At 37.5% G+C, this 57,671-nt stretch carries 46 protein-coding genes and 3 pseudogenes (2 of these 49 cut by a window edge); 24 read left to right on the forward strand and 25 right to left on the reverse strand.

The window, feature by feature from the left end:
- The 4 genes in view from ACFIM6_RS00260 to ACFIM6_RS00275 are tightly spaced (each overlapping or abutting the next) and all read right to left on the reverse strand, a layout consistent with a single transcriptional unit that may run on beyond the window.
- Positions 1-372, reverse strand: partial view of a toxin-activating lysine-acyltransferase gene (locus ACFIM6_RS00260; protein ID WP_375611149.1) — the 5' portion only. Its footprint begins 93 nt before the window's first position; the window shows 372 of its 465 coding nt (coding positions 1-372); it begins with the start codon at positions 370-372; its stop codon lies off the left edge, out of view.
- Positions 372-1,697: an HlyD family type I secretion periplasmic adaptor subunit gene (locus ACFIM6_RS00265; RefSeq protein WP_375611150.1), complete on the reverse strand. Its 1,326-nt coding sequence runs from the start codon at positions 1,695-1,697 to the stop codon at positions 372-374. Before ACFIM6_RS00265 ends, ACFIM6_RS00260 begins: the two co-directional genes overlap by 1 nt.
- The gene (locus ACFIM6_RS00270) at positions 1,687-3,231 is read right to left on the reverse strand and encodes a peptidase domain-containing ABC transporter (RefSeq protein WP_375611292.1); all 1,545 of its coding nucleotides are present in this window, start codon (positions 3,229-3,231) and stop codon (positions 1,687-1,689) included. Before ACFIM6_RS00270 ends, ACFIM6_RS00265 begins: the two co-directional genes overlap by 11 nt.
- Positions 3,176-3,355 carry a hypothetical protein gene (locus ACFIM6_RS00275; protein WP_375611151.1) on the reverse strand — a complete coding sequence of 60 codons (180 nt, stop codon included), beginning with the start codon at positions 3,353-3,355 and terminating at the stop codon, positions 3,176-3,178. Before ACFIM6_RS00275 ends, ACFIM6_RS00270 begins: the two co-directional genes overlap by 56 nt.
- A 254-nt stretch (positions 3,356-3,609) precedes the next feature.
- On the opposite strand from ACFIM6_RS00275, the gene ACFIM6_RS00280 reads away from it, so the two are divergent.
- Positions 3,610-4,206 (forward strand): hypothetical protein, encoded by a 597-nt coding sequence (locus ACFIM6_RS00280; protein WP_375611152.1) that lies wholly within the window; start codon positions 3,610-3,612, stop codon positions 4,204-4,206.
- A 1,918-nt stretch (positions 4,207-6,124) separates the two neighbouring features.
- Here the strand turns inward: ACFIM6_RS00280 and ACFIM6_RS00285 are convergent.
- The 4 genes from ACFIM6_RS00285 to ACFIM6_RS00300 form a co-directional block, all read right to left on the reverse strand.
- Positions 6,125-6,910, reverse strand: coding sequence for a DUF1499 domain-containing protein (locus ACFIM6_RS00285; RefSeq protein ID WP_375611153.1), 786 nt, complete (start codon positions 6,908-6,910; stop codon positions 6,125-6,127).
- A 535-nt stretch (positions 6,911-7,445) separates the two neighbouring features.
- The gene (locus ACFIM6_RS00290; RefSeq protein WP_375611154.1) at positions 7,446-7,985 is read right to left on the reverse strand and encodes a hypothetical protein; all 540 of its coding nucleotides are present in this window, start codon (positions 7,983-7,985) and stop codon (positions 7,446-7,448) included.
- Positions 7,978-8,574 carry a DUF1214 domain-containing protein gene (locus ACFIM6_RS00295; RefSeq protein WP_375611155.1) on the reverse strand — a complete coding sequence of 199 codons (597 nt, stop codon included), beginning with the start codon at positions 8,572-8,574 and terminating at the stop codon, positions 7,978-7,980. The genes ACFIM6_RS00290 and ACFIM6_RS00295 overlap by 8 nt, the downstream gene beginning before the upstream one ends.
- A 17-nt stretch (positions 8,575-8,591) precedes the next feature.
- Positions 8,592-10,742 (reverse strand): transglycosylase domain-containing protein, encoded by a 2,151-nt coding sequence (locus ACFIM6_RS00300; protein WP_375611156.1) that lies wholly within the window; start codon positions 10,740-10,742, stop codon positions 8,592-8,594.
- A gap of 346 nt (positions 10,743-11,088) precedes the next feature.
- On the opposite strand from ACFIM6_RS00300, the gene ACFIM6_RS00305 reads away from it, so the two are divergent.
- The 12 genes from ACFIM6_RS00305 to ACFIM6_RS00360 all read left to right on the forward strand — a co-directional run bounded on the left by ACFIM6_RS00305 (position 11,089) and on the right by ACFIM6_RS00360 (position 25,550).
- On the forward strand, positions 11,089-11,325 hold the full coding sequence (locus ACFIM6_RS00305; RefSeq protein WP_375611157.1) for a hypothetical protein: 237 nt from the start codon (positions 11,089-11,091) through the stop codon (positions 11,323-11,325).
- Between the two features lie 21 nt (positions 11,326-11,346).
- Positions 11,347-12,012, forward strand: a complete 666-nt coding sequence (locus ACFIM6_RS00310) for a response regulator transcription factor (protein ID WP_375611293.1) — start codon at positions 11,347-11,349, stop codon at positions 12,010-12,012.
- On the forward strand, positions 12,012-13,430 hold the full coding sequence (locus ACFIM6_RS00315) for an ATP-binding protein (RefSeq protein ID WP_375611158.1): 1,419 nt from the start codon (positions 12,012-12,014) through the stop codon (positions 13,428-13,430). The genes ACFIM6_RS00310 and ACFIM6_RS00315 overlap by 1 nt, the downstream gene beginning before the upstream one ends.
- Positions 13,431-13,664: 234 nt before the next feature.
- Positions 13,665-14,435: a tetratricopeptide repeat protein gene (locus ACFIM6_RS00320; RefSeq protein ID WP_375611159.1), complete on the forward strand. Its 771-nt coding sequence runs from the start codon at positions 13,665-13,667 to the stop codon at positions 14,433-14,435.
- A 77-nt stretch (positions 14,436-14,512) separates the two neighbouring features.
- Positions 14,513-14,992 (forward strand): cytochrome c maturation protein CcmE, encoded by a 480-nt coding sequence (gene ccmE / locus ACFIM6_RS00325; protein WP_375611160.1) that lies wholly within the window; start codon positions 14,513-14,515, stop codon positions 14,990-14,992.
- A gap of 7 nt (positions 14,993-14,999) precedes the next feature.
- The gene (locus tag ACFIM6_RS00330; RefSeq protein ID WP_375611161.1) at positions 15,000-16,979 is read left to right on the forward strand and encodes a heme lyase CcmF/NrfE family subunit; all 1,980 of its coding nucleotides are present in this window, start codon (positions 15,000-15,002) and stop codon (positions 16,977-16,979) included.
- 1 nt (position 16,980) lies between these two features.
- Complete coding sequence (locus tag ACFIM6_RS00335; RefSeq protein ID WP_375611162.1) at positions 16,981-17,391, forward strand: cytochrome c-type biogenesis protein CcmH; 411 nt, start codon at positions 16,981-16,983, stop codon at positions 17,389-17,391.
- 217 nt (positions 17,392-17,608) lie between these two features.
- Positions 17,609-19,120, forward strand: coding sequence for a Do family serine endopeptidase (locus ACFIM6_RS00340; RefSeq protein ID WP_375611163.1), 1,512 nt, complete (start codon positions 17,609-17,611; stop codon positions 19,118-19,120).
- A gap of 72 nt (positions 19,121-19,192) precedes the next feature.
- Positions 19,193-19,879, forward strand: coding sequence for a response regulator transcription factor (locus ACFIM6_RS00345; protein WP_273791552.1), 687 nt, complete (start codon positions 19,193-19,195; stop codon positions 19,877-19,879).
- Entirely contained in the window at positions 19,876-21,258 is a 1,383-nt protein-coding gene (locus ACFIM6_RS00350) for an ATP-binding protein (RefSeq protein ID WP_375611164.1), read from the forward strand. The genes ACFIM6_RS00345 and ACFIM6_RS00350 overlap by 4 nt, the downstream gene beginning before the upstream one ends.
- A 70-nt stretch (positions 21,259-21,328) precedes the next feature.
- Positions 21,329-24,274 (forward strand): bifunctional [glutamine synthetase] adenylyltransferase/[glutamine synthetase]-adenylyl-L-tyrosine phosphorylase, encoded by a 2,946-nt coding sequence (locus tag ACFIM6_RS00355; RefSeq protein WP_375611165.1) that lies wholly within the window; start codon positions 21,329-21,331, stop codon positions 24,272-24,274.
- A 451-nt stretch (positions 24,275-24,725) separates the two neighbouring features.
- Positions 24,726-25,550, forward strand: coding sequence for an outer membrane protein (locus ACFIM6_RS00360; RefSeq protein ID WP_375611166.1), 825 nt, complete (start codon positions 24,726-24,728; stop codon positions 25,548-25,550).
- Positions 25,551-26,925: 1,375 nt separating this feature from the next.
- On the opposite strand, the gene ACFIM6_RS00365 is transcribed toward ACFIM6_RS00360, so the two are convergent.
- From ACFIM6_RS00365 to ACFIM6_RS00385, 5 genes are all read right to left on the reverse strand, one after another.
- Entirely contained in the window at positions 26,926-27,810 is an 885-nt protein-coding gene (locus ACFIM6_RS00365; protein ID WP_375611167.1) for a metallophosphoesterase family protein, read from the reverse strand.
- 597 nt (positions 27,811-28,407) lie between these two features.
- Entirely contained in the window at positions 28,408-30,504 is a 2,097-nt protein-coding gene (locus tag ACFIM6_RS00370; protein ID WP_375611168.1) for a glutamine amidotransferase, read from the reverse strand.
- Positions 30,501-33,299, reverse strand: a complete 2,799-nt coding sequence (locus ACFIM6_RS00375) for a DUF4159 domain-containing protein (RefSeq protein WP_375611169.1) — start codon at positions 33,297-33,299, stop codon at positions 30,501-30,503. Before ACFIM6_RS00375 ends, ACFIM6_RS00370 begins: the two co-directional genes overlap by 4 nt.
- Positions 33,296-34,207 carry a DUF58 domain-containing protein gene (locus ACFIM6_RS00380; protein ID WP_375611170.1) on the reverse strand — a complete coding sequence of 304 codons (912 nt, stop codon included), beginning with the start codon at positions 34,205-34,207 and terminating at the stop codon, positions 33,296-33,298. Before ACFIM6_RS00380 ends, ACFIM6_RS00375 begins: the two co-directional genes overlap by 4 nt.
- Positions 34,208-35,239, reverse strand: a complete 1,032-nt coding sequence (locus ACFIM6_RS00385; RefSeq protein WP_375611171.1) for an AAA family ATPase — start codon at positions 35,237-35,239, stop codon at positions 34,208-34,210.
- Between the two features lie 245 nt (positions 35,240-35,484).
- Between ACFIM6_RS00385 and ACFIM6_RS00390 the strand changes: the two genes are divergently transcribed.
- Entirely contained in the window at positions 35,485-36,738 is a 1,254-nt protein-coding gene (locus tag ACFIM6_RS00390; RefSeq protein WP_375611172.1) for a CCA tRNA nucleotidyltransferase, read from the forward strand.
- 485 nt (positions 36,739-37,223) lie between these two features.
- On the opposite strand, the gene ACFIM6_RS00395 is transcribed toward ACFIM6_RS00390, so the two are convergent.
- Positions 37,224-37,700: a tRNA (cytidine(34)-2'-O)-methyltransferase gene (locus ACFIM6_RS00395; protein ID WP_375606355.1), complete on the reverse strand. Its 477-nt coding sequence runs from the start codon at positions 37,698-37,700 to the stop codon at positions 37,224-37,226.
- A gap of 726 nt (positions 37,701-38,426) precedes the next feature.
- Between ACFIM6_RS00395 and petA the strand changes: the two genes are divergently transcribed.
- The 4 genes from petA (at position 38,427) to ACFIM6_RS00415 (ending at position 41,677) form a co-directional block, all read left to right on the forward strand.
- Complete coding sequence (gene petA / locus ACFIM6_RS00400; RefSeq protein ID WP_375611173.1) at positions 38,427-38,975, forward strand: ubiquinol-cytochrome c reductase iron-sulfur subunit; 549 nt, start codon at positions 38,427-38,429, stop codon at positions 38,973-38,975.
- A gap of 4 nt (positions 38,976-38,979) precedes the next feature.
- The gene (locus tag ACFIM6_RS00405; RefSeq protein ID WP_375611174.1) at positions 38,980-40,236 is read left to right on the forward strand and encodes a cytochrome bc complex cytochrome b subunit; all 1,257 of its coding nucleotides are present in this window, start codon (positions 38,980-38,982) and stop codon (positions 40,234-40,236) included.
- A complete protein-coding gene (locus ACFIM6_RS00410; RefSeq protein WP_375611175.1) occupies positions 40,230-41,126 on the forward strand; it encodes a cytochrome c1 in 897 nt (298 codons plus the stop codon). Before ACFIM6_RS00405 ends, ACFIM6_RS00410 begins: the two co-directional genes overlap by 7 nt.
- Before the next feature lie 110 nt (positions 41,127-41,236).
- The gene (locus tag ACFIM6_RS00415; protein WP_375611176.1) at positions 41,237-41,677 is read left to right on the forward strand and encodes a PRC-barrel domain-containing protein; all 441 of its coding nucleotides are present in this window, start codon (positions 41,237-41,239) and stop codon (positions 41,675-41,677) included.
- A 159-nt stretch (positions 41,678-41,836) separates the two neighbouring features.
- Here ACFIM6_RS00415 and ychF read toward each other — a convergent pair whose 3' ends face one another.
- Positions 41,837-42,940, reverse strand: coding sequence for a redox-regulated ATPase YchF (gene ychF, locus ACFIM6_RS00420; protein WP_375611177.1), 1,104 nt, complete (start codon positions 42,938-42,940; stop codon positions 41,837-41,839).
- Positions 42,941-43,205: 265 nt separating this feature from the next.
- Between ychF and ACFIM6_RS00425 the strand changes: the two genes are divergently transcribed.
- Positions 43,206-43,949 (forward strand): L,D-transpeptidase, encoded by a 744-nt coding sequence (locus ACFIM6_RS00425; RefSeq protein ID WP_375611178.1) that lies wholly within the window; start codon positions 43,206-43,208, stop codon positions 43,947-43,949.
- A gap of 221 nt (positions 43,950-44,170) precedes the next feature.
- On the opposite strand, the gene pth is transcribed toward ACFIM6_RS00425, so the two are convergent.
- Both pth and ACFIM6_RS00435 read right to left on the reverse strand, forming a co-directional pair.
- The gene (gene pth / locus ACFIM6_RS00430; RefSeq protein ID WP_375611179.1) at positions 44,171-44,752 is read right to left on the reverse strand and encodes an aminoacyl-tRNA hydrolase; all 582 of its coding nucleotides are present in this window, start codon (positions 44,750-44,752) and stop codon (positions 44,171-44,173) included.
- A 75-nt stretch (positions 44,753-44,827) separates the two neighbouring features.
- Entirely contained in the window at positions 44,828-45,457 is a 630-nt protein-coding gene (locus ACFIM6_RS00435; protein WP_375611180.1) for a 50S ribosomal protein L25/general stress protein Ctc, read from the reverse strand.
- Positions 45,458-45,749: 292 nt separating this feature from the next.
- On the opposite strand from ACFIM6_RS00435, the gene ACFIM6_RS00440 reads away from it, so the two are divergent.
- The gene (locus tag ACFIM6_RS00440; protein ID WP_375611181.1) at positions 45,750-47,249 is read left to right on the forward strand and encodes a helicase HerA domain-containing protein; all 1,500 of its coding nucleotides are present in this window, start codon (positions 45,750-45,752) and stop codon (positions 47,247-47,249) included.
- On the opposite strand, the gene ACFIM6_RS00445 is transcribed toward ACFIM6_RS00440, so the two are convergent.
- The 4 genes from ACFIM6_RS00445 to lgt form a co-directional block, all read right to left on the reverse strand.
- A complete protein-coding gene (locus ACFIM6_RS00445) occupies positions 47,246-48,178 on the reverse strand; it encodes a ribose-phosphate pyrophosphokinase (protein WP_375606345.1) in 933 nt (310 codons plus the stop codon). The genes ACFIM6_RS00440 and ACFIM6_RS00445 overlap by 4 nt on opposite strands.
- 473 nt (positions 48,179-48,651) lie before the next feature.
- A complete protein-coding gene (gene pgeF / locus ACFIM6_RS00450) occupies positions 48,652-49,443 on the reverse strand; it encodes a peptidoglycan editing factor PgeF (protein ID WP_375611182.1) in 792 nt (263 codons plus the stop codon).
- 102 nt (positions 49,444-49,545) lie between these two features.
- Complete coding sequence (locus ACFIM6_RS00455) at positions 49,546-50,625, reverse strand: class I SAM-dependent methyltransferase (RefSeq protein ID WP_375611183.1); 1,080 nt, start codon at positions 50,623-50,625, stop codon at positions 49,546-49,548.
- Complete coding sequence (gene lgt / locus ACFIM6_RS00460; protein ID WP_375611184.1) at positions 50,600-51,478, reverse strand: prolipoprotein diacylglyceryl transferase; 879 nt, start codon at positions 51,476-51,478, stop codon at positions 50,600-50,602. Before lgt ends, ACFIM6_RS00455 begins: the two co-directional genes overlap by 26 nt.
- Positions 51,479-51,783: 305 nt before the next feature.
- On the opposite strand from lgt, the gene ACFIM6_RS00465 reads away from it, so the two are divergent.
- Both ACFIM6_RS00465 and ACFIM6_RS00470 read left to right on the forward strand, forming a co-directional pair.
- Positions 51,784-52,029, forward strand: coding sequence for an accessory factor UbiK family protein (locus ACFIM6_RS00465; protein ID WP_273791228.1), 246 nt, complete (start codon positions 51,784-51,786; stop codon positions 52,027-52,029).
- A gap of 404 nt (positions 52,030-52,433) precedes the next feature.
- A complete protein-coding gene (locus ACFIM6_RS00470; RefSeq protein ID WP_273724125.1) occupies positions 52,434-52,934 on the forward strand; it encodes a YbjN domain-containing protein in 501 nt (166 codons plus the stop codon).
- A gap of 45 nt (positions 52,935-52,979) precedes the next feature.
- On the opposite strand, the gene ACFIM6_RS00475 is transcribed toward ACFIM6_RS00470, so the two are convergent.
- Entirely contained in the window at positions 52,980-54,320 is a 1,341-nt protein-coding gene (locus ACFIM6_RS00475; protein ID WP_375611185.1) for an ATP-binding protein, read from the reverse strand.
- An 8-nt stretch (positions 54,321-54,328) separates the two neighbouring features.
- Positions 54,329-55,032: pseudogene (locus tag ACFIM6_RS00480) on the reverse strand (response regulator).
- A 144-nt stretch (positions 55,033-55,176) separates the two neighbouring features.
- Here ACFIM6_RS00480 and ACFIM6_RS00485 point away from each other — a divergent pair.
- On the forward strand, positions 55,177-55,827 hold the full coding sequence (locus ACFIM6_RS00485; protein ID WP_375611186.1) for an MBL fold metallo-hydrolase: 651 nt from the start codon (positions 55,177-55,179) through the stop codon (positions 55,825-55,827).
- 71 nt (positions 55,828-55,898) lie between these two features.
- Here ACFIM6_RS00485 and ACFIM6_RS00490 read toward each other — a convergent pair whose 3' ends face one another.
- Together ACFIM6_RS00490 and ACFIM6_RS00495 are read right to left on the reverse strand one after the other, a co-directional pair.
- Positions 55,899-56,522, reverse strand: a complete 624-nt coding sequence (locus ACFIM6_RS00490) for a BA14K family protein (RefSeq protein WP_375611187.1) — start codon at positions 56,520-56,522, stop codon at positions 55,899-55,901.
- A gap of 472 nt (positions 56,523-56,994) precedes the next feature.
- Positions 56,995-57,393, reverse strand: a pseudogene (locus ACFIM6_RS00495) (sensor histidine kinase); the annotation flags it as partial.
- 4 nt (positions 57,394-57,397) lie between these two features.
- Between ACFIM6_RS00495 and ACFIM6_RS00500 the strand changes: the two are divergent.
- Positions 57,398-57,671 (forward strand): annotated as a pseudogene (locus tag ACFIM6_RS00500) (MBL fold metallo-hydrolase); its annotated part runs 38 nt beyond the window's last position; the annotation flags it as partial.

Here is a 57,671-nt window from a genome sequence, read left to right on the forward strand (position 1 = left end):
CTGATCAGGAAATATATTTCGTTGCATATCGCGTACAATATGAGCAGTATGGCCATAGGGTGCTACACAATCAATAAACCATACGTATTTTCCATTCTGCCAATTGGCATCAGGTAAAAATTCTCCCTTATCAAGCATAGATTGATGATTTTTCTCATCTAAAAAAGCCCAAGTGATAAAGGCACAAAATTCTCCACGTTCATTTTTATAGAGTTTGTATTGCCCAGTCTGTAAAGCTGGTCCTAAATTTCGTTCGATATCCCAGATTCGCCAGCGGCGGTATAAGGGAGATGTAAGCATTAAAACAACCATAGCTCCTAACGCTGTAAGAGGATCTATGAGTGATGGTGATGGATTTTCATTTACAGACATCATCTTTCCTTTAGAGATTGTTCTAAAATTTTGGTGATAGGTTCAAAGAAATAAGAAATGAGACGTCGTTTTGAGGTAATGACATCCGTTGTTACAGTCATGCCAGGGATAAATTTAAGTTGTTTGTTATTCAAAGTGATGTGATCTTGGTCAATTTTGATTAAAACAGCGTAGACACCATTAATTTCTTTATTATAGCGCGCTGTAGCGCCTACATTAACGACTGTACCGTGGATAACACCGAAACGTTCAGGAGGAAAGGCAGAAAACTTGATGTAAGCACGTTGGCCCTTTTCTAAAAAACCAATATCTCGATTATCAAAAAATGCTTCAATAATGAGACCACCCGCACCAGGGACAATGCGCATGAGAGTTTTACCAGCCTCTACAAAGCCGCCCAAAGTATGGATACTTAAATCATCGATACGTCCATCAACAGGCGCATAGAGTGATAAGTGGTCAAGATGGTATTGAGTGCTATCAAGCTTTGCTTTTAATCCTTGAAGATTCAGTTCTGTTTCACGCGAAAGTTGCCGATAGCGGGCGATTTCATCGGAAATGAGACTTTTCCGTTGTTGGCGGAGGGTGTTTATTTCGGCGGCATTTTCTTCCAAACGTCTTTGATTGGTTAAAATTTCATGCTCGACATTTTTAAAATCATGTAAACGCTCTAAATAAACCGCTTGGCTGATGACTTTTGTTTCCATTAGGCTTTTTGCAGCCTTTAATTTTCCTTGGCTTAATTGACGATCATCTTCCAACCTATCTAATTGCGCATGTTGTGTTGCACCGCTGCGCTCGACGCGGTCCGCTTGTGCTTTTAGCGCTCTTAATTTATCTTGGAGAGATTGAAGGGCAGCGCTAATGAGTTTTTCCCCTTCTATTCTTGCAGTCGTGTTGCCAGAAGGAGGAACTGGCAGATAGGCAAGTCCTTTGGTCACAAAATCTTTATCCAAAGGATCACTTTCATGCAAAGCTGTTAAAATAGCTGTTGCGATTTGTGCTTGAAGGGTTTGTTGCGCGATATCTGCTTGAACACGTGCGCACTCATTGAGGGCTTCACGGGGATCTAATTGAATAAGGAGATCCCCTTGATGAACAAATTGCCCTTCTTTTACAAGGATTTTCTCAATGCGTCCTGTATTTTGCGCTTGGACCAGCTGAACGTAAGCGGTGGGAATAACACTTCCTTGCCCCCGTGCAACAATCTCTGTTTTTGCGATAAAGCTGCCGATCACAATAAAGAGAAATAAGGTGACCAAAACAGCAACAACCATATGAAGCGTTGGTGACAAAGGGCGCAAATAGGGAGCTTTATCTGCCATTTTTTGCCTCCAAATCAGTAAAGTTTAAGACGTTTGCATGCTGAGGAAAGAGGTCACTTTTGTGGGTAATAACAAGAACAATACGATCTTGTGAAAGTTTATATAAATGCTCAACAATTTGTGCACTGACAGTGTCATCCAATGCGGAAGTAGGTTCATCTAAAATAAGCAGGCTTGGGTTTATCAGAAAGAAACAAGCCAAAGCCAAGCGTTGGCGCTGACCACCCGATAAAAAACCACCTTGCTCTCCTACTTGAGTATGGAGTCCTAGAGGCAACTGAGCAATCAAATCATGGCAAGCACTAACATATAGTGCAGCGTCAATTTCATCTTTAGTGGCATCTGGTTTAGCAAGAAGCATATTCTCAAGAATGGTTCCGGAAAAAAGGCAAGGATTTTGAGGAAAGTACGCGATTGTTTCACGCACGCTACGGACATCAAAATTCTGTAAAGGTTGGTCATTAATCAATATCTGCCCGCTTGTCGGGGGATAGAGTCCGCAAAGGAGCTTTGCTAAAGTTGATTTTCCACACCCTGAAGGACCGAGCAGCATAATGGGTTTTCCAGGTTGTAAACAGATATCAAGATGGTTGATAATTGGCTTTTCTCCATAAGAAAAACAGGTATCTTTAGCTTCAAGATAAGGCGTTGTGATAAGCTGAAAGGGAGGCTTTTCCTCTTCCCATTCTGATGGGGAGTTAAGAATATCGCCCAAACGCAGGCGAGAGATTTTTAAATGTTGCCATTCTTCCCATAGAGACGCAAGACTTAAGATAGGACCGGAAACATTACCGGCGAGGAGATGAAAAGCAATAAGTTGCCCTAATGTGATTTGATTTTGAAGAACTGCCTGAGCACCAAAAAAGATAATAAAAATAGTGAAAAGATCACCAAAAATGTGCCCCATAGCTCCATTCAGGAGATGTAATTTGCTGGTTGTGAGGCTTTGATCAAGACTACGAGCTAAAGTTTCTTGCATGCGTATGGTATGGATTGGCTCCTTTACATGCGCTTTGATGGCTTCAAGATTAGTAAAACTTTCAATGAGGCGTGATTGATGGGCTGCTTGCAGGGTGAAAGCACGGCGTAGTTGGCGACGTAAAAAGGGACCAACCAATGCTAAAGAACCCATTTGTAATGGTAAAACAATAAGAACGATAAAAGTAAGTTGCGGGCTGATAGAAAAAAGTGCTGCGAGATAAATGATGGCAAAAAGAACATTCAGGACAGTTGTTGTAATGGTTCCTGTTAGAAACCCGCGAATTGTATCAACCTCTCCGATTCGCGTGAATAGTTCTCCTACTTGCCAACGGCGTAAAGTGGGCAAGGAGAGACTTAAAAGATGGGTGTAAATGCGCCGTCCAAATTCTAGCGTAAGCCGATTGGCTAAATAAGCACCTAAGTAGCCTGATAGAGTGCTAAGAGCTGTGCTAAACAGCATGATAGCAACCATCAAGACAACGATAGCATAGAGACTTTCAATACGCTGAAAAGGAGAGAATACGGTCGATAATCGCTTGAAAAATAAAAGGATTCACCAAGCCCAGCAAACGCAAAACAACAGCAACGCAACTGAGTTCGATGACATAATAGATATATTTCTTTGTTGTTCTTGTAAACCAAGAGAATGATACAGGTTTTTCTTGTGAATGACTCATTTGAATTTATGATTTTATTTAAGAGAAAGAGCGATTGATGTCGCATATTTAAACAGTATTGTAAATAGTATTATATTTATACAAAATATACATTTTGTGTGAATATAATATAAACATAATGTATTTATTGTTTATACAGTATTTTTATTGTTATTTATACAAATTATATTTGAAATTTTCTAAAATGAACAATAATGAATTTTCAACTGTATCGTTGTGATACAGTTATTTTTAATAATAAAAGGAGGATTTAAATGGGTAGTTCAAGCTCATCAAATGATTCAAGTAGTAACTCACATCCAAAAAGTTGGCTTTTTCCAGAAGAAGATGATTGTAGCGCAGGCGCTCATGCCCAAGCAGCAGGTGCAGGCGGCATCATAGGAGACGTAATAGGAGGTATTGCTGGTGCAGTTGGAGGTTTTTTTTCTGGACCGGGAGGTGTCGGTTCTGGCTTTGTCAATGGAGCAATAGGAGGTGGACTAGCAGGAGCTGGTGACGCTGTGGTAGATAAATACAATGCATGCTATACGGCACCAAGTTGTGAAACAAGCGATTATGTTGAAGCAGCTGCCATACACGGAGGCATAGGACTAGCATCTGGTGCATTATTTGGTCCGGAAGGAGCAGCAATAGGCGGATTAGGAGGAGCGGCTGACGGTTTTATAGATAAGTACAATGAATGCCATCCGAATCCAAGTTGTGAAGTAAGCGATTATGTCGAAACAGCGGCCATAAAGGGAGGCGCAGGAGCATTAATTGGTTTATTAGGTGGTCCGGAAACAGCAGTAGCAGGCGGATTAGGAGGAGCTATTAGTGGTTTTATAGATAAGTACAATCAATGTCATCCGTAAAGTGGAGGGACACTGTTTCTAATTTATTTAGAAAATAGCTAGTAAGATATTTCTGAGATCAGTGATATTGTAAACATACTTTAAAGCTACGGCTAAACTGATTTCAGGGATATTTTTGTGTGTGATAATAGATATTTTATTTTGGATTTTTTGTTATGAATACTTTTACTGGCTCCTTAGTAACAGCAATTGGATTTGGATTTTGCATGTTTTTTTACAATAGATTTAAAGGTAAGAACTGGAGTATAAAAAGGACAATATTATCAACAATTATGTTTTTTATATTATATTATGCTGGAAATTTATTAGTTAAATATATGGGAATTTTATAAAGATTGCTTATATATAAAATTATAATTATTTGAATTATAATTTATTGCTCTCTCTTAAATCATTCATAAAGTAGATGAAATTTCAGTCTGGATTTTTTGTTATGCATACTTTTACTGGCTCCTTATTGGCAACGTTTATATATGGATTTTTAATGTTTTCTTACAATAGATTTAAAGGTAAGAAATGGAGTATAAAAATGGAAATATTATCAACAATTAGGTTTTTTATACTATATTATGCTGCAAATTTATTAATTGAATATACGGGAATTTTAAAATAATATAGAATTACGTTATTATCAGCATTTTATTATTTATCATAATTTATACATTTTACAAATTATATTTGATTTTTTTGCTAAATAGCATGCATCATCAGATGATTAAAGTAGTAACTCACATCCCAAAAGTTGGCTTTTTCCAGAATAAGATGGTTGTAGCGCAGGCTCTTATGCTCAAACAGTAGGCACAGGCGGTCTCGTGGGAGCCCCTTTATTAGGAGGAGGGGCTGGGTGCAGTAGCTGGTCTACCTAGAGTAGTAGGAGGCGGATTATTAGGAGCTGCTATCGGTTTGATAGATAAGTACAATCAATGCCATCCGTAAAGTGGAAGAACACTGTTTCTAATTTATTTAGAAAATAACGATAAAGATATTTCTGAGATCAGTGATATCGTAAACATACTTTAAAGCTATGGCTAAACTGATTTCAGGGATATTTTTGTTTAAGACAATAGATATTTTATTTTGGATTTTTTTGTTATGAATAATTTTACTGGCGCCTTATTGGTAACGTTTATATATGGATTTTCAATTTTTTTTACAATAGATCTAAAGGTAAGAACTGGAGTATAAAAAGGAAAATATTATCAACAATTATGTTTTTTATATTATATTATTTTGGAATTTTATTAGTTAAATATATGGGAATTTTATAAAGATTGTTTATATATAAAATTATATTTAATTAAGTTAAGTTTATTATTTGAATTATACTCTATTGCTCTCTCTCTTAAATCATTCATAAAGTAGATGAAATTTCAGTCTGGATTTTTTGTTATGCATACTTTTACTAGCTCCTTAATGACAGCAATTGGATTTGGACTTTGCATGTTTTTTTACAATAGATTTAAAGGTAAGAAATGGAGTATAAAAAGGACAATATTAACAACAATTAGGTTTTTTATATTATATTATGCTGCAAATTTATTAATTGAATATATGGGAATTTTAAAATAATATAAAATCAAGTTGTTATATTATTTTAAAAATATAATTATAAGGTGTTATTTGTAGAGTTATTTATAAAAAATAAGTTATTATTTTTATATAATATTAAACTTTAAAAAATATTTACTGATTACAGTTAGACAGAGACTTTAATATTATTATCAATATTTCTGTTTTTTATTTCCTATTTTTTTAATCTTTTTCATTATTTCAAGCATGGGTTGTTTTGAGATTATTATCTTTTGTATAAGGATTATCAATTTATAGTTTTTGAAAAGTGATTGTTTGCTTATGTATCATGATTTATTGAAAAATAGGCAACTTTTATGAAATAAAATGCCTTATTTCTCTTAGATTGTTATTCATCGTCTTGTGAGAGAGGAAGTGAGGCGATTTCTGTATCAAGGGCATCCATAAAATCGATAATAAAAGCAGCATTTGTCCCCAAATCTCTTGGCAAATAACGAGAAGCAGAACGCATATCAACAAAAGTTGTATCCCCTTCATCAGTTAAGCGTATCACGATATCCGAAATAAAACCAAGGTAAAAAGTTTTAGCTCTCGTTTCAATATAAAGCGCATTTTCTTCACCTTTAAACTCTCGTTGAGCCACAACAGGCCAATCATAGGCTGCTAAAACATTGAGAACAGATTCGCGAATACGATCAGGTGAGCCATCATAACGGCGCCCCGATATTTCTGGCCATTGTGACATCTGTAATGTTTCTTGTTCAGTCAAAACACTTTTGAGCGGTAAAGCATCGCTAGGACGTATTGTGCGAAAAAAAGCCGGCGGTTTTTGTGTATCGGTAGAAACGTCGTAAAGAGCCGGTAAGGTAAACCAAAGTCCCAAAAAGAGCATCAGTGGTGTAGCCGTTATCAACGAATAAATGATCCCTTTTAAAGCTTTCATTCCGCCTAGAGCACCATAGACCCACAAACTATGAAGTGCTTTAATAGCCAGAAAAAGAGAAATAATTACACAGCCAGTAGAGATACCTATCAAAATTATGAAATCGGTTACGTTAATGACCGAAAAACGTTGTAAAATGACTGAAAATAATAAAATAAAGAACGACAATCCGCCAAATCGAGGGGACCATACTGCTGCTCTTGAAACGAACCGAACATATCTCTTCTTCATGAAGTTTTTTCCCCTCAATTGTAAACTATAAGCCAAGTTTTTTCAGAGTGCCTATCGTACAAAAAGCTTCTGCTTATAAGAGAAAAATAAAGCACTTATTTTTGAGGTCAAGGATGCGTAATGTCTTATAAGTTTCCAGCGATTATTTTCGCACTTTATTGAAGGTAAACAGTATTTCTTCTATAGTTTATCATGTCATTGATGCGAATTTTATGGGAATGTTTGTAAATAAAAAGAAATAAACTCAAATAACAAGTTTTACAATTGTTAGCAGCATATTTTTTTAGAGCTTTACTCTTGATTTTTCTCTTCTGATTGCGGGGAGTTTTTTCTGTCAGATAATGCGTATCAAATAGGATATGATGATGTGCAATAGAGATTTCATTATATCTCAATAAAAAATTGAGGGATTTATAATCAGATAAATTTGAATTCGAATATTTGATTAATAGAGAAAAAAGATAACCATTTTGATAGGCTTCATGTATTTTGTATAGAAAGTAAGGTATTGTACAAATGAGAGCTTAGTCCGTTTTTATTCATAAAATATACGGCAGGTCGCAGATGAAAGAAAAGCTTCACTTTCTTTTTTCGCAAGGGAAGAAGGGACAAAAGTACGTAAAATAACAAACCCTTCATTCAAATTTTTAGCAACCAAAACTGAATTGGTATTTTTTTTAGGTTTTGATTTTTTGAGTTCTATGATTTGTATTGGTTTTCCAATGATAAGATCGAGTGTATTATCAGGGGCTGTTCGGTCATTAAGGCTATAGAAAATAATTCCGTCGTGTGTGTAGGCTGCTAGTGACCAAAATTGTCGTGTTTTCAAAGCCTTTAAATGAACAGGTCCATTTTCAAGGTTAAATCTACAGACTTTAAGAAGAAAGAGTGGATCAGCAGATTGCTGAATAGGGTTATCGAGCGTAAAATCGACAAATTGATAAGGGGCTCCGGATTTTTTAAGTGTTGTCCATATATTATCTTGTGCCCAATAGGGGATCAGAAAGAGAACGCAAATATGAACAATAATAGCGCCAATGATTGCAAGAAGTGCGATATAAATAAATCTAGTCACAATTTATTTGTCCTGATGGGATTTGTTCTATTGATGGCATTGTAAGCTTTTGTAATGCCGTTGCAGAGATGATTGAGGTATCGTATAAGGTAAGAATAAGCCCGAATTCTTTTTGACTAACTGTTGCAAGCCAATTGCCGGTTTGCGGTGTGGGTGAAATATTAATGCGCAATGAGCCATTATGCTCATAAATAATAGCGTTCGTGTGGAGTTCAAAAGGTATTTCTTTGGATGAAGTATAGGGTTTTAGGGATTTGTCAGCTGTATAAAGGGTAAAAAGACGGGTTTGAGGGATGGTGCCTTTGAGTAAATAATGACAGTGGGGGTGGAGTGGACGCCCTTGATTATCTTGCCAAATCTGGAATTGAATACCTTCAGTTCGTCCGAGTGAAACAATGCCTTGTTTAGCGGTGCGGGCGCGGGTATAAGGATCCATATTAGCGGTTCCCACCTGTGGATAAGCACTCCATTTTCCAATTCTAAAGTGTCCAAAATGATGAAAGGAATTGAGTACATAATTGACACTCAGTGTTCCACATAAAATGGAAAAAGCGAAGATAAAAAAGAAAATGGTGATATTAAAAAACATCAGTGAATATCTTGAATTCAAAATGTTGAATCTCCAGTTGTTTTCATTTTCAAAGAAATTGCAGATGGTTTTTTCAGATCTTTGTTAATCAATCGCACGATATTTAATGTTTCAGGAGAAAGCGTAGAGGGTATTGGAGGAGGAACTTCAGAATCTGCATGAGCGGAAAGTACTGGGGGCTGATAAGGAAGAAGAGAATCTTTAACACCATAGAGCTGTTTGAGCATGATATTTTGATGTGCAGCAAGCATGATGCTATGCCATATCATGGCAGGAACGCCCCCCCCAAAAGCACGATTCATCGGTGAAAAGTTATCATTTCCCATCCATACCGCTCCTGTATAATTGCCTGTAAAGCCAACAAACCAAGCATCACGATAAGATTGTGATGTTCCAGTTTTCCCAGCGACGAGAGTCATGGGTAGAGCAGCACGCTTACCAGATCCTCGTGTCGTGACACCCACCATCATTTGGTTCATATAAGCTGTTGATTGTTCACTCAGAACTCGGTGTAGTTTTTTTCCGTTATGTTCGAAATCCCACACGACACGACCATCAATTGTTTTGATTTGCGTAAACCCATGACGATTACCAGCTATCCCGCCATTCGCAAAGACATTAAAGCCAGTCGCTTGATCCATGGGGGTCATGTTGGAAGTGCCCAGAACCATCGTTTTGTGTGATAAAATATGCGCGTTAATCCCCATATTCTTGATGAGATCTATGATAGGTTGGGTATCGCGGTGAAGATATTGATAGGTGAGATACACAGGGACTGTATTAATAGAAAAAGCTAAAGCTGTTGCTAAATCAATTTTCCCCAAATAACGGCCAGAATTATTTTTTGGTGTCCAACCTCCCCAATTGATAGGAGCATCTAAAACGATTGTCGAGGGAGACAGTCCGTGTTCCAGTGCGGTTGCGTAAACATAAGGTTTGAATGAAGAACCAGTTTGCCGTCCGCCTTGTGTTGCTCTGTTAAATTGACTCTTTTTATAATCTTGTCCTCCAACAATTGCGCATACGGCACCGTTATTATCGAGTATAACGGTGGCAGCTTGGGTTACGCGATATTGTTGACCATACTGATGTAAATGATATGCAATTGATTCTTCTGCTGCTTTTTGAATATTCGGATCAAGGGTCGTTTGAATAATTAAACTATGGCTTGGAAGTTGATTACGCATTTTTTTGACTTCCTCGAATGCCCAATCAAGAAAATAATCTGGCTGATTATTTTCTCTTTGGGGAAGTGCCTTAGCAGGGTGGCGATGCGCATTGATAATTTGGCTCTTCGTCATAAAGCCACTATTAACAAGATTAGAAAGGACGATATTGGCACGTGTTTGAGCTGCAAAGAGATGACTATGAGGAGCATATTTTGTTGGAGCTTTAAAGAGTCCTGCTAACATAGCAGATTCACTTAAAGAGACATGACGTATGTTTTTTCCAAAATAAAATTTTGCCGCTGCGGCAATACCAAAATTGTTTCCTCCCATATAGGCTCGGTCAAGGTAAAGTTGTAAAATCTGCTTTTTGCTAAAATTTGCTTCTAGCCAAAGAGCAAGATAAGCTTCTTTGATTTTACGTGTTATGGTTCTTTCGTTTGTTAAAAATAAATTTTTAGCCAATTGTTGTGTGAGAGTTGAACCACCTTGCACCACACCTTTAGCTTGCATATTTTGTGAAATTGCCCGTGTAAGTCCTTGAAAATCAATGCCCCAATGATCAAAAAAACGACGGTCTTCTGTAGCGAGAACCGCTTTAATGACAGTGTCAGGCATTTCTTCAACGGGGACAGAGATTGCCGGCAGTGCACCACGGTGCCCAATGGAATTTCCATAGCGATCTAGAAAAAGAATGGAAAAGTTTTTAGGAGAAGACCAATCTGTTTTGGTCAGTTCAAAAACAGAAATGCCCAAAATAGTGAAAAGAGTAAATCCCATCAACCCTAATGTCAGTATTTCATCGAGAACTTCAACGATAAAACGTTTCCATCCTTGAAGATGAAAATTTTGTGAGACGATTTTTGCCTTTTTCCAGAAAAAACTGTTAGCAGAACGAATGTGATAAAGCGCTGTGTCTAATCGTGCGTCTAATTCAATGAGAGCAGGACTATGAAATGGCTTACGGTGTTGCCCTTTCTTTTTTTTAAAAAAATCAAACATTTAAAGAGAGCCTATGGCAAAGCAATACAACCAAACAAATCTACAATAATTATATGGAGTAGAAGTATTTTTTTTCTATAGTTCTAACAGAGAAAGAATTTGTTTTAGAATTATTCATTTTTTGTAAGATAGTATATTAATATTTTATTATTTTATTGAATAAATTTTATTCTCATTATTAAAAATATTTTTTTGATTTTTTAAAAATTTGGAGTAATGTTAATATGTTATTCTGTAAGATAGAGGATAAATTATTTCCATTTGTGATTTTTTAATCGACTAAAAAAAACCATTATTTCTTTTACCCTTTATCAAGGAAGAGAAGAGATGGGTTATTGAAATATTTATGATGAAAAAAAAATTCTTGTTCGTAATAATAGCAGCTTTTTTAGGAGCAGATTCTGTTCTAGCTTCTGGGTGTGCTGAAGTAGGTAAGAAGGCTGCCGCACAAGAGAGCGGGGTTCTCGTCCGTTCAAAACCGGTTGTTCAGGATGGAAAGAACATGTGTGCAATTGTGGTTGTTGTACCAGCCCGTAATGGTGAAAAGTTACGTCGTGTTGAATTTTTTGTTCCTGCTGATTAGTTTTTGGCAGATGGTGTTGTGATGCGTATCTTAATCGTTGAAGATGATCGGAATCTTCACCATCAATTAGCAGAAGCTGTAAGACGTGCAGGATATGTTTCCGATAGTGCTTTCGATGGTGAAGAGGCTTATTTTTTAGGGAGCACAGAGTCTTACGACGCGGTGATACTTGATATAGGTTTACCGCAGATTGATGGTATTAGTGTTGTTGAAAAGTGGCGTCAAGAAGGGCTCTCCATGCCTGTTTTAATGCTAACGGCGCGAGACCGTTGGTCTGATAAGGTGCACGGTATTGATGCTGGAGCTGACGATTATGTTGTGAAGCCATTTCATTTGGAGGAGGTGATGGCGCGCTTGCGAGCATTAATTCGTCGCACTACGGGACATGCGACAAGTGCATTATGTTGCGGAAATGTTTTGTTGGATACAAAGACGTCTCGTGTTTTTGTGGATGGTCAATTGATTAAACTAACATCTTATGAATTCAGACTGCTTTCGTATCTCATGCATCATTGTGACAGGGTCATTTCAAGAACAGAGCTTACTGAACATCTTTATGATCAGGATTTTGATAAGGATTCGAATACGGTGGAAGTCTTTGTAGGTCGGTTACGGAAAAAGCTTGGAGTGAATTTGATTGAAACTATTCGAGGAATGGGATATCGCGTGAGAACGCGAGGTGATTAATGAATGTTTTTGAAGAGAATAATTGGTATAGGAGGTTCTTTTTTGTAATTACTCGATCTCTCAGTTTACGTGTTATGATCTTATCAACATTATGGGTTGTTATTTCTCTTTTATCGATTTCTGCAGTAAGTATTTTATTTTATAAGCGTTCGACTGAACAAAGCCTAGAGCGTATCCTTTCTGCTCAACTCTACAGTCTTATTGCAACAGTGACGGTGTCATCGGAAGGTACTTTGATAGGAGGGGCTGGGATTGATGATATTCGTTATTCTGATCCAACAACAGGATGGTATTGGGAAGTTGTTGCGATATCCCATAATTTAAAAGGAAGATTGACATCTCCCTCATTGGGAACAGGCGAGATATTTACACCAAGTGATGTTGATATACCTTTTGACAATAAATTCTTTCGCTCTTATCGGATAACGGGGAACAATGGTCAAAAGCTACAAGTGATTGAGAGTGATGTTGTTCTTGATAATAAAAATCATATTGCACGTTTTCGGCTTGTTGGGAATATCGATGAAGCTCATGCCCAGGTAAAGGAATTTAAGCGAACTTTGCAAATTTTTCTTTGGAGTTTCGGTATCGGGAGTGTTCTTATTAATATTGCTATTATTTTCTTTAGTTTTCAACCGTTGAAGCTTATTCGACGTGCATTGAATGATATTCGCGAAGGAAGAGTTCATTATGTGAATACGGATTTAGTAAGCGAAGTGATGCCGCTTGTACAAGAGATGAATGCTCTCATTAATAATAATCAGCGTATTATCGAGCGATTTCGCACACAGGTTGGTAATCTCGCGCATTCATTGAAGACGCCTCTATCCGTGATTATGAATGAGACAGATAAGATGCGCGGAGAAAAGGCTAGTTTGTTGAGAGAGCAAACGCAAATAATGCAAGCTCAAATCAATCATTATCTTCAGCGTGCGCGGATTGCAGCACAATGCGATAGTGTTGTCTATCATACGTCTGTTCGCAGTGTGCTTGAACGCTTGGTACGGGTTATGAAAAAGCTTAATCCTGAAAAACAAATTCAATTTATTATGGATGTTGATGATATTGTTTTTTCTGGAGAGAAGGAAGATTTAGAAGAAATTATAGGGAATTTGATTGAAAATGCTACTCAGTGGTCTCGCGCAAAGGTTTTGATCTCTTGTTGTTTAGAAGAAAATGCTGAAGAAACAGAATATTTTAGTATCTTTGTAGAAGATGATGGTCCTGGTTTAACAGAAGACAAAATTGATGAAGCATTAAAAAGAGGGCGGCGGTTTAATGAAAGTAAACTAGGGTCAGGCTTAGGGTTAGCAATTGTTTCAGATATGGTCAGTGAATATGGTGGCAATCTCTTTTTATCACGTTCTGATTTGGGTGGGTTGTATGCAAAAGTTTTATTACCTAAGATGGGAGAATAACATATTTTCTCCTTAAGCAAGAAATGTCTATAAAGTTTGTAAAGCAGTATTTTCAGATAATACATCAAAGAGTAGGGAAACATTGTTTTTAGTTTCTTTGTTTAATTGATGTATATAATAGATTTTATAATATTCTCCATGAAAAAATGAATTTTTATTAATTCACATCACTTTTCTCATGAAGAGGATAAAATGTAAGCGAGTTATTCTCTGTTCGTATTGGAAAAAAACGATATGCTCTTATTAATTTTTGCAGCATTTTTTCTGATTTTTCTGGCAAGTGTTCTTTTTCTTTCACTACGTTTTGACGATGAGATAAAAAAAGAATGGAAAGTTCAAACCGTGGATGGTTACAGAAGCCATAAGCGTATGATTGAGTTTAACAAGCTTTATATGCATTATAAAAAAAGAAATATTCTTAAGGCTTTAAGTATCTTATTTGTTCTCCTTATGACATGGAATATTTATGGGCTGACAGGCAATCCAGAAGTGAAAAGTTATTTTTTTAGCGAATTAATGGATAAGGATCCTCAAACTCTTAGTAAGCAAGAAAAGCTTATTCGTTTACAAGTGCTTTTTTTCCGTGCACCTCATGATGGCAAACTAGCAGATGCGTTAGCGGTAGGGTATCTCGAAGAAAGCCTTTTTCAAGAAGCAGTGAATACTTATTTAGATGCACTTCGTTTGAATGGAGAAACAGCTCCAAGGCTTGTAGGATACGGTTTAGCATTGGTTGGTTATGAAGGGGGAGTGATAACGCAAGAAGCGCAAAATGCTTTTCAAAAAGCAGCAGATTTAGCGCCAACAGATTTTTATCCACGTTTATTGTTGGCCGATGCATTGCATCAAGCAGGAAAAACTGCGCAGGCAGTACAATTTTTACAAAGCTTTCTTGATACAATGCCTGAAAATTTTTCAGGACAATCACGTGTTAAAAAAATGATGATTCAGTTACGTGATTTATCGAGTGAGCATACAAAGAAAAGAAATCTTGCACCTATGTAGAAGATGTGCAAAGCTCTTAAAAAATAAAATATTGATACTTAATTATAACGTATTTAAAATTTTTTCGCAGAGTGTCTATGAACAGTCAATCTTTAAAGAATTCTGCCTCATGGAAGGTTATTTTAGAGCAGCGAAAAAAAAAGCGCTTACTGATCATATTATTATGTTGTTTGGTTATGACAATTGCAGCAAGTCTCATAGTGTATGCAATGCGTCATGCGGTCAGTTTTTTTAGAATGCCCTCTGAAATTACAAGAGAAGATATTTTAACGGAGCGCCCTTTGCGTTTGGGTGGCTTTGTTGAAAAGGGAACTGTTCAATATGTTGGAGAGAGAGGCGTTGTTTTTTTTGTAACGGATAACAAAAAACATGAAAAAGTAGTTTTCAATGGTGCCTTACCGGATCTTTTTCGTGAAGGTCAGGGGGTGATCGTAGAAGGGCATTTCGATAAACAGGGCTTTTTTATAGGGATGCGTATTTTAGCAAAACATGATGAAACTTATATGCCTAAAGAAACAGCTGATCGTTTGAAAAAACATTACATTATGGAGAAATAATTCGATTGTGCTTGTCGAACTGGGTCATATTTTTTTAGCTGCAGCATTTTCAGTAAGCTTATTAGGGGCATTTTTACCTGCTTTAGGTTTTTGGTGGAGAGAGCGTTTGTTAATGCAAACAGTTGTTCCTCTAACATATATTACTTTTACATTACTGCTTTTATCTTTTTTAGTGATAATTTATGCTTATGTCGTATCTGATTTTTCTGTTTTGAACGTTGTTGAGAATTCTCATTCAGAAAAACCGATGCTCTATAAAATTACAGGTGTTTGGGGCAACCACGAAGGCTCTATGTTGTTATGGGTTTTAAGTCTTGCTTTTTTTAGCGCATTGATGGCTTTTTTTAGCCAACATTTGCCAGAAGATTTTAAGACGCTTGTTTTAATTTGCCAAAGTTGGATTACAACTGCTTTTCTTTTATTTATTCTTTTTGTATCCAATCCATTTTTACGTGTAAATCCACCAGCATTGCAGGGAAATGGTCTCAATCCTCTTTTACAAGATATCGCATTAGCAATTCATCCACCGCTACTTTATTTAGGTTATGTCGGTTTTTCACTTTGTTTTTCTTTTGCCGTTGCGGCATTGATTATGGGACATGTTGATAGAATTTGGGCGCGTGGGATTCGTCCGTGGCTTTTACTTGCTTGGTGTTTTTTGACATTGGGTATTATGGTTGGCTCTTATTGGGCTTATTATGAGCTAGGATGGGGGGGGTATTGGTTTTGGGATCCTGTTGAAAATGTTTCGTTTATGCCGTGGCTTTCAGGAACGGCTCTTTTACATTCTGCTCTTGTTCTCGAAAAACGAGAAATATTGAAAAGTTGGACTCTGTTTTTAGCGCTGCTTACTTTTTCCCTTTCTCTGATGGGAACTTTTCTTGTGCGTTCTGGGCTTTTAGTTTCTGTTCATAGTTTTGCTGTTGATCCAGCACGCGGGCAAGCAATTCTTGCTCTTTTATTTTTTTTTACGGGAGCTGCTTTTCTTCTTTTTGCTTTGCGTACCCCTATTTTAAAAACAGAAAGATTTTTTCAACCAATTTCACGTGAAGGGTTTATTGTTTTAAATAACTTGTTACTGACAACAATAACAGCAACAGTATTGATTGGTACGCTTTATCCTTATTTTATTGAGATATTAACAGGGCAAAAAATTTCTGTAGGGGCTGCTTTTTTTAATCTTACCTGTGGACCGCTAATGGTTTTGCTGTTGTTGTTTGTTCCATTTGGGACAATGATGGCATGGAAACGCGGTGATTTTCTTGCAGTTTTTGAACGCTTGTGGTTTGTTTTTGTATTGGTTGGTATCGTCTGTTTTATAATATTCTATGCGACATCTGTGCGTGATATTTTTGCAGTTTTAGGGATTGGGCTTTCAGCGTTTGTTTTTTTAGGCAGTTTAGCGGATCTATGGGGAAAGAGTGGATATGGTAAGAGAGCTTTTTCAGTACGCGTTAAGAGATTTCTTGGATTGCCATGGTCTACTTTTGGTGCAGCAATAGCACATATGGGATTAGGCGTTACATTATTTGGTATTGTTTGCGTGGCAAGTTTTGGGCAAGAACGTATTTTAATCATGAACGTAGGGGATAGGGTGACGATAGCGGATAAAACGCTTCATTTTGATGCAGTGCATGATGGTGTTGGTTCGAATTATTCGACAATGGAATTTTATTTTAAAATATATGAAAATAAAAACATTGTGGGTCATGTAACAGCCTCAAAGCGATTTTATTCAAGCCAAAATACATCAACAACAGAAGTTGGTCTTAAAAATCGTGGCTTATCGCAGCTATATATTATACCGGGACATATCGATAATCGGGGTCTCGTTGTGCACGTATGGTGGAAGCCTTATGTAATATGTATTTGGTTAGGGGCATTCATGATGGCTATGGGGGGATGTCTTTCTCTTCTGGGGTATTGGTTTCGCATTGGCATGTACAATAGGGTAGTGCTTGCTTTAAATTTTTGGAAAAGACATTGAGATGAAAAAAATTCTTTGGATTGTATTTTTTTTAATTGCAACATTTCCTTTTCGATTAGCAATAGCAGTAGAGCCGGATGAGATTTTAAAGGATAAGATTCTTGAAGCGCGAGCACGCCATATTTCATCGCATTTACGTTGTCCGGTTTGTCAAAATCAATCAATTGATGATTCAGATGCTGCTTTAGCACGTGATTTACGGCTTTTAATTCGGGAAAGGCTAAAAATGGGCTATAGTAATCAGCAAGTCACTGACTTTCTTGTTGAGCGATATGGTGAATTTATTCTCTTGAAACCACCATTGAATAAGATAACTTGGTTTTTATGGTTCTCGCCTTTGATCATTATTATCATTGGCGTAAGTATCATATTTTTCCACTTCAAACGGAATAATCATGCGTTATGTGAATGAAAAAGAACAGTCAAAAATGTCATTGCATTAAAAAAAATGTTACATAAAAGAAAAAATCAGATCATCTGCAATGAGCAGACAATCTTATTGTAATTATATTAGGGAATACTGAAACCTTACAAAACTTTAATAATTTAGACAGAAAATGGTAAGGTCTGGTATTTTATAAGTGATCGGAATTGAAATAAAGGTATGATTGAATAGGAGCATAGAATAAATGGTTAAAAAGGCTTTCTTTAAAACATTTGTCGCAGTGAGTTTTTCTGCGATATTGGAAAGTGCACTGTTTTTTAGTGGATGTACATCAAGCTTGTGGATGACAAAGGCTCATGCAAGTTCTGTATTTACTTCGTTAATGCAACAACAGGGATTTGCCGATATTGTTGCTCAAGTGAAACCAGCCGTTGTAGCAGTACAAGTAAAGAGCAATAAAAAGAAAGAAGATAGGTTCTTTAGCAACTTTTTTAGTGGTCCAGGACTTGATCAATTACCAGATCAGCATCCTTTAAAAAGATTTTTTAAAGAGTTTTATGATTTTGATAAACCTAAAAATAAATTTCCGCACCAATCGCAGAGACTCCGTCCTGTTGCTTTTGGATCGGGTTTTTTTATTTCATCTGATGGTTACATTGTGACCAATGATCATGTGATTTCTGATGGAACAAGTTATACTGTTGTTCTTGATGATGGTACAGAATTGAACGCAAAGCTCATTGGGAAAGACCCAAAAACCGACCTTGCCGTATTAAAAGTGAATGATAAAAGAAAATTTTCTTATGTTGATTTTGGTGATGATTCAAAGCTTCGTGTTGGAGATTGGGTTGTTGCCATTGGGAATCCATTTGGTCTTGGTGGAACTGTGACAGCAGGTATTGTTTCTGCACGTGGACGTGATATTGGCACTGGTGTGTACGATGATTTTATTCAGATTGATGCTGCTGTTAATAGAGGGAACTCTGGTGGTCCAACGTTTGATCTTAATGGAAAGGTTGTTGGGGTTAATACAGCAATTTTTTCTCCTTCTGGAGGAAATGTTGGGATTGCTTTTGCTATTCCAGCAGCGACTGTAAAACAGGTTGTACAACAACTTATTGAAAAAGGTTCAGTTCAACGTGGTTGGTTAGGTGTTCAGATTCAGCCGGTAACAAAGGAGATTTCCGATTCAATAGGATTGAAAGAAGCCAAAGGTGCTTTGGTTACTGATCCGTTAAAAGGACCGGCAGAAAAGGCTGGTATTAAAGCGGGTGATGTAATTATTTCAGTGAATAATGAAAAAGTTGCTGATGCGCGTGAGCTGGCGAAACGTATTGCAAATATTAAACCAGGAGAAATGGTAACCATAGGGATTTGGAGATCAGGTAAGGAGGAGAGTATAAAGGTTAAACTCGCTTCAATGTCTGAAGATGAAAGTAAGAAAGAGACTTCAAAATATTCAAATGGACAGAGTGATTTAGATGAAACATTGGAAGATTATGGTTTGATTGTTATGCCTTCTGATGATGGTGTAGGGGTTGTCGTAACGGATGTCGATACCGATTCAGATGCTGCAGATAAAGGGATACGCCCTGGTGATATCATTGTGACAGTAAATAATAAACCAGTTAAACGAGTCTCTGATATTATTAACACAATCAAAAATGCTCAGCAGTTAGGACGAAAGGCTATACTCTTACAAGTGCGAACAAATGATCAAAATCGTTTTGTTGCTCTTCCAATTTTCAAAAAATAAGGCTTTAGTTGTAGGACAAATGTTTATTAAACATTTGTCCTACAACATAATAAAATAATGGAGATACGTTTTATGAAGATACTCGTTATTGAAGATGATCATGAGACGGGGCATTATCTCGAAAAAGCATTTTTGGAAGTAGGGCATTCTGTTGATGTTGCTTATGATGGAGATACGGGATACGCTTTAGCAACCACGGAAAATTATGACGTTATGGTTGTTGACCGAATGCTTTTGCATCGTGATGGTCTTTCTATTATTGCTGAATTGCGCGCTAAAGGCAATGAAACACCGGTTCTTATTCTGTCTGCTTTAGGGCAAGTTAATGATCGTGTAACGGGGCTGCGTGCAGGGGGAGATGATTATTTGACAAAGCCTTATGCTTTTTCTGAACTTCTTGCGCGTGTTGAAGTTTTACAACGGCGGAAAAATCCTAAAGAAGCAGAAACTGTTTACTGTGTAGGTAATCTTGAGCTTGATCGGTTAGCACATACGGTAAAACGAGGTGATAGAAACATTCTATTGCAACCACGAGAGTTTCGTTTACTTGAATATTTGATGCGTTATGCGGGGCAGGTTGTTACACGCACTATGCTTTTGGAAAACGTTTGGAATTACCATTTTGATCCACAAACGAATGTCATTGATGTCCATATCTCTCGTTTGAGAGCCAAAATTGAAAAAGATTTTGATGTTCCCCTTCTCCATACAGTGCGTGGAGCTGGATATATGCTGAAAGTACCAGATAACAAAGCATGAATCGTTTGATTAATATAATGCGCACGACGGCGCTAAGGCTTTCAGCACTTTACATTTTATTGTTTGGATTGGTGGCAACAGGACTTTCTATTTATATGACGGCATTTTCTGCTTCATTGTTAACAGAGCAAACTGAACAGGCTTTACATGAAGAATTAAAGTATATTGAAAATGCTTATAATTATGGGGGATTATCCTTATTAATGCGCACTATTGATTATCGTTCAAGACAACCAGGAGCATTTCTTTATCTTGTTACAGATTCTATGGGGCGTATTTTAGCTGGAAATGTAGCACGTATTGAATTAGGTCTTTTGAATCAGAGTGGTTTTATTTCTACCTCTTTTTTGTATTCCCGTTTTGGAGAACATGGCAAAACAAGTGAACATCGCGCTTTGGCAGTTATTGTTGATTTACCTAATGCTATGAAGATTCTTATAGGACGTGATTTGGATGAGCCAGAACGTTTTGCTGTTGTTATTCGCAAAGCTGTGATCATTGCACTTGCTGCAATGGTTGGAGGCGCTTTACTCATATGGTTTTTTGTTGGCAGGAGAGCTTTACAAAGGATTGATCATGTAACGGCTGCATCACAGCGCTTGATGGATGGTGATTTCAGTGGGCGTTTACCTGTTTCTGGAGTAGGGGATGAGTTTGATCGATTGTCAACCAATCTTAATGTTATGTTAGACCGCATTGAAGAGTTAAATATTGGTTTACGTCAAGTATCAGATAATATTGCTCATGATCTGAAAACGCCGTTAACGCGTCTTAGAAATCGCGCTGAAGAAGCGCTTTCAGGAAATAAGACAAAGCTTGAATATCGTCAGGTCCTTGATAGGGTTATTGCAGAATCAGATCAACTTATTTGTACGTTCAATGCGATTTTAATGATTTCACGTATTGAGGCCAGCAGTGCAATTGAACATCTTGAAATGATTAATATGAAACTGATCCTTGAGGATGCTGTTGAGCTTTACGAACCTTTTGCTGAAGAGTCAGGTGTTTTACTTCAGTTGGGAGATATATTTGATAAAGAGCTAAAATTGAATCGTGAGCTTGTTGCGCAATCAATTTTTAATCTTATAGATAATGCAATTAAATATGCGCCTAAAGGTGGAAGGCAAGCGAAGGTTTGCTTATCAATGGAATATCGTGATGAACATTTATTAGTTGTTGTGAGCGATAATGGACCAGGAATAGCAGAGGATAAACGTGAAAAAGTGACAGAACGATTTGTTCGTCTTGAAGAAAGCCGCACACAACCTGGGTTTGGGATTGGTTTAAGTATAGCAAAAGCGGTTATGAAGCTTCACGGGGGTGAATTGTTACTTGAAAATGCAAATCCAGGGCTTAGGGCTATTTTGTTATTTCCTTAAAGATATTTTTCTTCACTTTTCATACGTAACAACTATTTTAAAAGTATAAAGCAATAGAAAGGAAAGCAAAATGCTTTTCAAGGGAGCAGAGACGAAACAAGCTTTTTTAAAAACACAGCTTCTCCCTTTATGTCCTCTCGATAAAAGTGGTTCCCAATGGTTAAAAGACATGGAAGAACAAGCAAGGAAAGAAGGTTTAGAATCGCTTGTTTCCATCATTTCAGAGAGTGGAACGCAGATTGATTTTATCAGTTCGGTTATGACCTTATCTCCTTTTTTGCGTGAGGTTTTAATTGCCAACCCATCATATCTTAGTGCTTTATTAAATGTTGATATAGAAACAAAGCTGAGCGAAATTATAGATGATATTACAGCTATTGATGAGGATGAAGCTATAAATGAAACTTCATTGATGGCTGCTTTAAGGCGCAAAAAACGAGAAGCGCATGTTCTTATTGCTTTAGCTGATTTGGGTGGTGTTTTTACTTACGAAGTTTCATGTGCTTGGTTGACACGTTTGGGCGAAGCAGCATTAAGTGTAGCACTACGTTTTCTATTAAGAGAAGCGCATGATCATGGTAAGATCAATTTATTAAGCCGTGAGAATCCAGAAAAAGACTGTGGTTTAATTATTTTAGGGATGGGAAAGTTAGGAGCAGGGGAACTTAATTATTCTTCTGATATTGATCTTATTGTTTTCATTGATGAAACATCACCTCATATTGGTAATCTTTCTGAAAGTGTTGACGTATTTTCTAAAATGGTACGCCGATTAATCCGTATCATTCAAGAACGCACTGCGGAAGGATATGTTTTTCGTCTTGATTTTCGTCTTCGTCCAGATCCAGGTTCAACCCCTTTGGCCTTACCAGTAAGGACTGCATTGCGTTATTACGAAGGGCGTGGGCAAAATTGGGAACGAGCAGCCATGATTAAAGCACGTCCAGTTGCTGGTGATAAGAGGGCAGGTTTTAACTTTCTCAAAGAGCTTTTTCCCTATGTGTGGCGGAAATATTTAGATTATGCTGCTATTGCTGATATTCATTCGATCAAACGTCAAATTCATGCGCATAAAAATTACGGTCAAATTGCAGCTTATGGGCATAATATAAAGTTAGGTCGTGGTGGTATTCGTGAGATTGAGTTTTTTGTTCAGACACAGCAGCTCATTGCTGGTGGACGTTTTCCTCAATTACGTGGACGTCAGACAGTTGCAATGTTAGCAGAACTTCACACGCTTGGTTGGATCAGTGAGAAAACGAGAAATAGCCTTATAAAAAGTTATGCATTTCTTCGAAATGTGGAACATCGTATTCAAATGCTTTTCGATGAACAAACACATCTTCTTCCAAATGATACAGCTCAATTCACGAGTGTTGCCTATTTAATGGGTTATCAAGACAGGAGCAGTTTTATCCGTGATTTATTAAAAACACTTCAGGTTGTTGAAAAACATTATGCTGCACTGTTTGAGAATGAGCAAGAACTTGGTTTAGAAATTGGTAATTTAGTTTTTACCGGTGAAGAAGATGATCCGGAGACATTAATAACGTTAAGCCGTTTAGGCTTCGAAAGAGCAAGTGATATTTGTCGTATTATGCGCACGCTCCATTTTGGTCGTTATAAAGCAACGCAATCAGCCGAAGCACGCGAGAGATTAACGGAATTAACACCAGCTCTTTTGAAAGCTTTTGGTGGGACAAAACGAGCTGATGAGGCGATGTTGCGTTTTGATGGTTTTTTACAGGGCTTACCTTCAGGAATTCAGCTTTTTAGTCTTTTGCAGTCTAATCCCTCTCTTTTGGATATGCTTGTCCTTATTATGGGTGCTGCTCCACGTCTTGCAGAAATTATTACACGCAGATCCCATGTTTTTGATGGAATGTTAGATCCGAATATTCTTTCAGAATTACCGACCAAAACGTACTTAGAAAAACGGCTTGAATATTTTCTTGAAAATGTTCTTTCTTATGAGGAAATTCTTGACCATTTAAGGATTTTTGCAGATGAACAACGTTTTTTGATTGGTATTCGAATTTTAAACGGTACAATTACAGGAGAAAGAGCGGGTTTTGCTTTTACTGCGCTTGCTGATCTTATGATTACAAAAACATTTGCTACTGTTCAAGAGGAATTTTCTCGTCTTCATGGTCGTATTAAAGGGGGGCGTGTTGGCATATTGGGTATGGGGAAGCTTGGAAGTCGCGAATTAACAGCAGATTCCGATGTTGACCTCGTTTTGCTTTATGAACACGATGATGATGCAGAAATATCTGATGGAGAAAAGCCTCTTTATATCTCTCAATATTATACGCGTTTAGCACAACGCCTCGTTTCTGCTTTATCCACTCTTACAAGCCAAGGTATTCTTTATGTCGTTGATTTAAGGTTACGGCCATTAGGCAATAAAGGACCTATTGCTGTTTCTTTTCCATTTTTTAAAAAGTATTATCGCCAAGAAGCATGGATATGGGAATATCTTGCTTTAACAAGGGCTCGAGGCATTGCAGGAGACCCTGATTTTTTACAAAAGCTAGAAAATGAAGTGTGTGCAATTATTGCTATTTCTCGTGATAAGAAGGAAGTTGCAAAAGAAGTATGTGAAATGCGTGCCTTGATTGCAAAAGAAAAGCCGCCAAAAAATCAATGGGATTTAAAAACGATGTCTGGTGGCATTATGGATTTGGAGTTTATTGCTCAATTTTCTCTTATTACGCATGTCATTGAGTTTCAAATTGGAGCGACGACAGCGGATATTTTAGATCACTTACCAAACAGTTTTCTTAATCAGTCATGTGTTGCTGATTTACATTATGCCTATGGTCTCTATACAAATTTGAGTCAAATTATACGACTTTGCTTAAATGATTCTCTTGATCCCAATGATATGCCAGCTGGATTAAGTGATCTTTTGTTAAAGAGTGTTGGGGAACCTGATTTGCTTCGTGTGGAAAAATTAATTGCAGAAACTGGGCAATTGGTCTGTTCAGTTTTTACAAAAATCATGAAATATTAAAATAATTCTATAAGAATAAATAAAAATTATTAATTCCATTTTTATATATTAATTTTTGTCTTTCATTTCATAGACGCTTGAGAGGGTTAGAGTGAAGTTCTCTACTGTTTTTTCAAGTGTGATGAAAAAATTCTCCATTCTAGGTATCATTCTTTATACAAAAAGCGGTGAGTGATTAATTTAGTGAATCATATTTTTTATGAGCGTTATCTCATTTTTTCAAAAAATTGACATTATAATTATTTATATAGTTCTAGGTAATAATGATCAATATGAAGCTATAAAAGCTACTATAGATTAATAGCTTCTGGAAATTATAAATAATATTTAAGCTTTATTTAAAACTAATTTTAATTTTTTAACTGTGTCATTTTTGCTATAGATTTTTTCAAAAAATTGTGAAACGATTTATCATTATTTATGTATCACATTAGCTTTTAGGGGAGCAATTATGATTACAAAGTATTTAGCCTCAACATCTATATTTTCTTTAATTTCAATTTCTGTAGTACAGGCGTCGGATATCGTTATTCCTGAACAACCTGTTCCTGTTATTCCAGCACCTGCTTTGTCTTGGACAGGATTTTATCTTGGAGGACAGATTGGTAACTTTTCAGGTAAAACAACTGCAAGTTATTTAAAACATGAGACAGGGATATGGAATCCAATTGGAAAGGAGAATTTACCTAAACTTTCTGGTTTTATCGGGGGAGTTTATGCAGGTTCCAATATTGATATCGATAATAGTTTTATTATAGGTATTGATACAGATATTATGTGGTTTGGTAAAAAGAATTCTAAAGATGTCAATCTACCGAAAAAAAGTTCAACTGAAGAAACACCAAAACTTGTAGAAAAAACAAGTCTAACAAGAGATTTGCATGAGGAGGATTCGACAACACCTATTAAAGCTGTACGTCATACTTTAAAACAAAAATGGGCTGGTGCTACACGGGTGAGAGTTGGTTTTGCGATTGAGCGTATGATGCCTTATATTTCTGGAGGGATTGCTTATACGCAGCTTCAGAATATTTTTGCGGCAGTAGCTGATAGCAAAAATGGAGAAGTTGATTTTTCTGATTGGTTGCATGATGAAAAAAAGACCATGATTGGTTATACCCTTGGAGGTGGTATTGATTTTGCAATGACTGATAATATTATTGTACGTGCAGAATATCGTTATTCAGATTTTGGCAAAAAGAAGTTCATACAGGATAAATTTGAAATGGGCTACAAGACAAATGATTTTCGTGTGGGTGTAGCTTATAAATTTTAATTTTTTGCAGAATTAAACACTTCAAAAGTCTCATTTTCGAATGAGGCTTTTATTTTTCAGATATGTTCTAGTAAATATCCTTTACTCAAAAGAGCTACTATTTTATTCGAACAATACTTTGATTTGTAAACATAAATTACTTTTTGTCATGTTGAGTGAGAGACCCAAGTGTCATAAGATTTTCTCATTTTAAACCTATACCATATTGAACCGATCAAAACCATGTCTTTTGCACGTCAAAAAGAGGGGGCGTCGTGAGATAAAAACATTAAAGAAAGAATAAAAATGCTTCTTATGAACCATTTTAAGTGCTAAAGGCTGTCGCTACATTAGGGGGTGGCAAAGTGTGAGATTTTGATACTAGCTTGCTTTTCCATAAACGTGAAGATGGTGTTGCTAAATGGACTTAACATTACATCATTCATAGGTACCGTCGGGAAATGGGTTTGGGTGCTTTAAAAGATGCTTTTTTAAACCAACATGTGAATTGGCAAGCTAATGGCATTTTATTTTATTTGAAAGATTTTTCATACAATCAACTTTTCTGTTTTGCGGTATCGTAAAATATTTTATTTAATAACAAAAAGCTCGCAAAAAAACTCTAAAGAACGTAAAATTACATCCGCAATATAATTCAATAATAAAATAATTATAAAGAGTATTATAAAGTGATTTATAGGAAAAAATAGAGAGAAAATTAGGAATTTATTGAGACATAAAAACATTATTACCTATGTCTGTTATCGAAATATAATCTATTATTTTCCTAATTTTTTAATGTACGATAATAAATTTCGAGTGAAATAGTAATGGATCATTTCAAATCTATTTACGATAAATCAATCAACATCATTTGTTTATGAATCACAAGTAGGTTGGGTTATTTAAATTATATACTTTAGTTATTATTTGGCTTTTTTAGCCATTGATTTTCAGGTATAGAAGCTGAATGAGCTTCTCTATTATTCTATAAAATATCATCATTGTAATAATATAAGGATTTTAGGCATTAGATGCTTTTGGAGGAGTGGATGATGAAATTCAAAGCAGGGTTTATGTGTAGAGCTTTGTGAAGTAAATCACATGCGCAATTAGCAGCTGGAACCCGTGAGACAAGAATCCGAATTATTTATAAATCAGATGTGGTAGAATTTTCGTCCTTTAGAGCGGGAAGGAAGAAAACCGATAAGTTTGTAAAAAGCTAGTCACATAAGTGGGGCAGCAGATGGAACTGTCTGAGAAAAATTGATCTATTGACAGAGAAGGTGAAACTTTATCTTTTAAGGAGAAAAAGGGAAATAAGAATTATGATTTCCAAAGGGATGTGAAATAAAAATGTTTTTATTTTTTGTTGTTTGGGCAACTATGAAGGTGTTTAAAGATTAATTGTTTCAGTACATGCAATCTCGTTTTTGGGGTTGATAATGCTATAACGTTGTAATTGGCAATGCCATTGATTTTGTAAGCGTTCAATGGAAAATAAATTAAAGCCTGCGGGCGGTTTTTTATCACCAAAAGCTTGTGATGCGGAAGGAACACCAACAATAGGAATTTTTTTAATTGGTCCTTCAATGTAATTCAATGTGGGTAAATGAGTATGTCCGTGAAGAATAAGCTCACAACCGTGGTATTTGATAATGTCTAGAAAACGTTTTATATCCCGTAGTTTTTTATGCCAAGACGTTGCCTTTGGAAAGGGGGGGTGGTGAATCATGACGACACGAAAAAGGTTGCGCTGTGCTGCTTCCTTTAAAAAGAGCGGTAAAGTTTGCGCTTGCATTTTACCAAAATAGCCAGAAGCTTGAAAAGGCAATGTCGCAATGGCTGAAGAAGCTGCTATGATGGCAACATCTTTGCGAATGCGCATATAAGGAAAGGCACTTTTTTGAGGGATGTCACCTGTAATCCAAGGTTTAAAGAGAGTGCATGCTTTTTGTAAAGCGCCGCGGACATAGGCATCGTGATTTCCAAATGTCAAAGAAATATCTTGAGGTTTTCCTAGGTTAAGTAGCCAACGATGAGCTTGTACAAATTCTTTATCGAGAGCAAGATTTACAAGATCACCAGAGATCACAAGGTGATCAGGTTTTGTTTTGTTCAAGGCATCTATTAAAGTTTCTAGGACATCTGTTGCCATCTGACTCTTACGTTTTTTTTGCCAGTTCAGATAACCGGTAAGACGTTTCCCAGAAAGTTCAAAAAGGGAAGGTTGCGGGAGAGGGGAAAGATGTACATCCGATATATGGGCAAGATAAAACATAAAAGCTCGTAAAGTATTAAAAACGATTTAAAGAATAAACATAAGATAAGTTAGTGCTTAAAGGCAAGAAAGATTGTAAAATGAAAATTAGCTTGCAAAAAAGAATGTCTCAAGCGGAATGTTCCAAATAGAATATCCCTAATAAAATATCATTGTGTTGTAGATTCACATATTTGTAAAAAAAACATTTCTCAATGCGTTTGAGCTAATTTCACGATGGTACTCGATATTATAATGGAAAGCTTCTGTGAACTATATAGGGCTTACTGTACACTACCATCTCTACACTTAATACAAGGTGCAAATAAAAAACATCATACTATTTTCCCCCAATTTTATGAAAATCCTTGCTTTGCTTTAAGAGGATTCATAAGAGGTATTTCACTCTTTTCTTCAATGGTTTCTATCCATACAGCATCCCTTCTAATAATACGCAAGAGAATGTTTTTTATTGTTTTAATATGAGGATATTGGAAATAAGGAGAATTCCACTGTATTTTGAGTTATAAATCAATACGTTATCTAATTACAAAAGACAAGTAAATACGTAAAAAGATAAGCTGAATTTTAAAACTATTATACGAAATCTCAGACTTTTTAACGGCCTTCATAATACCACATGCTGCTCAACAGTAAAAGGCAAGCAAGCAGTGCAAAAAAACCAGAAAATATCGAAAAATAAAAGGTATTGATTAAACGGGTTTCTGTTGCTTCTTTCAGAACAATTGAATGTGCTGGGGAAGAGGACGGACTTGTTTTTGATTGAATCAGCTTAAATGGAGGAAGATGAATGTTTTCTTTTCCTTCAGGGTGTAAACGTCCGATGTAGCCACCAGTGTGCTTAATAATGGGGGCTAGTTTTTCTTGTGTTGAAATCAAGTCAAACAACTCAAGATTATCGAGCATCCCTACAGAAGAAAGTATTGTTAAACCGCCATTTTTAATGTTAAAAATTCCTGTCTCATCAGTGGTCACAGTTGCAGTAAAAAGGCCTTCTTTCTCTTTGGTCAGAGTAATATTTTCTTTTTTTCCAGAGGGAAAGATTATTTCAGCGGGTTCTGGATGGTCTTTTAGAGTTTGGCGGCGAATTGTTAAATGATGATGGCTGCTAGTCGCACTTAATTTTTCTTCCTCAAGTTCTGGTTCTTTCATGAGCCAATGGGCAATACGACGATAAAGAGCAGCATAAGGACCACCGCCTTCGAAACCTCGTGCCCAAAGCCAACTTTCATCAGAAAGCAACATGCCCACACGTCCTTTATCAACATGGGAGAGAAGTAAAAGTGGTTGTTCATCCGCTCCTTTCATGAGGGCGATTCCGTTATTTATGTTTTGAATAGCAATTTGTCGCAACCATTGCCCCCATTGAGAAGCGGGAAGGTTAAGTGTTGCAAGACCCCTTGTGACAGGATGGCGCTCACCTTCTTTGGTTAATGTGGGGCGAAAAGGTTTTTCAATAATAGTTCCATTGGGCAATGCCGGTAGAATGCTTATTAAAGGTGTTTTCGCAAGTGAGTTTTTTTGGGTAAATTCAGGTCCTGTTACCATCAACAATGCACCCCCCTTTTGTACATATTGGGCGATATAATCATAATAGATTAAGGGGAGAACAGTAGAGTGCTGGTAGCCATCAAGGATGATGAGATCAAAGTTATTAATTTCTTCAACAAAGAGTTTTCTTGTGGGAAAGACCACTAAGGATAATTGGCTTGAGGGCGTATTATCTGCTTTGGTGGGGGGACGCAAAATAGTAAAGTGAACAAGATCAATATTGGAGTCACCTTTCAAAAGGTCTCGCCATGTCCGTTCTCCATTATAAGGAGCACCTGAAATAAGAAGAACGCGTAAATTTTCTCTGATTCCTTCAATAATTGTTATGGCGCGGTTGTTTTCCAAGCTTAGTTCACCTTTGTGTGGATCAGTTATAACTTGGATAATATTTTTTTCAGCATGAGGAAGGGTAATTTCAGTTTGAAAAATCACGCCAGGAGTTACAGAATAATGGCCAATGTCTTGTCCATTGACGCTTAGTGTAATATTTGCTTTCTCTGATATTGTTTTTTTGGCGGGGCCTTTATCTTCTACCAAAATGGAGAGCGTTTGTGGTTTGTTGACAAGGGCAAAGCGTGGAGGAGAAATAAACTTGATTTGGCGATCAAATTCATCTGAGTATCCTGTAATCAGGGCATTGAGAGGTGCTTCATGATGAAGATCTGATAGGTCAGGGATGTCATGCACTTGTCCATCGGTGATAAAAATGGTTCCTGCATAACGAGAGAACGGTACATCAGATAATGCTTGTGTTAAAGCTTCAAACAAATTCGTTGAGGGTGCATATTGATTATCAGCAAGTTTCCCAGCTTCAATAAAGCGTGGTTCAAATTGTGGATAATGCGCCAGTGTTTCGACTAATTGCCTGCGCGCTTCATCACTATCATTTGTACGTGTTCCAAATGATTGGCTTTTGCTGCGGTCAATGACAATGCCTACTGTGCTTTTCAGTGGTTCGCGCTGTTCTTTTATGATCATTGGATTGAGCAAAGCAAGGATAAGGGCGCTTAATGCCATCAGACGAAATAAAGAACCTTGCCGTTGCGTAACAAGACCAACAACGACAAAAAGAATCGATATTCCGCTTAAGAGCAGAATCCAAAAGAGTGGTAAAAAAGGCTGAAAAGTGAAAAATGATATCATTGCCTTCTTTCTCTTTTAAAGCGTTCCAAGAGTGCTGGAACATGCACTTGATCCGCTTTATAGTTTCCTGTAAGCACATAAAGGACAATATTTAAACCTGCACGAAATGCCCATAGACGTTGCATTGGATCATTGGGAACAAGGGGATATTTCCATGCCCCTTTTTCATCGAGTGCCCAAGCCCCAGCAAAGTTATTTGCGGTGATGAGAAGGGAGCTTACGTTATCGCCGTTGGCAAGAGAGTTTTTATTTTTTTTGTTTGTTGATGAGGATTCAACCCATAAAGGTGAACCACGGTAGAGACCAGGAAAATCTGGCATAATATAAAAAGAACGTGCAACAACATGATCTGTTGATGCTGGCTCAATGGATGGAATATTTAACTCTTTTAAGATATCTCGTAATCTTTGCGTTTCTGGAGTAGCGTCTCCTTCAAGATTAAGATTGCTCTTTATCTGATCGCGCGTGTCAAATAAAATTGTTCCCCCATGTTTCATAAAGTTATTTATTTTTTCAAGGCTTTTGGGGGTTGGTATAGGACTCTTAACATCAATTGGCCAGTAAATAAGAGGATAAAAAGAGAGTTCATCTTTATCGAGATCAAGTGCTGTAACAGAGCCAAGGGTAAGCATTGTGCGCTCTGCGATAAATTGACTTAACGCTTCTAGACCACTTTTACTCGTTGTATCAATTTCATGATTATTGGTTATAACATAGGCAAGATGTGTTGCGCCAGCAGCTTGTACACTATCATGATGATTTTCTTTCGTTTGTGCATGAAGAGTTGGATCATATGAAAACAAGGCAATAAGACTTATAAAGGGGACGAGAAACATATTACGCCGTTTCATGAAAGAAAAAATATCTCCCATCCATAAAATGAGAAAATTGTCAAAGGCGAATAATAAGATGGCTAATCCTAAAAGTGGACCGATAAGATTTTTTTCTTTTGTATCGTAAGATAAAGGGCTTTTATTAAGAGAAGTTGGCAATGATGATTGTTTCATCAAGTGCGACGAATGAGTTAAGAGATTGAGTGCATAAAAATTGTTTTTGGCACCATAAAGTCCTGGGGGAGTATGGTAGGAAGGATGGGGTGGATTTTGAGAGTCAAAGATCAAAGGAACAACATCAGAGGGTGGTACTTGTAATTGTCCGTCAATGGCTATAGTTCGCCAAGGGTTTTGTATCACTGTTCTTTTTTCTCTGTGTGTTAGGTTTGTGTTTTCGTTAGAACCTAATGTGATTAATTTTTGCAGCATTTGTGCAAAAAAGCCAGAAAGAGGAAGGTTAGACCATGTTGGGTCAGGAGCAACATGAATGAGAATGAGGGTTCCTTTACCACGTTTTGCTGCGGTAACAAGAGGAGTTCCATCCGAAAGGCTAAGCCACGTTTTTTCAAAAAGATCTGGGGTTGGTTCTGCGAGGATTTGGCGCGAGACAGTAACATCTCCTGGAAAGGGAAGACCAAAGAAAAAGCTATTTTTTGCAAAAGGGGCAAGCTTTTGTGGTTTTGTCCAAGACATAATACTTCCAAGGGAACGTTGACCTGGGCGCAGTGGTATCGGAAGAAGGTTATCGTAATGTTCTGCGCTACTGAGTTTTTCTCCTGCAAAGCGGATGAGTGTTCCCCCTTTATTCACAAAATCAGAAAGTTTTTTTTCTGCTTTTGGGGGTATGTTAACAATGTCACCCATAATCAAAACAGATGGATTTTGTTTAAGCAAATGATCAATATCCGTTGAAAGTTCTCTTCCACCGGCTGTTATAAGCTGTGTATGACCTTGTAAGGCTTTGATAATGTAATAAAATGGAGCAAGTAAAGGCTGTGCCATTTCATTGGTATCGGGTGAGAGAAGAGCAACACGGCTTATCCTGTTATGGCTATCTACCAAGAAGGTTGCAGCAGCATGGTTTTGATTGTTTATTTTTATCCAAGCGATATCATTGCGTAGTTCAAGTGGTACATTAAAAGGAACAAGTGCTGTTGTTTCTCCTTCAGAGAACTTGTTCGTAAATTGACCGAGAAGTTGATTATTTGAATCGTAAAGGCTGAGTATAGCGGGAGTATTACTGTGTGTTGTTGAGCGGATAATACGCGCGCCCATGTTTCCATTATTATTTTCTATGGATGTTATGCCGGTTAAATCGGAAATATCAGTCAAATACCACAAGAAGTTTCTAGGTTTTAATTCTTCAAGAAGAGCAAAAGCTTGCTCATCTTCATTTGTTTGTAATCCATCACTTAAATAAGCAATATCAAGAGGTTTTCCTTTGGTTCTTTCGCTGAGTTTTTTGAAGGCATGCACACGGTTGACAGGCCAAGGACGCGGTTGCAAATGCATTAAATGCTGTTTTATAATCTTGGCTGGTTGGGGCTCTATATTGGAGATATTATTTTCAGCCGTTGCAACAAGATAAATATTTTTTTGCTGTTTTTCTGCCTGTGCAAGGAGCATTTCAGCGATAGAGATGCGCTGTTTCCATTCTTTTACAGAAACCCAACCATTATCAATAATGAGTGCAAGGGGTTGAGATCCGGAAAAGCTTATTGGTTTTTGATTCCAAGTGGGGCGTGCTAGAGCTATGATAACAAGTGCCGCTATGGTTAAACGCAACAAGAGCAACCACCAAGGTGTATGTTTTGCTGTTTCTTGTTGATGAGTTGGTTTGGGTAAGAAGCGAAAAGGGGGAAAAAGCTCTTTACGCGGAGATGGAGGAGTTATCCGCAACAGCCACCAAATGACCGGTAGGAACAAAAGCCCTAGTAACAGAAAGGGAGCAGCAAAACTCAAAGTGCCCTCCTTTTTTGCAATGGAGAGTCGCTCATTGTATTTGCAAGATGAAAAATGGTCTCTGTTAAAGGTTGATCTGTTGTACTAACGTGATAAGACCATCCTTGGCGTGCGCAAAAATTTACCAATTCTTGTCGCCTTGCGTGATATAGTTTACAATAGCTCTTACGAAGATCTTCTGCTTTAGTGGAAACATGTTTCTCTTTCGTTTCGGGATCCAAAAATTCTGTGTGACCTGTGTAGGGAAAGCTTTCTTCTGCGGGATCAGAGATTTCAATTAAATGAGCTGTCACCTGTTTTGTAGTTAAAACGGTTAAATGTTGGATGATTTTTTCAGGATAATCGAGAAAATCACTCATTATAACGACATGTGAAAAGCGTGTAATCGTTGAAAAATCCGGAAATAAATTTTCATCGGAATGATTTTCTAAAGCAAAGGCTATTCGTTCTACGACATTGGATGTCATTGTGGGGGACATTAAGTTAGGAATAGCAATATGTTCGCCACTGCGTGCAAGAAGGGATGCCAAGGTAAGGGTAAGAATAATGGCATGATTACCTTTAGAGATTTTAGAAAAGCGCGAACAGTAATGCATTGATGCGCTCTGATCAGGACAAAGCCAAACGGTTTGTGTCATTTGCCATTCATGTTCACGGAGATATGTATTTTCATCACGCGCTGAGCGACGCCAGTCAATGCGGCTAATGGATTCTCCTTCCATATAGGGACGAAATTGCCAAAAGTTTTCCCCATTACCGCTTTTACGTTGTCTATGCCATCCGGTTATCAATGTATTAGCGATATGACGCGCTTGTAAAAGGAAATATGGCATTTTGCCAGTATCCTTATGCAGTTCATTTGCCAGCGACAATGGAGGCTTTTGTAAAACTTTTTTGCCAAGAGCCATTCAAAGAGCATCTTTCACAAGGTTATTAATAATATCTTTTACGGTTATATCTTCAGCACGGGCAGAAAAATTAAGAGCCATGCGGTGTTGTAATACAGGATAGGCCAATGCTTCAACATCATCAAGTGAAGGGGCTAAGCGTCCATAATAAAGAGCACGGGCGCGAACACAAAGTGAAAGGGCTTGTGATGCCCGTGGACCAGGTCCCCAAGAAACATAAGTATTAGCAAGGCTATTGTCTTTATGAGGGCGAGATGAGCGGACAATTTTTAAAATAGCTTCGATCACACTTTCTGAAAGAGGCATTTTGCGAACGATATTTTGAATTTTTTGCAATTTTTTGCCGGATAAAATTGGTTTTGCATTTGATTTTTTTTCTTTTGTTGTTTCTAAAATAATCCGTCGCTCTGTTGTGAGGTCAGGATAGTCAATATCGATTTGCATCAAAAAGCGATCCAGTTGTGCTTCAGGAAGTGGATAGGTCCCTTCTTGTTCGAGAGGATTTTGCGTTGCAAGAACATGAAAAGGTTGTGGCAAATCATAACGGGTACCTGCAACAGTAACATGATATTCTTGCATAGCTTGTAAAAGGGCTGACTGTGTCCGTGGGGAAGCACGATTGATTTCATCGGCCATGAGAAGTTGCGTGAAAATAGGACCTTGAATGTATCGAAAAGAACGTTTACCGTCTTTATCGGAATCCATAATTTCAGAACCAATAATATCCGATGGCATTAAGTCAGGAGTGAATTGGATGCGTTTTTCATCAAGCCCTAAGACTGTTCCCAATGTTTCAACAAGACGTGTTTTTGCAAGTCCTGGAGCCCCGACAAGAAGGGCGTGACCACCAGCAAAAATAGCGATTAAAGCATATTCGATTACCTGATTTTGCCCAAAAATAACTTTGTCAATTTCTTTTTGTAAAATATCCAACTCTTTGTGTGCCGTATCAATATCATCAATAATGACTTGAGCTTCATGATTGATATTGACCTTTTTTATAGAATTGGATGATGGATCATGTTGACTCATATTTCTTCCTTAAGGCGTTTGTCGCAAAAATGGTAATTTTCTCTGCATGATAATGGATATCTTATTGTTTGTAACAGAAAATGAGAAGAAATGAAGTATCATATGCCGTTTTTTTTCATATTCGTATAGAAGAGAAAAGTTTCTTTGGAAGAATAGACGTGCTTTATAAGGGATGTCTTAAAAAATTTGTTTTATGAAGAGAGTTTTTTAAAGCAATGAAGACAACTTTTTTGAAAGGTTAAAGGGTGAATATAAGACAGAACTTCAAACAGGTTGCGTGGTTACAACAAAGTGATATCCAAACACTTCTTCGTGTTTTGTCTGTGGAGGGGGAAGAGGCGCGTATTGTAGGGGGAGCAGTGCGCAATCAACTGCTAGGGCAGCCTATTAGTGATATTGATATTGCAACAACCTGTTTGCCGCAACAGGTTATTGCACGTGTAGAAGAAGCAGGATTTAAAGCTATTCCTACAGGGATTGCTTTTGGTACAATAACAGTAGTTGCTCATTCATGTTCTTATGAGGTTACAACGCTTCGCTGCGATATTGAAACAGATGGTCGTCATGCAAAAGTGGCATTTGGTCGTGATTGGAAAAAAGATGCTGAACGGCGAGATTTTACGATAAATGCGCTTTATTGTGATGCTGCTGGCAACCTTTATGATGATGTGGGAGGTTTGAGTGATATTGCTAGCCGAACAGTTCGTTTTATTGGGGTTGCAGAAGATCGTATTGGCGAAGATTATTTGCGTATTTTACGGTTTTTTCGCTTTTTTGCGTGGTATGGAGCAGGGCGACCTGATGTGCAAGGATTGAAGGCATGTGTTCGTTTAAAACACGGTTTAAAAAAACTTTCTTCTGAACGTATTTGGGCAGAAATGAAAAAGCTTCTTGCGGCGTTTGATCCAACGCGTGCTCTTTTATGGATGCGACAAAGCAGAATTTTGGCACTCATTTTTCCTGAAACAGAACGATGGGGTATTGATGCAATTCACGCATTGGTGAAGACAGAACAGGCTTTTGGTTGGAAAGTTGATCCATTGTTACGGCTAGAAAGCCTTCTTCCTCCTGATCCCATGCGTCTTCATGAAATGGCACAGCGCTTGCGTTTTTCTCTTAAGGAAACAACGCGATTAAAAGAATGGGCAGAGTTAGAAATAATAAACCAAAACTGTTCTGATCATTTTGTGCAAAAACTGATTTATTTTCATGGACGACAGCCAGTTTTAGATCAATTATCGTTGTCTGTCGCTGCATCACATCTTGATCATCTGGAAAAAAGTGATGCTTTGCAAAAAGCAGAGGGTTATGTCAAGCTTTATCAATTTGCCAAAAAATGGCAAATTCCAACTTTTCCTATTAATGGTAACGATTTAATAAAAAAAGGTTTTACGAAAGGTATACTTTTAGGAAAAAAGCTTAAAGAGCTAGAAATGATATGGATTGAAAGCGGATTTTTAATGGATCGTCATGCACTATTAGAAAAAATTGATTTATAATATTTCTGTTTATAAACCCATTGTTTTTTATATTTTTTAAGTCAACATATTAATTTATAATAATCATTATTCATGTGAAAGAAGAGTCCACAATATTGTAAGGTTATTTCAAACCTGTTCATATTACATCAATCAAAGTTATTGCCTTACACGTCACAAGTGAGGAAAAATGATTACAGAGAGGAAAAATGTCTCTTATGAATCATCTCAAAGATAAGGATTCTCGAAAATGAGAACGAATAAAGAGAATAGTGGTAGCGGTTTGCACCTTGTATGACCATAAAGAGGGGGATGTTCACTGGATTTTTACTATGAGGAGTATTTAATCATTCATAGGTGGTGATATGAGGTGATATGAAATGGATGTGATGGGTACTAAGAAATGTTTATTTTACAAGCACTTAATTGTTTGAAAATGATAGGCATTATACGCTCTAACTGTTCTTTATATGTTGTATTATTGTTTTTCGTGATAATTTATATTTTTATAAAATACATTTTCTTTCATAATAACCAATTTGGCGCAATGCTTCTCCTGTTGTTATAGCCACGCTCATGGCGAGATTGAGAGAGCGTGCCTGTGGTTGCATGGGAATTTTCAGTGTGTAATCGGCCGTTTCATGAACATAATCGGGAACTCCAGCTGATTCCCGACCAAAAAGTAAAACATCATTTCTTTGATAGCATATCTGCGTATAGCATGTTTTTGCTTTTGTACTTAAAAGCAACAGGCGGCGGTTAAAGTGTTTCATGGAGCTTATAAAATGTTGCCAATCAATGTGTCGTTCTAAGGACGCATATTCGAGATAATCCAATCCTGCGCGTTTGAGATTACGATCCGACAGATTAAAGCCTGCAGGTTCAATAATGTGCACATGTAAACCAAAGCAAGCGCTAAGACGTAAAATCGTTCCAGTATTACCAGCAATATCAGGTTGGAAAAGAGCTATATGAAGTGTCATGTTCTCTGTAATATGATTTTTCTTTCGACTTTGTAAAGAAATACCACAATTTATTCGAAAAATATGCTTTGAGAAATACATGTTTTTTACGGTTAATTTTTATACCCTTTAAATTTCAGGGAAAAAGTTATGTATACAGATCTGTTTGGGATAAGAGAGAAGCTCCCTATTCGGGACTTCCTTTTATTGAGCAATCCATGAAATAACTTGGCTCATTATGTTGAAAAGTGGGATATTTAATGAGGTTAGATCATCAATTTTAATTAAAATCAACAAAATATGCTTTTTATGCAAAAACAGAAGCGAAAAAAATACTCATGCAACCAGTTGGAATTGAGGGAGGGAGAGATGCTGTAAATGTGTTAAAGAAATAACCGATAAGCTCAACTTGTTTACTGAGATATGGTCATAACAAGACTATGTTTCTTTCTTTAGAAGTGTTTATTTACATGCTATCTCTGATTTTCACGGGCGGGGGAGTAATTTTGATTGATTAATATGAATAGGTTTGAAATGAAAAAACCTTACGGTGTTTAGGGATTTCATTTACTCTGTAAAACGATGAATTATCATTATAAAACAGTTTTTTGTATAAACCATACAAATGGCAGGAGTGTTTTACGGGGATGTTTTTATGGTTGAGGTAACGGAGTGATCAAGCATTGTACAATGGGAGAGGGTATGGTAAAAGAATGTTTTAGCAAAGTGTCTCTTTAAGTTAAGGCCATGGGTGAGCAAACGAGGCGGGATTTTCTGTTTTTGGTAACAGCTGTTGCAGGAGCAGTTGGAATGGGAGCGGTTGTGTGGCCTTTTATCCGTCAGTTGCGTCCAGATGAAGCTGTTTTGGCATCTTCCTCTGTTGAGGTTGATCTTTCTGGTATTGAAGAGGGGATGTCAGTAACGGTAAAGTGGCGAGGACAGCCTGTTGTTATTCGAAATCGTACGGCAAAAGAAATTGCTGATGCGCGCGCTACTGAATTGAGACTTCTAAAAGATCGTCAAGCGCGCAATCCTAATCTTGAAGGTGAAAAAGAAGCGACGGATTTTGCACGTTCAGCAGGTAAAGGACGTGAAAATTGGCTTATCGTCATTAATCTTTGTACGCATTTAGGCTGTATAACACTTGGGCAATCTGGGAAATTTGGAGGGTGGTTGTGTCCATGTCATGGGTCTGTTTATGATACAGCTGGAAGAGTGCGGTCGGGTCCAGCTAACTATAATTTGGCTATTCCTCCTTACCAATTTCTTTCTGATACTTTGCTCAAAATAGGATAAGGTTATGACAAGGTTTTCTCCTTATTGTCCTAAAAATGCACTTGCCCGTTGGTTTGATAAGCGTTTTCCTCTTCCTCGTTTTTTTTATAATGCATTTGTGATTTTTCCTGTTCCGCGTAATCTTAATTACTTTTATACATTTGGCGGTATTTTGACCATTATGCTTTTATCACAGCTTTTGACTGGTATTGTCTTGGCTATGCATTATGTTCCGGATATTCATTTGGCTTTTGAAACCAGTGAACGATTTCGGCGTGAAGGGCAGTTTGGTTGGCTTTTTCGTCCATGGCATTGTGTAGGCTCTTCGTTTTTTTTTATTGCTGTTTATATCCATTTAGCACGTGGACTTTATTATGGTTCTTATAAAAATATGCGAGAAATGGTATGGGTTACAGGTATTTTTATTTATATCATCATGATGGCAATAGCATTTTTTGGTTATGTGCTTGTTTGGGGGATGATGTCTATTTCAGCGGCTTCAGTGATTGCAGGGCTTTTAAAAACGATACCTTTGGTGGGGACATGGTTGCATGAGACACTTCTGGGTGGTTATGTCGTAGGACAACCAACGTTGAATCGTTTTTATGTTTTCCATTATGTTTTATCATTTATTTTGCTTCTTTTTGTGGGGCTGCATATTTGGGCAATTCATTGTGTTGGGCAAGGCAATCCAACGGGTCTTGCTATACAATCAGATAAGGAAACAGTTCCATTTTCGCCTTATGCGCTTATCAAAGATATTTTTGCTATTACTGTTTTTCTCATCTTCTTTGCCTGGTTTTTGTTTTATATGCCCGATTATATGGGGCAGGCTGAAAATTATAGTGTGGCAGATCCTTTAAAGGCACCTCTTCGTGTGGTTCCAGAATGGTATTTTTTGCCTTTTTATGCGATGCTTCGTGCTATAACTTTTGATATTGGTATTTTCTCTTCAAACTTTGTTGGCTTTGTTTTATTCGTCAGTTCGATTTGCATTTTAATTTTTGTGCCATGGTTAGACCGCTCTAAAATATGTTCAGCAAGATATCGACCTGTTTATAAAATTTTCTTTTGGGCGTTGGTTATTGATGTCGTTTTTCTTGGTTGGTTGGGGTCAAGAGAAATAAGTGACAAAATTCTTTTATGGACACAATTGGCTACGGTTTATTATTTTATATTTTTTTTGGTTATTTTGCCGATTTTGCCAGCGTTTGAAAAAAATTGTTCTCTTCCTTCTTCAATTATGCAAGATTTAAAACAGAAAAAAAAGAGACTATGGTAAATGTTTTTGTCGGGCTGGTTGTTATTGTTGCTATGAGTTTTTCTGCTCAGAGTTTAGCGGGTGGTGCCTCTGATCAGGAAGAAGGATTTATTTCTTTTCCTTTACAGGTTCCTAAAAAACAAGAATGGAGTTTTTCAGGTCCATTTGGGCTTTATGATAAGGCGCAATTGAGGCGCGGATTAAAGGTTTATAGACAAGTTTGTTCCAGCTGCCATGGGCTAAAATATGTGGCTTTTCGCAATTTAAAAGATCTTGGGTATGATCAAGAACAGATCAAAGCTTTGGCGGGGCAATATGAAGTGCGCGATGGTCCTAATCGAGAAGGAAAATTTTTTAAACGTGCTGGGGTTGCAACGGATTGTTTTCCTTCTCCCTTTTCACATGAAGAAGAAGCAAGATTTATTTTGAATAGTGCTTATCCTCCAGATTTGACATTGATAGCACGTGCACGTGGGGTATCTTTGCCGTTTCCTGCTTTAATTACTGATGCATTGACTCATTATGATACAGCTGGTCCAGATTATATTACAGCTCTTTTAACAGGATATCAGAAGGCACCGAAGGAGATAAAAATTGCGAATGGTTATTGGTATAATCCTTATTTTATTGCCGGTAATTCTTTAACTATGGCTCCTCCTTTGAGTGATGGTATGGTTGCTTATGAAGATGGAACCCCAGAAATCATTGAACATTATGCGCGCGATGTTTCTGCTTTTTTGATGTGGGCTGCCGATCCTCATATGGAAATTCGTAAAAAAACCGGTTTTCGTGTTATTTTATTTTTAATCATTTTTGCAGGGTTTGTTTATATTTTAAAAAATCGTATTTGGTGTGGTTTAGAAGAAGAATTAGAGAAAGAAATAAAAGACGAAATAAAGAGAAAAGGGTAAAGCGATAAGGCTCAAAAGAGTATAGAGTATAAAGAGCATAAGGAACAAATCTTTTTATGATGCATTGAGGTTTTATAAAGTAAAAGCAAAGTAAAAATGGAGATGTTAAAATGAAAAAAATTGCATGTACTACTCTTATGTCAATTTTGATGGTTTCTAGTACTTATGCTCAGTCTTTTGAAGTGCCTTCAAAACCTGAAATGATCTCTTCGACGGGTATTGTACAGGTGGGGATAGATAAGTCTGTGCGTTATGTGACACCTTTAGCAACGGATTTTGTTGCTTCCAGTCTTATAGGCGCCAATGTATATAATATAGAAGATGAAAATATTGGTGAAGTAAAAGATATTATTTTACGTGAAAATAATATTGCAGGATTTGTTATTGCTGTTGGTGGTTTTCTTGGCATAGGCGAGAGTTATGTGGTCGTTTCTCCAGAAACAATCCAGATGACAAATGATTATGGTAAATGGAAACTTATTACAAATGCGACAAAAGATTCTTTAAAGAACGCTCCAACATTTAAATACGAAGGGCGTTGGACACGCTAATTTTATATTTCTATTCTTTAATGGACCAAGCTGTTGCTATCACAATCATATGCTAGCAACAGTTTTTTTGTTCTAAAAGCTCTTGAGAATTTTTGCGACAAGATTCCAAGGAGCTATTATCAAAGTTTTCAAGATAAACTATTAAGACAGAGTGAAGATTTAAGTATTATGTTTAAATAACATGATATCGCCATCTTGCACAATGTATTCCTTTCCTTCATCGCGGGCTTTTCCTGCTTCCTTTGCACCGCTTTCTCCACCCAGAGCAATATAGTCATTATAGCTGATGGTTTGGGCACGAATGAAACCGCGCTCAAAATCTGAATGAATAACACCAGCTGCTTGGGGAGCTTTTGTACCACGCGTAATTGTCCATGCTCGTGTTTCCTTAGGCCCACAGGTGAAGTAAGTAATGAGATCAAGTAAATGGTAACCAGCGCGAATGAGGCGATTGAGACTCGGTTCAAAGAGTTCTAGCGCATTGAGATATTCTGATGCTTCAGCATCACTCAGTTGTGTAATTTCCGCTTCGATAGAAGCAGAAATGATAATGCTTTGCGCATTTTGCTCTGTTGCCATTTTTTCAACTGTTTGGGTAAAGCTATTTCCACGAGCGGCGTCATTTTCGCTTACATTACAAACATAAAGTACAGGCTTGGAGGTTAAAAGATTCAAACTCTTAAGAATGTGGTGTTCATCGGAAGAAATATCTTTGAGTAATAACCGGACAGGGTTTCCCTGTTGCAGTATGTTTAATGCTTTTTCCATAATAGGTAAAATTGTGAGAGCTTCTTTGTCTTTTCCGGTTGCTCGTTTACGGATTTGTATGATTCGTCTCTCAAGACTTTCAAGATCCGCAAGCATGAGTTCGGTTTCAACCGTTGTCGCATCACAAACAGGATCAATACGTCCCTCTACATGGGTAATATCTTCATTTTGAAAACAGCGTAAAACGTGGACAATAGCATCGACTTCGCGAATATTGGCTAAAAACTTGTTTCCTAAACCTTCGCCTTTTGAAGCTCCTCGCACAAGCCCCGCAATATCGACGAAGTTAATGCGTGTAGGAATCATTTCTTTTGAACCAGCGATTGATGCAATTTTTTCCATTCGTAAATCTGGAACAGCAACTTCTCCGGTATTGGGTTCAATGGTACAAAAAGGATAATTGGCAGCCTGTGCAGTGGCTGTTTTTGTTAATGCATTAAAAAGAGTTGATTTCCCGACATTAGGTAATCCGACAATACCGCATTTAAAGCCCATGAGAGTCTTTCTTTTCTATTAATTTTATGGTCAAGATAAAGCTTCCTTTTTATAGCATATTTTCAGAAGAGTTATAGTCCTGGTCTTGCGATAAGTGAGAAAAAAGTCTAAAGTAATAGGTATCTACTTTTTTACCTTAGTTCTTCTTACCTTATTGTTCTCCTTAGTTACAAGGATAAGAAAACTTCGAATTAATGTTAATATTGTGCTAAGTTTTTCATGGTATGCAAATCTGCATAAATAATTAATCGGAGAAAATAGAAGAGTGTTATCTCGTTGTGCCTTTTTAATTGCAGCACTTTTGGCTTTGGCTGGATGTGCTACACGTCAGTCAGATATGTCATCGGTACCTTTTCAACAAGTTCGATACATTCCACCAGAAATACAGGCTTTGTATGGTCCTGTAACGAATGAGACCTATTCGTTACCTGCTGTTGATCTTGCGACAATTGATCCAAAATATTGGCGACAAGAGGTGATTTATTATACATCTTATGCGCCTGGAACATTGGTTATAGATACGCAAGAGTGTTTTCTTTACCTTATTGGTGAAAATGGAAAAGCTTTGCGTTATGGGATTGGTGTCGGTAAAGAAGGCCTAGCATTTGAAGGTGAGGGGGTTATACAGCGCAAGCGTCGGTGGCCAAATTGGGCTCCTACTGCAGCTATGATGGCTCGAGAACCAGAACGTTATGGTCATCTTGGGAAAGGAATGCCACCAGGGCCCGATAATCCATTAGGTGCGCGGGCACTTTATTTGTTCAAAAATGGGAAAGATACACTTTTCCGTATTCATGGCTCACACGAATCGTGGTCAATTGGGCGTGCTATTTCAAGTGGGTGTATCCGTTTGCTTAATCAAGATATTATCGATCTTTATGATCGTGTTCCTATTGGTTCGCGCGTTGTGGTATTGCAAAACAATAGGAGTATTCCTACAGTTTATAGTCAACAATCAAATGGTTACGATCCGCTACAGTCGACCATTCAGCCAAATGATTTTTTTTAATTTAGGGGAGAAGATTGGAGAGAGCTGTGTTTGCTGTTCAATCTTTTCTTTCTCTCAAAAGAGAATATAAGCCTTTCTTTTTCAAAGGTGTATACAAGCTTGTATTCTGTTCTATTTTCTAGCTTCTCACGTTGCCAACAGATTTTGCCTTTGAGAAAGTTTATAAGAGGATTTTTTTAAGAGTTCTTATTCATATTCTTCACGCGACAGGGGCACGCAAGCTAATGGTTCTGATTGTGTTTTATCGTTTGTAAAACTTCATTCATAAAGAGGGATTTATCATCTTTTATAAGGAGAGCGATATTTTTTGCGATTGTCTCTAAGAGAGGGGATAACCATTCTTGATCAGATTTGGTAAAATTTCCTAGGACATGCTGATGAACAAGTTCTTTGCTTCCAGGATGACCAATTCCTATGCGTATACGACAATAGTCAGTACCACAATGGGCATCAATAGACTTAATGCCATTATGCCCATTATTTCCTCCACCAATTTTTATACGAACTTTCCCCGGTGACAGGTCTAGCTCATCATAAATGATGATCAAATTCTTTAAATCTAATTTATAAAATCGTAAAGCTTCACCGATAGCTTGACCAGAAAGATTCATGAAAGTTTGTGGTTTTATAAGAAAAATTTTCTCATTATTTATGAAACCATTGGAGATTTCTGCTTGAAACTTCTTTGACCATGGAGAAAAAGAGAAGGACTGATAAATGGCATCAACAGCCATAAAACCGATATTATGGCGGTTATTTTGATATTGTAAACCAGGATTGCCAAGACCAGCAATAAGCCACATGTGTATCTTCAGTCAAAGTATGAGTAAGGGTAATGTCTCATAAATTAAGGCGGAAAAATTCCCGCCTTTTGAGTTTTATGAAGTTTGTGTGTCTTCTTCATCATTTTCTTGTTCAGAAGTTTCATCGCTGACATCCATGCCAGCAGGAGCTGCAATGGTTGCAATGGTAAAGTCTCGATCTTGGATGATGGGAGTCACATCTTTTGGCAGTTGCACTGCTGAAATGTGAATAGAATCACCAATAGAGTAGCTGGAGAGATCAATTTCAATAGCTTCAGGAATAGCACTTGCTGGAGCTGTACATTCAATTTCGTGCCGAACAATATTGAGGACACCACCCTTTTTAAGTCCAGGTGCCGTATCTTCATTGAGGAAGTGGACAGGAATATTCACTTCTACAACGGATTTTGCTGAAATGCGCAAAAAGTCTACATGGAGGGGAAAGTCACGCACGGGATCTAATTGATAATCTTTTGGCAAAACCATAATTTTTTGCTTGTCAAGAATAATCGTTGCAATGGTGGTGCGAAAGCCACCAGCGTGAATTTTGTAGAAAATTTCTTTATAGGGAACTGTTATTGCCAAAGGAGGTTGTTTTTCACCATAAATGACAGCAGGAATAAGACCGTTGCGGCGAAGTTCACGGGAGGACCCCTTACCAACCCGCTCGCGTTTTTCGGCCTTAAGAGTGTAGCTTTTGCTCATAATTTAAGTCCTTTTTACATGATTGGAGATCCTTCAAAAACAGTAATAGTTTTTGCATGGATATGAAGATATGCGCTAACCAACAGCGATCACTCCATTCTACGTTGCCTCCAAGGGTGTCTACGCAGAAGTTTGTTCTATAGTTCAAACTATTCATAGATGCAAGAGTTGTGGGAAAAATCGATGATTTCTACCGTTAAAAAGGAGGAAATGTTACAAATTACGGTGTGGATGGAGAATCAACCAATATGTGCTGGCGCTGATATGTTCAAAATCAAACACTGGAGATGTTATGAAGGTTGAGATTGCCTTGGGTGAGATGTCAGAGAGTCGTGCTTTGCATAAATCGATGCCAGCACTTCTTGATTTGGAAGAATTATTGGCGACACGTCTTCTTGTACAAGGTAATTCTGGTTCAGGGAAATCACATCTTTTACGCCGTCTTTTGGAGCAAAGTGCTAAGTGGGTGCAGCATTGTGTAATTGATCCAGAAGGCGATTTTGTAACTTTGGCAGATAAATTTGGTCATGTTATTGTAGAAGCTCAACGTAGTGAATTAGAATTGACTCGTATTGCCCATCGCATTCGACAACATCGAGTTTCAGTGGTATTTAATCTTGAAGGCTTGGATACTGAACAACAGATGCGTGCTGTTGGGGCTTTTCTTGGGGCACTGTTTGATGTGGAACGTGATTATTGGTATCCTATGCTTGTCGTTGTCGATGAAGCACAATTGTTTGCTCCAACTGCGGCAGGAGAAGTTTCTGATGAAGCGCGTAAAATTTCTTTGAGCGCTATGACCAATCTTATGTGTCGAGGACGTAAACGTGGTCTTGCTGGTGTTATTGCGACACAACGTTTGGCTAAGCTTGCCAAAAATGTTGCTGCGGAAGCTTCAAACTTTTTAATAGGGCGGACTTTTTTAGATATTGATATGGTGCGCGCTGCTGATCTTTTGGGAATGGAGCGTCGCCAAGCGGAAATGTTTAGAGATCTTGAACGGGGAAATTTTATAGCTTTAGGCCCTGCTTTATCACGACGTCCCTTACCAATCATTATCGGTTCTGTTGAAACTTTGGCACGCTCTTCTAGTCCTAAATTAATGCCACTTCCAACAGAGCGGGATGATGTGCAAGAGCTCGTTTTTACTGCTTCACCAGAGGAAATTTTAACGCCATTTAAACAAACACGAGAGCCGATGAGGGAAAAATCAATGCACGAGATGTTAGAGGAGGTCGTGCATAAAAAACAAGAGTTGTTAGAAGAAAACCCAAGTTTATTTCCTGAACTTTCTGATGTTGAGCGTGACGGCCAAGCAGAACATATTATTCGGGAAATTCTTGAGGATTCTGAGGCTTTTTATCGTTCAACAGCGGTGCTTTATCAAGATTTTTCAGTTCGTTGCCGTATCCATGGTATGTCAAAGGTTCCTTTTAATCTTTCACAATTTCGGCGTAAATTGGCTATTGCTCAGGCTTTTGTTGATGAACAAACGGCTGTCAGTGAACATTGGAAACATATTTTGCAGATATCAGAAAGTTTGGAAGAAGATGTTCAAGGAGTCTTCTTGAATGTGGCACAGGCCGCATTAGGGGGAAAGCCATGTCCATCTGATGCATTTTTAGCACGTCTTTATGGAACTCATTCTTTAAGCCGTGCACGCCGACTTTTAACCTACTTTGAAGAGCGTGGACTTATTGTTATTCATACGCATTTTAGTGGTCAACGTATTGTTGCATTTCCTGATCTTGGTGTTGAAACAGCACCGGGAGACCCCAAGGAACCACTTTAACCAAATAAGCTGGAAACCGATTGTTCTGCTGCTGTCCTTGCTATTGCTTCTCCCATAAGGTCGGCAATGGGCAAAACACGAATATTATGGGTTTTCTCAATAGCTTGTGTTGGCATAATTGAATCTGTAATAACCAATTCTTTCATCTCTGAATTGGCAATTCGCTCGATTGCATTACCAGAAAGAACACCGTGCGTGATATAAGCTGTGACACTATTGGCACCATGTTTAAGCAGAGCACTTGCTGCATTGCATAAAGTTCCACCTGAATCAACAATATCATCAAGCAAAAGGCAATCTTTTCCCGATACATCTCCAATGATATTCATAACTTCTGATTCACCCGGGCTTTCGCGACGTTTATCCACAATAGCGAGCAAACTGTTCAAGCGCTTGGCAAGCGCGCGCGCGCGCACCACACCACCCACATCAGGTGAAACAACGATAACATTTTCAAGAGAATAATGCACTTTGACATCGCGAGAAATGACAGGAACAGCATAGAGATTATCCGTAGGGATATCAAAAAAACCTTGAATTTGTCCTGCATGAAGGTCCAATGTTAAAACACGATGAGCCCCTGCTTCAGTAATGAGGTTGGCAACAAGTTTTGCAGAAATAGGAGTTCGTGGTCCTGGTTTTCTATCTTGGCGGGCATAGCCAAAATAGGGGATAACAGCTGTAATACGACGCGCAGAAGAACGACGAAGGGCATCAATCATGATGAGTAATTCCATCAAATGATCATTTGCGGGATAGGATGTAGATTGCAAAACAAAAACATCTTGTCCACGTACATTTTCATGCAGTTCTACGAAAATTTCTTGATCAGCAAAGCGCTTTACAGTTGCTTTGCCTAAGGGGATGTTCAAATAATTTGCAACATCTTCAGCTAGGCGTGGATTAGAATTTCCGCAGAAAAGTTTCATAGTAGAACCTCTGAATCATCATGGTGGGAATGCGACACGGTTTTTAATTTCTTTTTATTAAATTGCAAGAGAACAATTACAAAAGCCTTACAATTTTATTGATTATTATTAAAGAGCTATGCAGTATGTTTTCTCTTTTTCCAAAAGTTTGTTACTTTTAGAGCAAAGTTTTTTCTCCATGCGGCAAAGAAATACATATTGATTAAGCTTTTTAGTTATTACTTTATAAAAATACTTTCAATATGGGGAATGTTTCATATTTAAGATGAATGAAGGGGAGTAATAAAAAGAAGTATCATCTTGCCTTCAATCATTATAACCAAACATTGAAAATGATCATAGCGAAGGCTATCATATTTTATGGGCTGGTAGATAATTTCGTGAAAAAAGCAAAGTACAATGGGATTTATTTTTACATTTGGGTAAAAAGTTTAGTTTTGCAGTTTTGGTATTGTTCTCAAGCATGAAGGGGCTCATCTTTTGTTTTTCAGCATAATAGCAGAAATTTGCCGTCCGTAATCGGGTTCATTGCGGTGTATTGCACGGCGATAAGAAAAAAAATGCTGTTCATCTTGATAGGTACAAAGCTCTACACAAGAAGCATTAACGCCTGCTTCTTTGAGTTGATTTATAATAAATGCCCATAGATTAAAGCGAAAATGATTGACTTTTTCTGTTTTTAAAAAATATTTTTGAAATTTGCTATGGCTCTCCATAAATTGGTTATAAAATTCACTTGTTACTTCGTAGTGGCATGGACCAATACAAGGTCCAAGAACTGCTGTTATTGATTGTCTTTTAGCTCCGTGCTTTTCCATAACAGCAATTGTTTTCTCGATAATTCCATTTAAGCTTCCTCGCCAGCCAGCATGAGTTGCAGCGATGACACCGGCTTGTGGATCAGCAAACAGAATAGGTCCACAATCTGCTGTAAGAACCCCAATAACGAGTCCTGGTGTGGTCGTAACAAGAGCATCAGCTTTAGGAGGTTCACCGATAATTGCTTGATGAGCTACAACAACGTTACAGGAGTGTATTTGATTGACCGTGACTAAATTTTGTACCTCAATAGAAAAATAGTCGGCAATCAAAAGACGATTCTGTACGATATGTTCAGGTTGATCATTTGAACTTTTCTCGACATTAAGGCTATGATAAAGATTTTTTGAAACACCACTTTGTCGTGTAAAAAATCCATGTTTTATCCCATGGGTGTGTAAAGTAGAAAGTTTTTTTGCGAAGATAGGATGAGGGGTAGGTTTCATAAAAGTTCCTTATGGGGATTATTTGAAGTGAGGGTGGAGATGCTCATATTTGTCAATGAATATTTCAGATAATGATGTGCTTATTGACAAAAGCGCCGATCATTAAAATTGAGGAGGTATGGGGATATTTTTGTCACTGAAATATAAAACTTTAAATAATTTTCCCATCTGATCTGGACCAGAGAGCCGTTCAATGTCTTGGCGGATTTTGTCTTGCAAAGGAGTGCTTTTGCCAACTCCAAGCTGGTTTGCGCGCTCCAGTAGCCCCATTTTAAAAAGAAATTCTCCTTGCTCGAAGATTTCAGCAAAACAGCCCTGTTTAAGAGCTATGTTTTTTAAAAAAGAAAAATCAACATGGGATGTTAAATCATGTTCACCAGGGGCATCAAAAACATCACGAAATCTATGTTTTGAGAGTGCTTGCAAGGTATCGCCAAAGGCAAGCTCACAAGCACCATAGTCAATAAGTAAAGCAGAACCTGTCACTTGCACTAAATGGTGGCTGATTTGTTTCATGAACTGATGTCGTAAGGGGGCATGTTCAAAAATTGTTCCGTCAGGGACTTTAGAACAATAGGTTTGTAGACAAGAAGAGGGAAGTCTATGCGGGGCAGCAATAAAGATGAAATCTCCATTTTGATTGACTGTAATGCGGCGCTCTTTCCATTCTCCATTGACTTTAATATATTGGTTGATAGGGAGTGTATCGAGAAATTCATTAGCAATGAGGAAGAGAGGTTTTGGAGGAATTTGATCAAAATTTTCAATGCTATGGATTTGTTTTTGATAAGAGCAAAGGCGCTTTTTTTGTTCTTTTGCAAGTTTTTTGCTTATTTCGATCAGAAAAATTTCAGCAGCATTAAATGCCGTTTGAGAGAGCTTTTGGATGGTTCGCAAAATATCATCCATCAAAGTTCCTCGTCCTGGACCTATCTCAGCGAGGATAAAAGGATGAGGACAACCTTGAGCTTTCCAGCTTGCAAGAGTCCAAATGCCAATCATCTCTCCAAATAATTGGCTTATTTCAGGTGCTGTAATGAAATCACCAGCATGTCCAAAAGGGGTTTGTGTGTGATAATAACCAAATTGGGGATCGGTGATTGCCAACGTCATATATTGGCTAACAGTGATTGGTCCATTAAGGGCAATAATTTCTTTAATTTTTTCTTTGAGATTGGCCATTTTCTGTCGGTTTATATTTAAAGGCGTGGAGAAGAAGATAAAACCCTACAAGAAGCATGGGAAGAGATAAAGCCATGCCATAGGTAAAACCAGTAGAATGGAAAAGAGTCGAAAACCATTCTGGATCTTCTTGAGGCGCACGGTAAATTTCAGAAATGCTGCGTGTTACTGCGTAGCCTATAATAAATGTTCCTGATACAGTACCGGGACGTTTTAATGCTTTGAACCCAAAAATAAGAAGACACAGGATGATGAAGAGAAGAAATCCTTCCATAAATGCTTCGTAAAGCTGGCTTGGATGGCGCGGTAAATAGTAAGGATCAAGAGGAAAACAAACAGCCCAAGGACGTGTAGTAATATTACCCCATAATTCTTGGTTAATGAAGTTGCAGATTCGTACAATGCCGATACCAATAGGAGCACCTGCAGCAATGATATCAAACATGGCTCGTATGTTAATATGATTTTTACGGGCAAACCAGATCATAGCAATGATAATACCAATAAGTCCGCCATGAAAGGACATTCCCCCATCCCATACGGCAATAATAGCACTTGGATGATTAAAATAGTAAATGGGATCCCATACAAGAACTTGTCCTAAACGCCCTCCGACAACAACACTTATGGCAGACCAGACAACAAAATCTCCGATCTTTTCTTTATCCATAGGAGGGTGGTCTCTATACCATAGAGATGTTTTTTTTAATAATTTTTGCGCATACCACCAAGCAAAAAGAATACCCAGTACGTAACCAAGTCCATACCAATGAAGTGCTATGGGACCTAGCTGGATAATGACAGGATCAAGAAAAGACGGAAAAGCAATGGCTGGACAAGACAAATTGTTCATGAGTTAAGCATCTTACATTATACGAGATGAATATGAAGTGACTCTGATGGTCAGAAATGACAGATGAATACACAATGGTCAAGTCAGTAGGGAGGCTAGTCAGAAAGGGAAATAGATTTCCACTGATTTATCGCGGTAAAAAATATGGTGATAAAAGGAATATTAAAAAATCTTAAACAAAATCATTATGAAAAATCTGCACAGTATGTAAAATATAGAGTAAAAGGAACAAATTACAGTATCTAAATGTTATGAGAATACGCTATAATGCGTGCGTCAATAATTAAAATTTAAGGAAAAAGGTTATGCGTAATGGATCAAATCGTATTCTTGATGAATTAGCAAAATTAGCAACGGATGCTGCTGACGTTGCGCAAGGCATACGACGTGAAGCTGGAACAGCTTTTCGTGTGCAGGCTGAAAAGATAGCAAACAAACTTGATCTTGTTTCTCGCGAAGAGTTTGAGACTTTTAAGGAGATGGTGCTGAAAATCCATGCTGATAACGCTGATTTGAAAAGACGCCTTGATGATTTAAAAAAAGATGATTAAAAAAAACGCAGACACAAAAAAGTAAAATAGTTTAAAAAAAAAGAATCTTCAAAAAAATATCCCCAATTTTTCAATATGATGCGTGAAACTAAAAAATGCTTAATCTTGAGTCTGTTAGAGCGGAGCATTTGTTTATTTTTGATTTTTTTTTGGGTAAAGTACATTTTTTTGAATCAGGGGGGCTGGCGCTATGAAATTGTATCAATACACTGAAAAGACTTGATGATTCGTTTTATGACTATCAGGTTGCCCTAAACAGCGCGATTGTGTTCTGGGTGTTTGTGTACTGTCGATGTTTTTATGTGTATTTGTTTGGTGTAAAGGTTCTGATTGTAGCAAAATATTGTTACAGTTGAGACGGTTTATATTCTGTTGACAATGTTTTAAGATGATTGAGGATTGTGATGAGGCTTGCATTTTGCGCCACAGAAAGAAAAGAGCACCCTGTTGACTTTATCGAACAGATTGCCTGTGAATATGATTGGTCGTTTGAGCGGGATGCACAAGATGAAATTAGCGTTTGTGTGGAAGGAAAACGCGCAAACTATCGTCTTGCTTTTTCATGGATGGAAGAGCATGAAGCACTTCATTTAGCTTGTTCGTTTGATCTCTCTATTAAAAATGCTCGAACAGCTGAAATACAGCGCTTATTGCTAGCAATTAATGAAAAGTTGTTGTTGGGACATTTTGATTACTGGCAAAGGAATAATTCAGTTATTTATCGACAAGGTCTTCTTTTGGCTGGTGGGATGCATCCATCTCATATACAGGTTGAAACATTGTTGATACATGCACTTAAAGCCTGTGAAAGCCATTATGTTGCATTTCAGATGGTTGCTTTATCGGGAGAAAGTGCTTACAAGGCACTACAGTACACTTTGTTTGAAACTGTAGGGAATGCCTAAAATATACAGTCTGTTATTTTTACAGACGGTTTGCGGAAATATTGCTCATAGGGGGACATCAAGAATAGCGCGCACTCCCCCGAGTGGGCTCTCATCTAATTGTATATTGCCACCATGGCTGCGTGCTATGTCTTGAGCAATAGAAAGACCAAGTCCTGTTCCACTTGCATCTTGATTTCGCGCTTTATCAAGTCGAAAGAATGGCTTAAAAACTTCTGTGCGCATATTTTTATGAATTCCAGGTCCATTATCATCGATTATTAATATAAAAGATTCTTGTTGAGAGTTAGCGGTTAGTTTAACGGTCGTGCCGTAACAAAATGCATTTGATACAAGATTGCTGACCAAGCGTGTAAAAGCACGGGGACGTACTTGTATTTCTGTAGGACCTTCAATAGTGTAAGAAAATTGACGTTTGTGAAGACGAGCATCGGTGGAGAATTTTTGCATAAGAGCATTTAAATCAAAAGTCTTGACACTTTCACTTCCTTCACCACGAGCAAAAGCAAGATAATCTTCTAACATATTTTGCATGTCACTTACATCTTGCTCAAGCGGTTTAATATCAAAGTCAGTATTTACTAATGCCAGCTGAAGTTTAAAGCGTGTAAGAATGGTTCTTAAATCATGACTTACTCCTGAGAGCATCATGGTACGTTGTTCAATTTGGCGTTCAATACGTTCACGCATGCGTAAAAAAGCGATGCCTGCACGTCGGACTTCATCAGCTCCTTGTGGTTGAAATCCTTTTGGTAAAGGACGACCGCGTCCAAAGCTTTCTGCTGCTTCAGCCAATTGTTGAATCGGTTTGATTTGATTGCGTAAAAAGTAAATTGCTATCAGCAATAAAACAAGAGCTGTTCCTACCATCCAGCTTAAAAAAATAGCAGTATTGGAAGCATAGGCTTGGCTGCGTGGAGCAAAGACGCGTAAAATGTTGTGACCAAGGTGGATACGGATTTCAACAAGATCAGAATCTCCTACGGTATCGATCCAGAAGGGACGGTTAATTTGGCGGGTGATTTCTTCACTTAAAAAATAGTCAAGAATTGCAAAAAATGGCTTAGGTCCTGGAGGGGGTAAGGAGGTAGGAGATAGAATAGAAATATTTAATCCCATACGTTGTTGTGCAATACGCTTGATATCTTCATAGTTATCTTGTTGGGGATATGTTTCAAGAATATCAATAATGGCTGAAATATCATGCACGACAGCCGTTGAAAGACGCTCGGTTACCATTTGCCAATGGCGTTCCATAAAGACATAAGCAATGACCGTTTGCAGAAGCACCATGGGAGCGATGATAATGATCAAAGAGCGAGCATAAAGCCGTTTAGGCATTTTTTTCGTTAACCATCGAAGAAAAAATCTTAAAGGTTTGATCATTCTTGTGCCTATTCAATAGAGAGTTTGTACCCTATTCCTCGCACGGTTTGGAGCCATAAGGCAGTGCTGGGTTTTTTTCGATTTTACGACGAAGGCGGTTGATCTGCACATCAATGGCACGTTCACTTACATTGCTGTCATCGGTCGCGAATTTATGGCGCGGAATTGTATCGCCTGCATTTTCGGCAAAAATGATCATCATTTCTTGTTCTTTATCTGTTAATTTAATAATTTCTCCTCCTTTTTTGAGTTCGCGTCGTGAAATTGAAAATATATAAGGACCAAAAACTATTTGCTCAATTTTAGGTTGGTGAGGGGGAAAACCACGTCGTAAAATGGCGTTGATGCGAAGGAGAAGTTCACGAGGGTCAAACGGCTTAGCCAGATAATCATCTGCCCCTGCTTCTAATCCACGGATACGATTGTCTATTTCTGATAAAGCTGTTAACATAAAGATAGGGACATCTTTTGTTTGGCGGAGTGAATGAGTGAGATCAATACCGTTTTCGCCAGGCATCATGACATCAACAATAAGAAGATCAAAATCTAAACTTACTAACAGTCGTCTTGCTTCATTCGCATTAGCTGAAACTGAAACACGAAATCCATTTTTAATGAGAAACTGAAATAAAAGATTGCGAATACGTGTATCGTCATCAATCACAAGAAGGTGAGGGGCATCGTCACACAAAACTTGAACGTGATTGCTCATTCTTAAAAAAACCTTGATAAAAATTTAGTTTACACAAAATGCAAGTTTACATAAGTTGTATAAAGCTGTCGAGCAGCACCTTTACCTTAAAGGAGAGAAAGTTTTATTTATAAATTTAAAAAAGTTATTTTTGAAAAGGATATTATGGGTAGTCTTAATATACATATTATTCCAGTTACGACATTTCAACAAAATTGCACTTTGCTTTTTGATAGTGAATGTAAAACGGGGGTTCTCGTTGATCCTGGTGGTGATTGGCCACGAATTCAAGACGTAATCGAAAAGAATGGTGTTATCGTTGAGGCTATTTGGATAACACATGGTCATTTTGATCATGTAGGAGCAGCAATGCAAGTGAAAGAAGCGCTTAATGTAAAAATTATCGGTTCACATCGCGATGATAAGCCTGTGATGGATGCCGTGAGCGAAAGCGCAAAAAATTATGGCATCACTGATGCTTGCATTTGTATTCCTGATCGATGGTTAGAAGATGGTGAGTGCGTTCATTTTGCTGGACATGTGTTTAAGGTTTTTCACACCCCAGGACATTCCCCTGGTCATGTTATTTATTTCAATAAAAAAGAGCGCTTAGCCCTCTTGGGTGATGTTCTTTTTCGTGGCTCTATTGGACGTACGGACTTTCCCTTCTGTTCCCATGAAAAATTGATGCAATCTCTTCGAGAAAAAGTTTTACCTTTAGGCAACGATGTTCGTTTCATCTGTGGGCATGGTCCCAAAAGTAGCATAGGCTATGAGCGCCAAAATAATCCTTTTCTTCAAGATTTTAGTATATGAGCAAACAAAAAAAAACGCTTTGAAGCGTTTTTTTTTGCCATTTAAAATTTTTTAGTAGGGCAGAACAGAAGTTAATTTATTGGGGCATAACAAAGGTGTTCGACGCCTTTACGGTCTCGGAAAGTTCCTGTTTTAGGGTTGAAGGAACGGTATTTTTTCTTGCAATAGTTAAGCCAATCAGATTCTAATGATTGTTGTACTGGCTCATATTCCACCGTTTGCGGAGCTTCATAAATTATCTGTTCTTGTGGAGCCTGTTGATATACAATTTGATGCTGTGGTGCGGTTTGATAAACAACTTGTGGCTGTTCTGGTTTTTTAAAAATTTTGCTGAGAAGTGCACCTGCTGCAAGAGCAAGAATGCCCATTGCTAAAGCTTCTCCTGAGTTATTTATATTAATACTACTGTGTTTTGTCTTTTTGCGCTCGACATAATGATATGTCTTGTGTTCAACATGATGGTGTTGTTGTGCTCCCCATTTATGGCTAACATAATGACGCGTGTGGGGGTTATCAAAAGAGTGATGTTCACTATGAGAAAAATGGGAGCTAAAATTGTGAGACGGTAAACCAGCCTCCCTTCTCATATCATAGTTATGATACCATGCCATATCCGCAAGCGTTGGATCTAATGGCATCAAAATGGTTACAGTAGACATTGCTGATAATACCGCTAACCTGATCACTTTTTTCATAATGATGCTCCTTGTGTCAATTCGTATTTTTCACATCCTACACGTTTCAAACTGAATAGAGACTGAACAATTTTGGACTTTATTGTGACAAAAAAATAAAAATTCATTTAGTTAAAACTATTATCAATACAATAAAATAAAATCATGACAGAATTTTGATTTCAATTAATGTACTCTTCTTAAGATTAATTAAGCAGCTTGTATTTAGAGCACCAGATTTTTTACTATTGGTTATAAATTATTTATTGATGAGTAATTTTTTATTGCTTGATACAATATGAATTGAACAATAGGTGTATGAACAAAAGTTATCGTTTTTTATTATAGGCTTATGGTGCTAAGATAGAACCTTATTTGTGTGATTGAATACAGTCCTGTTTGACTACTCTCTTGTGAGGCTAAATATTGAGTTCGATATCATATTATAACTGTATAAATATAATATATTGCGGGAACTTTTTTTGATATATGGGAAACATTCTTGTTGGGATATGGCTGTTAGTTTGACAGTATTGGCATGACAAAATGCATTTGACACAATATTGCTGATGAGACGCGTGAAGGCACGTGGACGTGCTTGTATTTGTGTAGGGCTTTCAATGGTGTAGGAAAATTGGCGTTTGTGAAGATGTGCATCGGTAGAGAATTTTTGCATAAGAGCATTTAAATCAAAAGTTTTAACACACTCACTTTCTTCACTACGGGCAAAAGCAAGGTAATCTTCTAACATATTTTGCATGTCGCTCACATCTTGTTCAAGCGGCTTGATATCAAAGTCAGTATTTGCTAACGCTTGCTGAAGTTTAAAACGGGTGAGAATGGTTCTTAAATCATGGCTTACACCCGAAAGCATCGTGGTGCGTTGTTCGATATAGTTAGAAGATGGTGAGTGTGTGTATTTTGCTGGACATGAGTTTAGGGTTTTACATACACTGGGGCATTCCCTTGGTCATGTTATTTATTTCAATGAAAAAGAGCACTTAGCCCTCTTGGGTGATGTTCTCTTTCGTGGTTCTATTGGACGTACGGACTTCCCCTTCTGTTCTTATGAAAAATTGATGCAATCCCTTCGAGAAAAAGTTTTACCCTTAGGCGATGATGTTTGTTTTATCTGTGGGCATGGTCCCAAAAGTAGTATAGGCTATGAGC

It is taken from the genome of Bartonella sp. AA9NXGY, from assembly GCF_042196845.1.
GTDB lineage: Bacteria > Pseudomonadota > Alphaproteobacteria > Rhizobiales > Rhizobiaceae > Bartonella.

Excerpts from the sequence above, each read along its gene's own strand:
- ACFIM6_RS00265 (WP_375611150.1), bottom strand. The coding sequence starts at position 1,697 with ATGGCAGATAAAGCTCCCTATTTGCGCCCTTTGTCACCAACGCTTCAT.
- ACFIM6_RS00275 (WP_375611151.1), bottom strand. The coding sequence starts at position 3,355 with ATGAGTCATTCACAAGAAAAACCTGTATCATTCTCTTGGTTTACAAGA.
- ACFIM6_RS00280 (WP_375611152.1), top strand. The coding sequence starts at position 3,610 with ATGGGTAGTTCAAGCTCATCAAATGATTCAAGTAGTAACTCACATCCA.
- ACFIM6_RS00285 (WP_375611153.1), bottom strand. The coding sequence starts at position 6,910 with ATGAAGAAGAGATATGTTCGGTTCGTTTCAAGAGCAGCAGTATGGTCC.
- ACFIM6_RS00295 (WP_375611155.1), bottom strand. The coding sequence starts at position 8,574 with ATGTTTTTTAATATCACCATTTTCTTTTTTATCTTCGCTTTTTCCATT.
- ACFIM6_RS00300 (WP_375611156.1), bottom strand. The coding sequence starts at position 10,742 with ATGTTTGATTTTTTTAAAAAAAAGAAAGGGCAACACCGTAAGCCATTT.
- ACFIM6_RS00305 (WP_375611157.1), top strand. The coding sequence starts at position 11,089 with ATGATGAAAAAAAAATTCTTGTTCGTAATAATAGCAGCTTTTTTAGGA.
- ACFIM6_RS00310 (WP_375611293.1), top strand. The coding sequence starts at position 11,347 with ATGCGTATCTTAATCGTTGAAGATGATCGGAATCTTCACCATCAATTA.
- ACFIM6_RS00315 (WP_375611158.1), top strand. The coding sequence starts at position 12,012 with ATGAATGTTTTTGAAGAGAATAATTGGTATAGGAGGTTCTTTTTTGTA.
- ACFIM6_RS00320 (WP_375611159.1), top strand. The coding sequence starts at position 13,665 with ATGCTCTTATTAATTTTTGCAGCATTTTTTCTGATTTTTCTGGCAAGT.
- ccmE (WP_375611160.1), top strand. The coding sequence starts at position 14,513 with ATGAACAGTCAATCTTTAAAGAATTCTGCCTCATGGAAGGTTATTTTA.
- ACFIM6_RS00335 (WP_375611162.1), top strand. The coding sequence starts at position 16,981 with ATGAAAAAAATTCTTTGGATTGTATTTTTTTTAATTGCAACATTTCCT.
- ACFIM6_RS00340 (WP_375611163.1), top strand. The coding sequence starts at position 17,609 with ATGGTTAAAAAGGCTTTCTTTAAAACATTTGTCGCAGTGAGTTTTTCT.
- ACFIM6_RS00345 (WP_273791552.1), top strand. The coding sequence starts at position 19,193 with ATGAAGATACTCGTTATTGAAGATGATCATGAGACGGGGCATTATCTC.
- ACFIM6_RS00350 (WP_375611164.1), top strand. The coding sequence starts at position 19,876 with ATGAATCGTTTGATTAATATAATGCGCACGACGGCGCTAAGGCTTTCA.
- ACFIM6_RS00355 (WP_375611165.1), top strand. The coding sequence starts at position 21,329 with ATGCTTTTCAAGGGAGCAGAGACGAAACAAGCTTTTTTAAAAACACAG.
- ACFIM6_RS00360 (WP_375611166.1), top strand. The coding sequence starts at position 24,726 with ATGATTACAAAGTATTTAGCCTCAACATCTATATTTTCTTTAATTTCA.
- ACFIM6_RS00365 (WP_375611167.1), bottom strand. The coding sequence starts at position 27,810 with ATGTTTTATCTTGCCCATATATCGGATGTACATCTTTCCCCTCTCCCG.
- ACFIM6_RS00370 (WP_375611168.1), bottom strand. The coding sequence starts at position 30,504 with ATGATATCATTTTTCACTTTTCAGCCTTTTTTACCACTCTTTTGGATT.
- ACFIM6_RS00380 (WP_375611170.1), bottom strand. The coding sequence starts at position 34,207 with ATGGCTCTTGGCAAAAAAGTTTTACAAAAGCCTCCATTGTCGCTGGCA.
- ACFIM6_RS00385 (WP_375611171.1), bottom strand. The coding sequence starts at position 35,239 with ATGAGTCAACATGATCCATCATCCAATTCTATAAAAAAGGTCAATATC.
- ACFIM6_RS00395 (WP_375606355.1), bottom strand. The coding sequence starts at position 37,700 with ATGACACTTCATATAGCTCTTTTCCAACCTGATATTGCTGGTAATACT.
- petA (WP_375611173.1), top strand. The coding sequence starts at position 38,427 with ATGGGTGAGCAAACGAGGCGGGATTTTCTGTTTTTGGTAACAGCTGTT.
- ACFIM6_RS00405 (WP_375611174.1), top strand. The coding sequence starts at position 38,980 with ATGACAAGGTTTTCTCCTTATTGTCCTAAAAATGCACTTGCCCGTTGG.
- ACFIM6_RS00410 (WP_375611175.1), top strand. The coding sequence starts at position 40,230 with ATGGTAAATGTTTTTGTCGGGCTGGTTGTTATTGTTGCTATGAGTTTT.
- ACFIM6_RS00415 (WP_375611176.1), top strand. The coding sequence starts at position 41,237 with ATGAAAAAAATTGCATGTACTACTCTTATGTCAATTTTGATGGTTTCT.
- ychF (WP_375611177.1), bottom strand. The coding sequence starts at position 42,940 with ATGGGCTTTAAATGCGGTATTGTCGGATTACCTAATGTCGGGAAATCA.
- pth (WP_375611179.1), bottom strand. The coding sequence starts at position 44,752 with ATGTGGCTTATTGCTGGTCTTGGCAATCCTGGTTTACAATATCAAAAT.
- ACFIM6_RS00435 (WP_375611180.1), bottom strand. The coding sequence starts at position 45,457 with ATGAGCAAAAGCTACACTCTTAAGGCCGAAAAACGCGAGCGGGTTGGT.
- ACFIM6_RS00440 (WP_375611181.1), top strand. The coding sequence starts at position 45,750 with ATGAAGGTTGAGATTGCCTTGGGTGAGATGTCAGAGAGTCGTGCTTTG.
- ACFIM6_RS00445 (WP_375606345.1), bottom strand. The coding sequence starts at position 48,178 with ATGAAACTTTTCTGCGGAAATTCTAATCCACGCCTAGCTGAAGATGTT.
- pgeF (WP_375611182.1), bottom strand. The coding sequence starts at position 49,443 with ATGAAACCTACCCCTCATCCTATCTTCGCAAAAAAACTTTCTACTTTA.
- ACFIM6_RS00455 (WP_375611183.1), bottom strand. The coding sequence starts at position 50,625 with ATGGCCAATCTCAAAGAAAAAATTAAAGAAATTATTGCCCTTAATGGA.
- lgt (WP_375611184.1), bottom strand. The coding sequence starts at position 51,478 with ATGAACAATTTGTCTTGTCCAGCCATTGCTTTTCCGTCTTTTCTTGAT.
- ACFIM6_RS00465 (WP_273791228.1), top strand. The coding sequence starts at position 51,784 with ATGCGTAATGGATCAAATCGTATTCTTGATGAATTAGCAAAATTAGCA.
- ACFIM6_RS00470 (WP_273724125.1), top strand. The coding sequence starts at position 52,434 with ATGAGGCTTGCATTTTGCGCCACAGAAAGAAAAGAGCACCCTGTTGAC.
- ACFIM6_RS00475 (WP_375611185.1), bottom strand. The coding sequence starts at position 54,320 with ATGATCAAACCTTTAAGATTTTTTCTTCGATGGTTAACGAAAAAAATG.
- ACFIM6_RS00485 (WP_375611186.1), top strand. The coding sequence starts at position 55,177 with ATGGGTAGTCTTAATATACATATTATTCCAGTTACGACATTTCAACAA.
- ACFIM6_RS00490 (WP_375611187.1), bottom strand. The coding sequence starts at position 56,522 with ATGAAAAAAGTGATCAGGTTAGCGGTATTATCAGCAATGTCTACTGTA.